Source organism: Ruminococcus sporogenes, from assembly GCF_054655175.1.
Window position 1 is genome coordinate 230,686 of record NZ_BAAHOA010000003.1, and the last position, 57,671, is coordinate 288,356.

Genomic DNA, 57,671 nt, shown 5'->3' on the forward strand with positions numbered 1-57,671 from the left:
GCAATCGGAAATCCTGAAACATTTAACGATATCGGTCTTGACTGGACTGTAGGTCAAGTTCTTCAGGCCGCAATCGGACAGTCTGAAACCTCTGTAACGCCTCTTCAGATGGCCGGCGTAGCGTCTACTATAGCAAACCGCGGCGTCAGGTACAAAACTCATCTTGTGGACAGTATTTATGATTATTCTATGGAAAATGAAATAGAAAAAATCGAACCGGAAATAGCGGAAACAATTGACATTAATTATGATTACGTTTATGATTATGTTATCGACGGTATGGTGCAGGCCTCTGAAAACAATTTTCCGGCAGATTATTCTCTTTCAAATTTAGGCTTTGACGTTGCAATAAAAACCGGTACTCCTCAGAATTGGCGTAATGGTGATGAAGTTACAGATAGCTGCTTTATCGGATTTGCTCCGGCGGACGATCCTCAGATCGCATTTGCCGGAATGATAGAAGGCGGAGAATATTCAAAATATATGATACGCAGCATTATCCAAGCTTATTATAAACATTATTCCGAAGACGGAGATTTTTCAGACGTTAAAATAAATTATCTCGACAATTCATCAAAAAACTCTGAAAACGGAGATTCTGCCGCGACAGAGCCGACAAATGAAACTGATCCGGCTTAAAAATCAATAGAAAAAAACGGAAACTGAACTATAAAACAGCTTCCGTTTTTTATTAAAAATAATTCAATAATAATTAGTAAAATTGCACATCAGCTAACATAATAAATCATTCATATTACACGATTTTAATAATATTTCCAAAAATCACTTTGACTTTTCTTCATTTTATGGTATAATATATAATGAATTAATGAACACGAATATAAATGGTAATTAATTCAAGAAATCTAATACATGCGAAAAAAGCATTAAAAATGTCAGAAAAATTATATTATAACTAAAAAACGCTTATGTTTTTATTATAAATGATAACGGTATATGGAGTATTGAAATATATTAAAAAATTCTGCCGTTCGCGATAAGCTTTATTTAATGCGATTGCAATACGTGCTGCGGAAAATTTACCGTTGAATGTAATATGTAAAATAAAAACTGTGTGATAAAATTAATAATGAAAGGACAAAGAAATGACAATTGCTATAATAGCCCACGATTCAAAAAAAGAACTTATGGTTCAGTTTTGTATAGCATACTGCGGTATACTTTCGAAATATAATCTCTGTGCAACAGGAACAACAGGAAAGCTCGTCAGCGAGGCTACGGGGCTAAATATCCAAAGGTATCTGGGAGGCGCTCAGGGCGGAGGACAGCAGATAGCGGCAAGAATCTCATGCAATGAAATTGATGTGCTGCTGTTTTTCAGAGATCCGATTAATCCTAAGTCTAATGAGCCTAACGATATGAATCTATTAAGACTTTGCGATGTTCATAACGTTCCGGTCGCAACAAATATTGCAACAGCCGAAGCTCTTATAATGTCTCTCGAAAGAGGCGATCTTGACTGGCGTGAAATCGGAAATCCGCACATTTAAAATACAGACAGAATCGTCCCTTAAAGGGACGATTTGTCGATATTAACAAGGCTCAGAAAACGGTGAACCGTCCTCCGGAAAAGACGGCTGTTTCCGGTTATCCGATATTACCGGAAATATAATGGAGATACTTATGGCGCTTAATATAAAAAGACCAAACGGCACTGAAGACATTACCGGCAGGAACATATGCAAATGGAATACGGTCGAAAGAACTGTAAAGGACGTAGCTCAGGAATTCGGATTCAGGGAGATAAGAATCCCCACCTTTGAAAATACCGAGCTTTTCCAGCGTTCTGTTGGCGAAACAACGGATGTTGTTCAGAAAGAAATGTATTCGGTAATTGCAAAGGAAACCAAATTTACTCTCAGACCTGAAGGCACCGCCGGCACAATAAGGGCAATGCTGCAAAACGGAATGCTTAACGAGGCTCTTCCTCAAAAAGCCTTTTACATACTTTCATGCTTTCGTCACGAAAGACCTCAGGCAGGACGTTTGAGAGAATTTCACCAATTCGGCGTAGAAATGGCCGGAAGTCCGCTCCCTTCAGCGGACGCAGACGTAATTCTGATGGCGGACACTATCATATCGCAGCTTGGAATAAAAAATATTGAATTGAAAATAAATTCCATAGGCTGTCCTAAATGCCGTACCGAATATCATAAAGCGCTCAGAAGCTATTTTGAAAACAGAAAGGACGAGCTTTGCGAAACCTGCCTTTCAAGACTTGAAAAAAATCCTATGCGCATTCTTGACTGTAAAAGTCCCGTTTGCTCCGAAATTGCCAAGAACGCGCCGGTTATTCTTGATTATCTCTGCGACGATTGTTCGGATCACTTTGAAAAGCTTAAATCGTATCTTAAGGCGCTCGGCTTAAGCTATACTGTGGATCCAAAAATTGTAAGAGGACTTGATTATTACACTAAAACTGTTTTCGAATTTGTCACTACAGATATCGGCGCTCAGGGAACCATATGCGGCGGGGGCAGATACGACGGTCTTATTGAGCAGCTCGGAGGTCAAAGCGTGCCTGCTCTCGGCTTTGCTATGGGTTTGGAACGCCTTATTATGACAATGGAAAACCAAGGGATTGAATTTGACGATGATCTTGGATGCACTCTTTATATAGCTCCTATGGATCAGAATACCGTGCCATACGCTATGTCTATTGCGAAGGAAATAAGATCCGGAGGTTTTCAGGTAGAATTCGATACTATAGGCAGAGGCTTAAAGGCACAGATGAAATATTCCGATAAAATAGGCGCGGCATTTACATTAGTACTTGGAGATAATGAAATAAACTCAAAAACGGCAAAGCTTAAAAATATGAAAACCGGTGAACAGACAGATATAAAGCTTGACGATAGTCTAATGGAAAATTTCTCAAATATTGCTCTTGATAACATGTTCGGAAGCTTAACGGATTAAATATAAACAAAAATTGGCGCACCGTCCGCCTTAAACCGGCGGTAACTGCAATTGCGGTTAATTGGAGATTAAAATGGCAGACAATATGAATGGACTTAAGCGTACTCATTATTGCGGAGAAGTTACTAATGAAGGTATTGAAGTTACAGTCGGAGGATTCGTTCAGAAAATCCGCGATCTCGGAAACCTTATATTTATAGATTTAAGAGATAAAACCGGCATAGTTCAGCTTGCATTCAATGACACTACAGATAAAAGGATATTTGAAAAGGCGTCGGCATGCAAAAGCGAATATGTGCTGATGGCAAAGGGAATTACTGCAAAAAGAGCAAGCGTTAATAAGGATATTAAAACAGGAGAAATAGAAATTATTGTTAATGATTTAAGAATCCTTGCAAAGGCTCAGACTCCTCCATTTGAAATTACTAATGAAACCAGAGTAAACGAAGAGCTCAGGCTCAAATACAGATACCTTGATTTAAGACGTCAGCCTCTTCAGCAGAATCTTATAATGCGACATAAGATAGCCAAAGCTGCACGGGAATATTTTTATGCAAACGATTTTATTGAAATAGAAACGCCTATGATGATGAAATCAACCCCGGAGGGCGCAAGAGACTATCTTATTCCCTCCAGAGTTCATAATGGAAAGTTTTATGCGCTCCCTCAGTCGCCTCAGATTTATAAGCAATTGCTTATGGTTGCAGGAATGGACAGATATATTCAGCTTGCCAGATGCTTCAGAGACGAGGATTTAAGGGCTGACAGACAGCCGGAATTTACTCAGATAGACCTTGAGATGTCCTTTGTAGACGTTGAAGATATTCTTAATATGACGGAAGGCTTTATAGAATACCTTTTTAAAAATGTGCTTGGTATGGAAATTTCAATGCCTATCCCCCGATTAAGCTACACTGAAGCAATGAACCGCTACGGCTCAGACAAGCCCGATACAAGGTTTGATATGGAAATACAGGATTTATCCGAAACAATAAAGGACTGTAATTTTGCGGTATTTGCCGACGCCGTTAAAAACGGAGGAAGCGTTAGAGCTATAGTTGCAAAGAATTCGGCTTCTGTTCTTACGAGAAAAGAAATAGATAAGCTTACTGAAATGGCAAGAGGAATAGGCGCTAAAGGGTTAGCGTATGTAAGATGGGTTGATGAAAAGCCCTCATGTTCATTCGCAAAATTTTTCAGTGAAGATGAAATTACTGCAATCCTAAATAAAATCGGCTGTGAAAAGGGCGATACCGTCCTAATAATAGCAGATAAAAATAAAATAACGCTGCCTGTTCTCGGTGCGCTAAGACTCCATGTCGCAAAAAAGCTCGATATAATTCCGGAAAACAAATTCAACTTCCTTTGGATAACCGAATTTCCATTTTTTGAATTTGATGAAGATTCCCAGAGTTATGTTGCAATGCATCATCCGTTCACAATGCCTAACGACGAATGTATACGGTACCTTGAATCTGCACCCGAAAAAGTATTTGCAAAAGCATTCGATCTTGTTCTTAACGGTACCGAGCTTTCTTCTGGCTCTATTCGTATTACTGACTTTGAGCTACAGCAGAAAATGTTTCAAGCTCTCGGTCTTACGGACGAAGAAATTGAATCCAAGTTCGGATTTCTTGTTGAAGCATATAAATACGGCGCTCCTCCGCACGGCGGTCTTGGTATAGGTCTTGACAGACTTGCAATGGTTATGCTCGGCGCCGAAAGCCTAAGAGACATTACAGCGTTTCCTAAGGTACAGAATGCAAGCGAGCTTATGTCGGATTGCCCTTCAAAGGTAGACAAAGAAAATTTAGAAGCGCTTGGAATAGATATTATAGATAAGGCTGATTAGTAATCGGGTAATTATCGATAGTTTTAATTAACTTCCGGTAATTACGGTATTGATTGTTTTGTTATGAATCTGGGCTGAATAATAATCAAAAACGGAGTTTATAATGAAAATAAGATTTGCCACAATAAAAGACGCACCGGAGCTTTTGAAAATATATGAACAATATATTGACACTCCGATTACCTTTGAAGAAAAAATCCCGTCATTATATGAATATGAGCAACGCATTGATAACATTATTAGACGATACCCATATTTAGTATGCAAATCGAATAATGTCATAATTGGATATGCTTATGCACATAGACAAATGGAGCGTGACGCTTATCAATGGAATGCAGAATTATCTGTTTATTTATTACCGGATTATACTTCAAGAGGGTTCGGCAAAATACTTTATTCAATACTGATAGATATATTAAAGCTTCAAGGAATAAAAAACGTTTACGGCGGAGTTACGCTTCCTAATGAAAAAAGCGAAAAACTGCATTATGCTCTTGGATTCAATAAGCTTGGCATTTATCGCAATACCGGATATAAATGCGGAAAATGGCATGATGTGATATGGTTTGAAAAGAAGATATCTGAATATGATCCTACACCCAAAAGAATTAAGCCTATTAACGTCATTAATAACGAAGCAATTATATCTATAATTAATAATTATTTATAAGCTTTTCAGAATGAATAAATTATAATAAATAAGAAATAATATCCATAAAAGAATGGAGGTTATTTCTTATGTTTAAACACGAAAAAATGCTTTTTCACCCTGTTGAAATTGAAAAACCAAACCCTCAGTATGCTGTTCTTTTGCAAGAACAGCTTGGAGGCGCCAACGGAGAGCTAAAGGCTGCTATGCAGTATATGTCGCAGAGCTTCAGAATAAAGGATCCCGAAATAAAAGATCTTTTCCTTGATATTGCCGCTGAAGAGCTCGGACACATGGAAATGGTTGCTCAAACTATTAATCTTCTTAACGGACACGATGTAGATTCTGAGTCTGTACCGGCAGGAGAAATCGAATCACATGTACTCCTTGGTCTTAACCCCGGACTAATAAATGCTTCCGGTTATTCATGGACCGGTGATTATGTCACCGTAACAGGAGATCTATGCGCTGATCTGCTTTCCAATATAGCGTCAGAGCAAAGAGCCAAGGTAGTATATGAATACCTCTACAGGCAGATTAATGATAAAAAGGTTAAAGAAACTATTGATTTTCTTCTTAATCGAGAAGAAGCCCATAACGCTATGTTCCGTGAAGCTTTCAATAAAGTGCAAAACACCGGTTCTAACCGTGACTTTGGAACAACTAAAGCGGCTACAATGTATTTCAGTATGTCTGAACCATCTCCTGCAAGCAGTCCGTTTCCTAAAACCGATGTAACCCCTCCATCATTCAGTTAAAAAAGAAACCTTAAACCCTAAAAAATATCCCCCTTTACCAGATAAAAATTATTTGATAAAGGGGGATAAAAATATATGTGCAAATTGATATTATTCCACATTCTCTTCTTTTTTTATTTTAAACACAAGCCTCAGAAAACCCGACAAAAGCTTAGGACTTTTTATAACAACAATTTTCATATCACAAACCTCCGCTAAAGTTTTTATATTGTATTATATTCTAATTTTCATTTTTGGTTCATATCTTTTGAAAAAATAACAAGTAAAACACCTTTTTCAAGTGAGATAATACCGGATTTTCCTGTTACCTTGTTACTTATGCCTAAAGGAAAACTGTTTTTGAGAACTGCGTTTTTCAGAGGAAACTTAAAGCCTGTTGCCGTTATTCCGGAGCATTCCTCCGAATAGGAAAACAACGAGCAGTAATAATCGCTTATCCGGTTATAAACCTTAACGCCCGGGCCCTGCATCATTGCAAAGCTTCCGTCACCAGCCAGTTCGCCGTATCCGCCGTGCTTCATTATATACCTCAAGGTCTGAATATTTGCAAAAGTGTGATCAAGACGTCCGCCAATTGCTCCGCAGATAACAATATTCTTATATCCCCTGTTAAGCGCAAGCTTTACTGCGAGCATAGTGTCAGTATCGTCCTTATCCTCAGGGTGCTTTATTATCTCGCAGTTATCCGGAAGCTCCTCTTCGCTAAAGGTATCAAAATCACCTATTATTACATCAGGTACAACATTCATTCTTTTAGCAAGCAGGTATCCCCCATCTGCACAAATCGTATATTTATCGTCGTCAAATTTAACTCCTGAGCAGCTTGATTCAGGCGAACCTGCAAATATATAGCATTTTTTATTATGTCCCAATCCCTATAACTCCCAATCCTTGATATTTTTTGCATCATTATACATTTTACAATAGCTTTCATGCCTTGACTTGGAAATTATGCCTTCCTCCACCGCGCGAATTATCCTACAGCCTTTTTCTTTTGTATGAGAACAATCACGAAATTTGCATTCATTTTTGAATCTCTTAAATTCTCTGAAGCATTCGCTTAATTCTTCTTTTTTAATAATATTATATTTGTCTGTTTCAAATGTTGAAAAGCCCGGAGTATCGGCAATATAACCTCCCCAAGGAAGCTTATAAAGCTCGGCGTGGCGCGTAGTATGTCTTCCTCTGCCAAGCTTTCGGCTTATCTCCCCTGTAGGAATGTTGAAGTCACTGCATATAGCGTTAAGCAGGGTTGACTTTCCCGCACCGCTGTTACCCGTAAAGGCGCTGATTTTATTTTTAAGAAGTGTTCGTATTTCCTTTGCCGGATCATTCCTGCTGTAATCAATTGCAAAAACGGTTATACCCGCTGATTTATAAATCTCAACAATCTTTTCACAGCTTTCGATGTCAATTTTTGTAACGGCAATAATAGGCGCTATACCCTGATATTCTGCAACTGCTATAAATTTATCGAGAAGCAGCATGTTTGGCGCGGGCTGTGAAACTGAAATCACAAATACAAGATAATCAAGATTTGCCAGTAAAGGCCTTATCAGACAGTTTTTTCTTTCTGATATTTCGGTTATAACACCATTTTCAAAAACAACATTGTCTCCAACAGCAGGTGAAACGCCCTGTTTTCTAAATATTCCTCTGGCCCTGCATTCATATACACCGTCGGAGGACTCTGCAAAATAGAGTCCTCCGATAGATTTTATTATAATTCCATTCATCCTTCATTACCATTATCCAAGCCCTGATCAGAATTACTTTCTTCCGGCTTCGGAGCTTCCGTCTGCGGCGCCGGATCTGGCTGTGAATCTTGAGGAGGAACATACGGCGGATCAGTAGGAGGAACATAGAGTCCGTCTACAGTTGCAAACGCACCGTCTATATCTTCAGATATAGTTGAAAATGTACCCTCTTCAAAATTCATATTATATTTTCCTAAAACAGCAGTCATATTATTACTTAAATTTGTCAGAACCATAGTAATATCAACATCGGTACCCTTACCGGTAATCGAAACAGGATTTTCCTTAGTATAATCTGCGGAAAGCGTAAAGCTTTCAAATATTTTTACATTGTTCTGGTATGCGCTGATAGTAAATCTTCCGGTCGAGTCCCCGGGGAAATAGAAAGTCATATCTACCGTACCCTCAGGCTCCTTTCCCGTGCTTACGACAAAGGTTATAGTAGAATCAGCAGGTACCTTTTCGCCTTCTTCAATACTCTGCTCCAGTATAGTTCCTTCCTCCTTACTGGAATCTTTCTTTTCAGTTTTAACGCTTAGTCCCCATATACCGCACTGAATCTTTGCGTCCTCAATATTTTTCCCGATAAAGTTTTCCATCTCGATTTCTTCAACGTCCTTGCCTTTGCTTACATAAACAAGAATTGTCGTTCCGGGAGCTACCTCGGAAAGAGCGGCCGGCTCAGTATCAAATACAATTTCCTCTTCGACGTCTTTATTTTCCTGATATTTAAATTCAACTTCAAGTCCCTCTGCACGCAAAGCTTCCTCGGCAGTTTTGAAGTGATAATTTATTACATTCGGCACTTTAATCGTTTTTGCTCCTAAGCTAACCTTAACTTTAATTATTTCACCTTTTTTAACCCCATCGCCTTCTGGAACGCTCTGATAAAATATCTTATCCTTTTCCAGTTCAGACCATTCTGTTGAATCTACCTGAATGTCCAGCTTAGGATAGGCCTCCACAGCCTGATTATAATCCATTCCTACCAAATTAGGCATGGCAAATTCCGACGTGCCTGTTTTATCATCGGTAAACATGTTTTTAACAAGAGTCGCAATGAAAAATACGGCAACCATTATTACAACTACCGTTACCGCTGACAGCACCGGAACAAAAAGAGATTTGCCCTTCTTTTCCTCAGCCTCTTCAAAGTCGCTGTAGTCCTCGTCATAAGTATCATCAAATACATCATCTGAATTATAAATATCGTCGTTACCGTTTATAAATTCCTCGTCTGATGGATTTTCAGAATAGTCGTTATTTACTGCTGAAAAATATCTTGTGGGCATATCAGGCTCAGGAGGATTTGTAATATAACCGAAATGAACGTCTGGATCCGCTTTGAAGCGATCAATATCCCTTAACATTTCAAGAGCCGTTTTATATCTATCGGCAGGATTTTTCTCCATTGCATGTACAATTATTTCTTCAAGCGGAGACGGAATATCAGGATTGATTCTTCTCGGCAGCTCCGCAATATTATGCATATGCATCACGGCAATTGACACAGGATTATCAGTGTCAAAGGGCTTCTGACCGGTCAGCATTTCATAAAGCATTACCCCTACCGAATACAGATCGCTCTTGGCGTCTGTTATATCTCCTCTTGCCTGTTCAGGACTGATATAATGAACCGTTCCAATAGCCTGATCCGTTGCGGTTTTCCCTTCTTCACGCGCAAATTTGGCAATACCGAAATCCATGACTTTGATTGTACCGTCGGTAAACATCATTATATTTTGAGGCTTTATATCCCTATGGACAATTCCTCTTTCATGAGCATGCTGAAGCGCCCTCAGAATCTGTGTAACAAAATGTACAGCGTCCTTCCAGCTCAGAATTTTTTCATTCTCCATATATTCCTTCAGCGTTATACCGTCGATATATTCCATAACGATAAACTGTATTTTTTCTGAAAATCCAACATCATATATTTTAACTATGTTCGGATGTGACAACACGGCTATCGCCTTTGATTCGTTTCTGAATCTTCTGAGAAACTCTTCGCTTTCAGCAAATTCCTTTTTAAGTATCTTGACAGCAACAGTTTTATTATCAACTACGTCAACCGCCTTATAAACGTCGGCCATTCCGCCCTCGCCGATAAGCTCTGTTATTTCATATCTGCCGTCGAGCTTCTTTCCTATGTTCTTATCCATCTATTTCTCCACTCCTGTAAATAATTCAGTCTGATATTACTGCAAGAGTAATATTATCTCTACCTCCCTTGCTCAGGGCAAGGTCAATAAGAGCCTTTGGAAGCTCTTCAAAAGGTGTTTTGCTCATTATATCATAAATTTCGTTATCGCTGCAATATCCCGATAAACCGTCGGAACATAAAAGAACAGTAAATTTATCCTCGCGTTTCATTCTGAAAAAGTCAGGAACAACGACTCTTTCAACACCGACCGCCTTGGTCAGCATATTTCTCTTAGGATGAGTATGAACCTCTTCCGGTTCAATTTTTCCCTGCATAAGAAGAAGATTTACAAAGGTATGATCAGTCGTTATCTGATGAAGGCCTTTGTCGTCCATATAATACGCGCGGCTGTCGCCTACATTGGCTATATAAATGTATTTATCGTCTATATAAACCGCCACACAGGTTGTTCCCATGCCAAAGCTTTTATAATCTATTCTTGCCGTTGTATACACTATGGAATTGGCGGCAGATATTGAAGCCGTCATAAGCTGTCTGACTGCAATTGTATCAAGATCAGGAGAAAATCCGGAGCTGAAACGGCTGAACACCTCGTTTATCGCTATTCTGCTGGCGTCCTGCCCGGACCGTTCACCGCCCATACCATCGCATACGACGGCTAAAACATTCCCATAATATTCCTCCACCCGAACAATATCCTGATTTTCCTCTCTCATCAGACCGATATCAGTCGCACTGACAAACTTCATATCCTTCACCTCTCATCTTTTATTCCGCAGCTTCACGCCTTAATTGTCCGCACGCAGCGTTTATATCGCTGCCAAGAGTCCTCCGAACAGTTGAATTAATCCCCATATCGCTTAAATATTCTGAAAATTTAACGGCAGATTTGCGGCTTGACTTATAATTTCTCTCTTTAACCGCGTTAACAGGGATGAGATTAACATGACAATTTATTCCGCGCAAAAGCGCCGTAAGCTTTTCTGCGCTTTTTTTATCTGAATTAACGCCGTCAATTACAGCGTATTCATATGTAATTCGCCTTCCGGTTTTTTTTACATATTCGCCGGTAGCGCTCATTAGCTCTTCTATATTATACGCATTATTTATCGGCATTATTTCGCTTCGGCCTTTATTCTCCGCGCAATGAAGCGATACCGACAAGGTAAGCCCCAGCTTTAATTCAGCAAGCTCCTTTATTCTGGGAACAATTCCGCAGGTAGAAAGCGTTACATGCCTCAGACTGAGATTATTGCCCTCCCGAGCAGATACAAGCTCAAGAAATTTCAAAACATTATCATAATTATCAAGAGGTTCTCCGATTCCCATTAATACTATACCGGAAATTTTCCTGCCGCTGTCCCTTTCCGTTTCATAAACCTGACCGAGTATTTCAGACGGCAGAAGATTTCTTTCAAATCCCGCTATTGTCGAAGCGCAGAACTTACAGCCCATTTTACATCCGACTTGAGTTGATACGCAAAGGCTTGTCCCGTGCTTATATTCCATAAGCACGGTTTCAATATAACAGCCGTCTGAAAGTCTATATAGATATTTTACCGTATTATCTATGTATGATTCAAGTCTTCTGGCAATAAATAGTTGATTTATACAAAATTCCTTAGATAGCAGCTTTCGAAATTGTACAGATAGATTACTCATTTGATCAAAGGACCTGACCTTTTTAACATGAAGCCACTCAAATATCTGTTTCGCCCTGAATTTCTTCTCGCCAATTTTAACAATTTCCTCTTCAAGCTCTGAAAGACTCAGGGATAATATATCTATTTTATTCAAATTCCTACTCCATTTTTTTCAGCTTTGAAATAAAAAAGCCGTCGCTTCCAAAGTATTTCGGAAAAAGCGTTGCTTTGTATGTACCGAATGGAAAACCAAGATTTTCTAAAAAAACTGATCCTTCAAACTCAGGATGATTAATCAGAAATCTGTCGACTACTCCCTCGTTTTCAGCGGGATTTACCGTACAGGTTGAATAGATAAGTTCTCCGCCTGTTTTAAGGTAGTGCGACGCGTTTTCTAATATATTGTACTGTATTTCCGGCAGTCTGTCAAATTCCTCAAAGGATTTATATTTGATTTCAGGTTTTCTCCTTATAACCCCAAGTCCGGAGCATGGAACGTCGCATAATATTTTGTCAGCCTTAGGAATATCAGGATTAAATTCCGCTGCATTTCCCGTTAACGCCCTAATATTTCCAAGCTTTAAACGCTCGGCTCCGGAAGCGATTAGTTTTACTCTGCTTTCATGCAGATCGAAGGAATAAATTATTCCTTTTCCTCTCATCTGCTCCGCAATAGTAAACGTCTTACCTCCCGGAGCCGCGCAAAGATCAAGGACTGTATCTCCTGCTTCAGGACACAGCGCCATACAGCAAAGCTGAGACGCTATATCCTGTACATGAAACATACCTTTTTTATAAGCGCTTATTTTTGTTATATCCAGAGAAAAAATCTCATAGCAGTCTTCAATCAGGGTTTTCTTTGGCTCCAATTCAGAAATTTCCTTCAGAATTTCATCCCGATTGTAAACCAAGGTATTCAGCCTTATAGTAACCGGAGGACTTCCTAAAGAGGTTTCAATAAGAGATATCCCGTCTTCCCCGTAATTATCCAGCAACAATTTCACTAAATACAGCGGAACAGAGTATTCAACGGAAAGTCTTTCAATATAGTTTTCAGGATATTTTATCTTTTTTCCGTCTCGGATAAAGCTTCTGAGCACACCGTTTACAAATCCCGATAGACTGTTAAGACGCAGCTTTTTAGTAAGATTAACACTCTCATTTACCGCCGCGCTGTCAGGTATAGAATCCATAAACTTAAGCTGATATATTCCGGTACGCAATATATTAAGGATTTCCGGACGAAGCTTTGTGATCTTCTGCCTACAATACTTAGAAATAATAAAATCCAAGGTTATTTTTCTTTCAAGCGTTCCGTAATATATAGCGGAGCAAAGACGCTTGTCTCTTTCGTCCATATCCGATTTCGCTAATGCTCCGTCCAGCAATATATTTGAATAGCTCCCTCTGCCGAACGTTTTCCCCAACAGCTTTACAGCCTCATATCTGGCATCCGTCATTTAATTCCGCCTGTTTCTTCCGTTTGCTATAAGAAGCAGCCTTAAAAGGTTTATTATAGCTGTAAAAAGCGCCGCTACATAGGTCAACGCCGCCGCCGTCAGTACCTTCCTAGACATTGAAAGCTCATCGCCCTCAAGAATGTTATCGCTTTCAAGAGTTTTCATGGCTCTTGAACTTGCGTTGAATTCAACGAAGAGAGTGGCAAACTGAAAAACAACTACGGTTAAAAATAATACAATACCTAAGTTTATAAATAAATCTCCGAGCGCTGAATTAAAAATTAATCCCAGAATAACAAGAGGATATGATAATGTTGAACCAATATTCGTAAGAGGAATTACTGCGCTGCGGAGCTTCATAGGAGCATATCCCTTTGCATATTGTATAGCATGACCGACCTCGTGAGCTGCAACTCCTACGGCAGCAACCGAAGAGCTTGCAAAGGTAGAATCTGAAAGTCTGACTACATTATCCCGGGGATCGAAGTGATCAGACAGTTTTCCGGCTATATGCTCTATTCTGACGTTAAATAGTCCGTTAGCGTCCAGAATTTTTCTTGCCGCCATTTCACCGGTCAGTCCCCTTGAATTTGCAACCTGCTGATATTTTCTATAGGTTGAATTTACGTTAGCCGAAGCTATCATAGCTACAACAACAGGTATTAAAATAAGCCAATAATAATCATAAAAAAACATCATAGTGGCAAAATCCTTTCTTTTACTTTGGCAGCGTTATGCCTTCGGCAAGTTTTCTTCCCCTGAGAAAATCCTCCGTTTTCATACGTTTTCCACCCTCGTACTGCACCTCGGTAAACTTAACGCATTTGCCGTCGCCGCAAACTACTGTAAAATTCGACGTATCCTTAACGAAACCCGGCTCTCCTGTGCTTTCCCCTTCAATTACGCTTCCGTATATTTTGAGTCTTTTACCGTCAAGCATTGTAAAGCCGGTAACGCCCCTTATAACATTATGCACAGTTTGAGCGTTTTCATTAAAATCAAGGCGGCTCATTTCCTTAGTTATCATTTTCGCATAGGTTGACCTTTCATCGTCCTGTTTTTCAGACTTTAGCGTACCGCTTTCAAGAGCCTGAATTGTTTCGAGAAGCACCTCTGCTCCGAGTTCTGATAATCTGTCGTGAAGCTCCGAGGAGGTTTCGTTCTCTCCTATGCTTATACTTCTTTTTATAAGCATATCGCCCGTATCAAGTCCCGACTCCATTTTCATTGACGTAACACCAGTTTCGGTTTTTCCGTCAAGTATACACCATTGAATAGGCGCGGCTCCCCTATATTCAGGAAGCAGTGAAGCGTGAATATTAATACATCCATACCTTGGTAAATCAAGTATGCTTTGCGGCAATATCTGCCCATAAGCTACAACTATTATTAGATCCGGAGCAATTTCCCCGAGGTTTTCCACTGCCTTCTCCGCATCCTCTCCCTTTCGCAGCGACTTAGGCTGATAAACCGGAATATTAAACTCCTCCGCACATTTCTTAACGGGCGTAGGTATCATTTTATAGCCTCTGCCTTTAGGCTTATCCGGCTGAGTATAAACAGCGGCTACATTATGACCGCTTTTGCATAAAGCCTTAAGGCACGGCACTGAAAAATCCGGAGTTCCCATAAAAACTATTTTCATCTATTCTTCCTCCGGATTTATAAATTCCTCAACCTTATCTATAAACAGACGACCGTCCAGATGATCGTTTTCATGTGAGGCGCATTGAGCGCCCAGTCCTACAAGACTTATTTCAAAAAATTCCCCTTTTCTGTTTTGTGCTCTAAGCTTAACCTTATTGGGTCTGGTTACATAACCCCATTCATCAGGACAAGACAAACATCCCTCAACAACTCTCTGCTTACCGTTTTCCTTTAGGATAACCGGATTAACGCATTCTATCGGTCCCTCTCCTATATCCATAATAAAAATTCTCTTCAAAAATCCCACCTGAGGCGCGGCAAGTCCGACTCCCTGCGCCTTTGCAAGCGTCTGAATCATATCGTCTATAAGATCTGAAAGCTTTTCGTCGAATTTTTCAACAGGCTTGCAAGCCTTTCTGAGTATAGGATCTTCCTTTGTTACTATCTTTCTTAGCGCCATAATTTCCTCCATACATTTAGACTCCGATATCTCCGTTTATATCGGCATATATATTAACCTTACTGAATTCCTTATATTTATTTATTTCATAGAGAATAAGCTTTATGAAATTTCTGAAATCAGCAGTATTTTTACACTTCAAAATAAGCCGGTATCTGTATTTTCCGCTGATTTTTCCATATGAACACCTGACCGGTCCCAGAACCCTCAGCGGAAAATCAGCCCCCGACTTTATATTTTCTTTAATAATATTCAAAAGCTTATTTGCTGCCGACGCCGCTTTTGAATCATTCTCGCTGCTTATACCCAGTACGCATAAATCACATATCGGCGGGAAAATCAAAGCCCGTCTTACCGCTATCTCTTCGTTATAAAAACCTTTATAATCCTGCAATGCCGCCAGATTTAGTACATAATGCTCCGGCATAAACGTCTGAAGATAGGCTCTTCCCTTTTTTTCGCCTCTTCCGCAGCGTCCCACCACTTGGGCTATCAGAGAAAATGTTCTCTCATAGCTTCGGAAATCACCTGCAAACAAGGCTTTGTCAATGGAGAGAACTCCTACCAGAGTTACATCCGGAAAGTCAAGCCCCTTTCCTATCATTTGAGTACCAATCATAATATCATAGCAGCCGTTTTCAAAATCCTTAAAATTCTTTTCATAGGAATGACGGGACATTGTAGTATCGGCGTCCATACGAAGAATCTTAGCCTCAGGAAAAAGCAGCGCAAGCTGCTCCTCAAGCTTCTGAGTACCGAATCCGGTATGCTTTAACTGTGTGCTCCCGCATTCTGAACATGACTCGGCAACAGGCTGTATATGTCCGCAGTAATGACACATAAGGGTATTGTTTACCTTATGATAAGTAAGCGGAATACTGCAATTTGGACAGTAAACAGGGGTATGGCAATGGCAGCAGCTTACGATTGTATGATAACCGCGTCTGTTGAGCAATAATATTGTCTGTTCATGATTTTTTAAGTTTTCTCTTATTTCATCGGCAAGTATTACGCTGAATTCAGAGGAATTCCCTTCTGAACGCTCCAAATTCATATCGACAATATTTACCTGAGGCAAAACAGCTCCCGAATAACGCTCCTTCATTTCAAGAAGCTCATATATGCCCTTCTGAGCATAATAGTAGCTTTCAATTGAAGGAGTTGCCGACGCAAGAAGCAATACAGCCTTATGCGTTTTGCACCGTTTCTTTGCAACTTCCACAGCGCTGTATCTCGGTGCATTGTCAGATTTATAGGAACGTTCGCCCTCTTCGTCGACTATAATCAGTCCGATATTTTCAAATGGAGCAAACACTGCGCTTCTGGTACCAATCGCTATTTTTGCCAGACCGCGTTTTATACGCTTATATTCGTCCATTCGCTGTCCCTGAGAAAGCCCGCTGTGCATAACTGCAACCGTTTCGCCGAAAAGCTCCTGAAACTGCTTAACCATCTGCGGCGTAAGCGATATTTCCGGTATCATGAGCAGAGCCTGCTTACCGGATTCTATACAGCTTTCTATAAGCTTTTTAAATACTGAGGTTTTACCGCTGCCGGTAATACCATGAAGAAGAAAACATTTAGGCTCTCCCGTATTCATCTGTGACTTTACCCTGTCGTATACCTTTTGCTGACTTTCAGACAATACTATTTCGTCAATGGAGGATTTTCCCTTCTCTCCTATTTTAACAATACGATAGGTTTCCTGTTCATATTCCTCCGCAGCACATTTTTCAACCAGCTTTTGCACTACCGTTTTACCCACTCCGCACAGATAACAGGCTTCTTTCATAGATAAATCATGCTTTTCTTCAAGTATATCGGCAAGCTGCTTTTGCTTGGCGGTCAGAGAAAATTTTTCAGGCGATGCCAAATAATCTTCTGTCAGCCTGAGCATTTTAACAGAACTTATACCTATATTATGCCGGCCGCTTACGCTGCATTTCAGATATCCTTTTAAGGTAAGCGTATCAATTTCAGAGGAAAACCCTTCGGACTTCAGATTAAATACTGTTTTATCAAAGTTTTCACTTCCAGATAAACGGCTTAACGCCAAAATTTCTCTGTCTTCAAGCCCGTTATCCTCTTCTTTTCCCGTCAGGGAATACCTTTCCCTTATATTAATATTCATTCCCGACGGAAGCATTGTTTTTACAGCGTCATAATATGTGCAGAAGGTGTTCTCCTTAAGCCATTCAACAAGCTCAAGCATTTCCGAATTTAATGCCGGCTCTCCTTCAGGAGCAGACAAAATACTTTTAAGGTTTATGTCGTCGCCTTCAGCGGCTTCAATTTTCAGTACAAGACCAGATCTCTTTCTATTTGAGCGTCCAAATGGAACAACAACTCTTGTTCCCGGCATAATGGCCGAAACAAGAGTTTTCGGAATAAGATAAGAAAAAGGTTTATCAAAAGCAAATGAAGCGTTGCTTACCGCGATCTGCGCTTTCAGCATAGCATTCACTAACAACCCCTCCTTAAAGTATTCCGAAATATGAACCTTACTTATATTCTACAATCTTAAATTTTCCTGCGGCAAATTCCTCGACAGCTGTTTTAACCGGCTTTTCCTCAAGAGTCTTATTTTCCTCGAATAATTCATCGGCGATTTCTCTTGCTCTCTTGGCGATACCGATTACTAATGAATAATAGCTGTCATTTTTTGATATTAACTGTGTAATTGCTGGTCTAAGCATTTTTAAGCACCTCATTTATAAATTCTTCAGCATATCCGGCTTTATGTTCTTCCGCCGAAATAACTGATTTAAGATCTTCTACCGCTTTTTCAAGCTCGTCGTTTACCACAACGTAATTATATTTATGTGCAAATGAAATTTCATCTACTGCCTTTGCAATTCGTCGGGAAATCACCTCGTCGGTTTCTGTTCCTCTTTTTCTTAGCCTTCTTTCAAGCTCGGCGATAGACGGAGGCATAATAAAAACTAAGATAGCGTCTTTACAATTTTCCTTTACCTGCATAGCGCCCTGAACATCTATTTCCAAAATAACATTTTTTCCTGCACAGCGCATTTTCTCAACCATATTTTTGGGAGTGCCGTAATAATTTCCGCAGTATTCGGCGTATTCCAGCATGCCGTTTTCCTCAATCAATTCCTTAAACTGAGATACTGTTATAAAATTATAATCAACGCCGTCAACCTCTCCGTTTCTGGGTTTACGGGTTGTAGACGAAACCGAAAAGTAAATTCTTTCATTCAAAATCTCAGATAATATTGTTCCCTTACCGCACCCTGACGGAGCAGAAACCACAAAAAGAAGTCCCTTATTCATTATCAAGCTGTTCCTCCCCGGTTATATTAACTCTTGCGCCCACGGTTTCCGGCTGTACCGCAGACAATACGACATGTTCACTGTCCATAATTATTACGGCTCTGGTACGCCTGCCGTAAGTAGCGTCAATCAGCATCCCCTTATCTCTTGCATCCTGAATTATTCTTTTAATCGGAGCAGATTCGGGACTCACAATAGCAATAAGCTTTGAAGACGACACCATATTACCGAAACCTATATTAATAAGCTGCATATACCCTCCGCTACTCTATATTCTGAATCTGCTCACGAATCTTTTCAACTTCAGCCTTCATATCAACCACACATTTGGTTATAGATAAGTCCTGAGCCTTTGAACCGATCGTATTGATCTCCCTGTTAATTTCCTGAACAAGAAAATCCAACTTTCTTCCAACAGGTTCTTCTGATTCCAAAAATTCCTTAAACTGTTTTAAATGACTATGAAGTCTGACAGTTTCCTCGTCAATTGCAATCTTTTCAGCAAAAATCGCCGCCTCCGTCAATATCCTCTGCTGATCTATATCGCTTTCTGCAAGCATTTCTCTAAGCTTTGAATAAAGACGCTCCTGATAAGCGGCAGCAGTTCTCGGCGCTTCTGATTCAACCTTTGCAAGCATCTCTTCAACAGAATCTATTTTAGCAAGAAGGTCGTTTTTCAGAGCTTCTCCCTCAATTTCCCTCATGTTTACAAATTTATCAAGAGCCGCATCTGCAACGCTTAAAACCATACTGCATATATGTTCTTCATTATCGGAAATTTTCTGTACATTAAAGATATCTGAAAATTTAACAAGACTTGAAAGTGTAAGATCATCGTTTAAGCCAAGCTCATTATTAATTTCACGGAGCGCATTTATATATCCAGACGCCATGATTTTATCAGCCTTTATTAAAGCTTCCTTACCGTTTAAATTGTTAATTGTAACGCCGACCTCAACCTTACCCCTTGAAATATTGCCCTTCATAAAGCTTTTCAGCTTATCATCCAGATAATTATACAGTCTGGGAAGTCTTGAGGAAAATTCATAGTATCTATGATTTACGGATTTTATTTCCACCATTATATCGTATTGATCAATAATACGCTGCTCACGGCCATACCCGGTCATACTCCTAATCACATAAATCCTCCTATACATTTGTTCACAATATACTATTAACTTATTATAACACCATAACGGGAATAAATCAAGTAAATAGGCGAAAAAAATCCGGCCTTTGAAAAAGACCGGATTCAAGGGAATAAATAGGAATTATAAAAAAGGAATTAAAATGAAAGACTATTAATTCTGAGGTCCAAGCTGCTCATACTCAATAACCATAGCCACATAGTTCATAAGAGTCAAGCCGTCCGTTGTATTAACATAATCGTCATATGCAACGTTAGCATTAATTAATCCTTGCTTTGTAACAGGGTTAACATCCGGACCAATTAAGTACATATTAAGCGCAACAACGTCAGCTATATTTACATAAGAGTCAACATTGACATCGCCCCAATGAGTACCTTCTGGGATTTCACTGGTATCAACTGTATCGCCGGTAGAAGGCTCGACAACCGTTACATTAACAGTTACCGTTTCATCGCCCTTAGAAACTATTACGGTAGTCTCGCCAGCCGCAATACCTGTAACTACACCGTTCTCATCAACCTCAGCAATGCTTGGATCTGACGATTCGAATGAACAACCGTCTTTATTAGGCTTAATTGTAGCCGTATCGCCAACTTCAACAGTAATATCCTTCTCTTCAACATCTAATGCGTCTGGATCCGGATCTGGTTCCGTATCATACTTATCAGGCTCCATATCAGGATACAATTCATACATTGTACCAAGAGCAAGGAGAATATCGCCTGCATGCCAGAATCTATGATAATTAAGCTCTACGCTTTCCATTGCTTCTGTTTTGTCAGTACCGTTAGCTACAGCTTCATCATAAGCCTCCTTGAATTCCTGAACCTTTTCGTTCTTCAGATAATCCTGACGGAAATCGAGGAATTTAACGCCCTGCTTTATTGTTCCCTGTGTGCCTGGCATTGTGCCGTTATAATTACTCGGTACCCAAACTTCCTGCTCGAAAAGTCTTACCATGCTGCCGTTTGTTTCAGTAATAGAAAGACCGATATCATCACGACCAAGCTGCCATTCTCTGTCAAGAAGCGAGTGTGCTACATAAAGCGCCTGAGAAGCTAAATCTGTATTTTTATCAGAATATGCGGCTTCTGTTTCAACGCCGTGAGCCTTTGCATAGTAAATCAATGTGTGTGCAAGTGAAGATACGCAACCAAGGTCAGAAGAACCTCTTGCTGTAACAGTACATGTAAGATCAGCATTTGCGTTAGGATCATATGTGCCGTTCCATGTCTTAGGCTGACCGGACCAATCTAATGTTGACGGAATATCAAATGTACCGTCGTCATAAAGATTTACTTCGCTGACAAACCATTCAACCCATCTGTCAAGAATAACCTTAAGAGCTTCCTCAAGAGTCAGACCGCCTGCTGTAACGCCGGTTGTATCGCCGTTTTCTTTAATAACGTAATACATTTCAGCCAAACGCTGCACTGCCCAAACCTGGTTACCGATCCAGTGGTTTGAACCCGGATCAAGATATACAGGGTGTTCCTGATATCCCATATCATAGAATGTAGTAGGAACATCGGTACCATATTTCTTAGCGTCTGTTTCGTTGTATTTATACGCTTCATATCTGCCGTTCCATGAGCTTGTAGCGCCGCCGGCTATCGGACCGTTCGCTGACTGAAGCCACAGATAGAACTCCATCTGTCTCTGAAGCGAGGTTGTGTAATCCTTAACAGCGTCCTGTCCCTTCATCGCATTCTTCAGACCGTTGTCCTGAAGCAAAGCAAAAGCAGCAAGTGGGTTCTGATAGAATTCATGACAATGGCTTGCACCGATCTGCCATGTCCATGAACCGTCAAGAGCGCCGCCCCATGAAGTATACCATGACATCAGATAATGAGCGCCGTCATATCCGTTGCCGGACTGTGCCCACCTATCCTGACAGCCAATTTTCTTGTAATATTTATCAAACATATTATTTCTCAACTGGTCACCCATTTTACCAGCGAGCGTTGTAAGATTTGAATCGCCTACTCCCCATCTATTAGCAGCGTAAATTGCCTGAATAGCACGATCTTCCGCGTCAGGCGCGTTAGTGTAAGACCACTGCTTAGCAATTGTTCCTTCCGTAGAGAAAATTCCTTTCAGACCTCTTGTGCCTACCATACCGTACTTGAGCTCTTCAACCGACGGATGCGGAACTGTTTCCCAACAGGACTCATTAGCTCCACGCTGGAAGGTATTTATAAACGTGAACTTTCCGTTTCCTCCGCCGTATCCGTACCAGTCATCAACGTCGGCAAGCCAGTGCATAAGATAAAGTCCGTTGTCACTGCCGTAAGCTGTCTGGAAATACTTATGTATAGGATTTGTAGCGGTATTGCCCTGAAGCATATCTGTAGGATATGTAGTAGGCTCTTCCCACTCGTCGCTGTAAGTAGCTGACGGATTGCCCGACATAAATCCCGTCTGGACTGTAGGAATCATAACCTCCATTGTTTTCCATGCCTTAGCAAGATCCTTAGAGGTGTCTACTTCAGTTGTACTGCCGTCCGGATTCTGGATAGAACCTGTCTGTGAGATATTATCTCTCATTGCAGCCATCCAAACAATATACGACATTGCTTCAGAAGTGGTTTCATGACCATAGTCGGGAGCTTCTACAATAAGCTCTTCAACCGAATGATAAGGAACATTGAATCCGCCGCTTACCGGATTATTGGCGCTGAGGTAACCATTTTCAACACCGTTTGTGACAACATCGTCATACAAAGACAAAAATCTCTTTGCATAAGAATCGTCGCCATACTTTTCTTCCTTTGTTCGTGTACCGGCAGCAGAAGCCGTAGCGGGAACAACAGCCGCAAATGTCAATGCGGCAGAAAGAAGCGCAGCGATAACTGCTTTTTGCTTTTTTAGTATCATCTGACTTTTCCCCTCTCGTTGATTAGTATAAATTCATTTAATATAGAGTGTACCATGCAAATAACCCGTTCCTAAACCAAAACAACAATTTTTCACAATACGCCCATAAACTTCATGGTTATATTATAAATCATCCAAAATTAATTGTCAACAGTTTACACAAAAACATTATCCCTTAAAAAAACATTTTGTATATATGCACAGTACCGCATTCCTTTATTTGTGAATTTTGACAACCAGATTAAATTTTTTTGTTAAAATTTAGTAAATATAAAATAGATGCACATTTTTCACTGATAATACACACATTCTTATCACAATTCTATAATAAAATAGATAATGATTTTATATTGTTTTTGTTGTATTTAGATATATTTTGCGAATTTAACCGAATTGTAATAATATATTAATTTTTTTGTAGTATTTATTTGAGATAATAAAAGAGAGTGTAACTATTCATATATTCCTCTCTAACAGCCGTTATGAAAAGCGGTCAGCTGACGGCTTATAATATACCTTTTATTCATAGAAAATCAAGTAATATAAAAGGAACGTCATAAATTAAAAATAGGCGCGCCGCCCGCCTGATAAGCGGCAGCCGCATAATATAATTATCGTGCGGCTTATGGAGATACATATGATAGAAATTAAAAACCTAACGAAATTCTACGGCAATAATGCCGCTGTAAAAAATATCAGTTTTACAGTAAAAGACCATGAAATTCTCGGCTTTCTCGGCCCAAACGGCGCAGGAAAGTCCACAACAATGAACATAATTACCGGTTATCTGCCTTCTACAAGCGGAACGGTTCTTATCAGCGGAATGGATATAACCGAAAATCCGTTGGCTGTAAAGAAAAAAATAGGTTATCTTCCTGAAATTCCCCCTGTTTACCTTGATATGAAGGTTAAAGAATATCTGAAATTCGCGGCCGGAATAAAGGGCGTAAAGGGCTCTGAAAGAAAGGCGCAGATTGAAGACGTTATGGAAAAGCTTAAAATAAAGGACATGGAAAACAGGCTTATCCGTAATTTATCCAAAGGCTATAAGCAAAGAGTGGGCTTCGCTCAGGCTCTTCTGGGAAATCCGGAATATCTCGTTCTTGACGAGCCGACGGTCGGATTGGATCCCAGTCAGGTAATAGAGGTAAGAAATCTTATAAAATCCCTTTCAAAAAATCATACTATTATATTAAGCTCTCACATACTTCAGGAAATTCAGGCAGTCTGCGAAAGAGTCGTGATAATAAGCCACGGTGAAATAAGAGCTATAGACAGCATTAAAAATCTTGAGGAAAGCATGGACGCCTCAATAACTGTAAATATCAAGGCTGAAGGCGATAAGGACGAAATATGCAAATGTATTAATTCTGTCGGCGGAGTCGGAGAAATTACCGATATAACCTATGAAGCGACCAATATATACGTATATAAGGTTTCTATAGAAAGCGACGACGTGCGTAAAAACATTCTTACAGAATTAATCAAAAACGATTTCGCTATTTTAGAGGTTACAAGCGATAAGCCCAGCCTTGAAGAGGTATTTGTTAAGCTTACGGCTCACGCCCCTAAGAAAAAAGGCCTCAAAGACCTTTTGGAGGAAATGGATTCTGAAAATCCGTATAATACCGAGGAGGATAAATAAAAATGTTTTCACTGTATAAAAAAGAATTGCAGTCCTACTACTATTCGCCCTTTGCATATGTTATCGCCGCATTGTTCCTGCTTGTATTTTCAATAACATTTGTTGTTGGAATATCGGACTTATCAGGAACTCAGTATAAATTTTCATTCCCTAACGTTTTCTATAATCATTTCTTTTATTTTATATTCCTGATTCCCGCGCTGACTATGAGAACCTTTGCAGACGAAAGAAAATGCGGAACGGAAGTACTTCTCATTTCCAGTCCGCTTAACGTATTCCAGATAGTTATCGCCAAATTTCTGGCAGTTACGACCGTATTTTTTATGATGCTGGTTCTGACGATGTTTTTTCCGTTATTAACAATCGCAACCGGCGGCGCGGTTATGTGGTCAAGTCTTATCTGCGGATACCTTGGATTTTTTCTTTGGGGATTAGTCTGCATTGCAATAGGAATGCTTATGTCTTCCTTTACAGAAAGCCCCATTATAGCCGCTATACTCGGAGAAGGAGCAATGATAGTGCTGATTTTTATAGATAATTTCAAGGACAGCGCATTATTTGACACGCTTCCGAAGGCGGCGCGTATAATAGGTCAGCTTTCAACGCAAACAAGGTTTGTTTCATTTTCGCAGGGAATATTCAACATTTCAGACCTTGTTTTCTTTATTACGACAACCATTCTTTTTATTGGCTGGACTATTATTTCAGTTGAAAAAAGACGCTGGAGCAGGGGGTAAAATAAATGGATGTAAAAAAATCAAAAAAGAATCTGAAGTTTACTACAATTGCATGGATTATGGCGGCAATGCTGCTTATCATAATTATCCCGGTGAATATCGTAGCGTCGATATTCGACGTATCGCTGGATCTTACCCCGAACCGCGTATACAGCTTAAGCAAAACCACCTCCGACTATCTTTCGGGACTTGATGAAAAAGTGGACTTTTACATACTTGCGGATTTGGATGAAATCAAGCTTGACACTGAGCTTCTTGCGCTTTCCAGTATGCTGGATGAATACAGAGAATATGACTGTATAAATTTCAAGGACATAGATCCGGATAAAAATCCGGATATTATAGACGAACTTAATCCCGACGGATATCTGAATCTTACTAAGGGCGATATAGTTGTAAAATGCGGTGAAAACGCGAAAAGAATACCCGGAAACGTCATGTATTATTTTGAAACCGATGAGAACAATACTACGCAAAACGCATATTTTCAGGGAGAAAATTATATTACGGGCGCTATAAAATCAGTTGTGGAAGGCATTATGCCCTCGGTATATTTCCTTACGGGACATGGTGAAAAATCACTCGATGAAAACTATACGACATTTCGAAAGAATCTGAAAAATTACAACTACGACGCCAAGGAGTTAAATCTTGTAACTGAGGACGCAGTACCGGAAGACGCAAAAATTATTATAGTAGCCGCTCCTCAGACGGATATTACAGAGGCTGAAAAAGCAAAGCTGGAAAGCTTTATGGAAAAGGGCGGCAACCTATCGCTGCTTATGTCTCCTAACGACGCCGATATAGACTATACTAACATTGAAGATATAATGAATCAATACGGAATCGGAATGGATTACAACATCGTCTCGGAAACTGATTCGTCAAAGCATGTTTCGGGAGACGATACTACTATTATGGTAAACCTGGTAGACGTTTCTGAAACGGACGACAAAAGTATAACAGACCTGACGTCCCCGCTAATAAGCGGCGATTCTATTACGCCATTTATGACGGCTTCCCGCTCATTCTTTGAGTATCAGGGTGAAAACCGCTCGGATCTGACCATATGTCCGCTTATTGAAACCTATGATTCCGCCATCGGCAAGCCTTACGGCGGAACAGAGGCCGATCCCGATGAAATAGCCGGAATTCTTTACCTTGCGGCGTATTCTGAAAATATAATAAACGACTCGAAGCTTGTTGTAATGGGAAACGCCAATTTCATAGACGATCAGAACCTTGAGGACGGCTATGAAATTATTCCGCTTAACCTTTATCTGAGTACCATTACATGGATGTATAACAGCGACATTGATATGGGTATAGCTTCAAAAATCAGAACCTACGATTATATGGAGATCAAAAGCAAGGAAGATACTAATTTTGTCCTCATAACCCTTTACGCAGCTCCGGTTATAGTTGCAGCCGCAGGATTATTAATCTGGCTCAAAAGGAGACACTCATAATGAAACGTATCAGAATAGTATTAATTGCAATGGTGATTTTAGTCGCCGCAGCAATCGGTATTTATTTCATAGCCGTAAATTTTAATGAGAAGAAAAAGGAAAAGGAAGAAGCGGAAAACGCCAAGCTTGTTTTATTCGATTTCGACGGCGACGCATGTACAAAGCTTGAAATAAATAACGAAAGCGGCAACTATGTTATGGAATATACCCAGGCAAACGGCTGGATGATGACGAATTCCGAAGATTTTGACGCAAACTCAAACACCGCTTCATATATATGCACCTATATGTCCGATCTCAAAGCCGAAAAAATTATCGAGGATACAGATACCGGAAAATACGGCTTCGACGATCCTATAAAGCTGACAGTTACTTCAAACGGGACTCCATATACTTTACTGGTCGGAGACGCCACCCCTACTAATGAAAATTATTATGTAATGAAGGAAAATGATGATAACGTCTATCTTATTGATTACGCAAAGGGCGTTATACTTCACGCTACAAAGGATAGTCTTAAAAGCGTGTATCTTGCTAACTTTCTAAGTACGGAAATAGAATCATTCGCGCTCTGGAAGGGCGGAGAAACAGATGAAAATATTCTGTTCTCAATGAATAAAAATGACGACGGCACATGGCAAATGGATAAGCCGTATAAGGACAATTCAGTTTACAGCTCTGATGTAAGCGAATTCCTCAACGACGCTATAAGAGACGAAATTTATTCCTTTGTCGCAGAGGATTGCAAAGAATCAGAATACGGAAAATACGGATTTGACGATCCGCAGTTTGTATTTGAAATGTCGGGAAGCGGTAAGCACGTTAAAGTCATTTTCGGAGATTATACAGACAATGAAAATGAAATGTACGGATTGTTTACAGATACCGGACAGGTTGTTACGTTCTATCAGAACAATCTTTCAATTTTAAGCTACGATACAATGGATATGATGAATACGGCGGTTTATACGGCGGATATAAACGACGTAACGGAAATCGAAGTTGTCATGCCTGATTATACCGCTAAGCTTAAGATAGACGAAGAAAACGAAAAATACACCGTAAACGATACGGTTATCGAAAGCTCCCAAGAGGAACTGACCGACGCTTTTATAGCTTTCTATAAGTCATTCAACAACGCATATTTTGAATCTATACAAAAAACTGATACGCCTTCCGGAGATGCCGAGGTTTCTATTGTTTACACGCTTTCAAGTAATGTGAGAACAAAGATAGACTATATTCCGGTACCCGGTGAAGATTCAAATACCTATTGGGCTATGAAGGACGGCGAATATACCGGCTTTGTAGTGCGCAAAAAGGTAATAGCAAATATAATTTCAATGTACGAGGATTTAATTAACGCAATAGAAGAATCCGACAAATAAAAACGACCCTGTATATCCTTATGGATTTACAGGGTTTTATTTTGACATAATTTTAACCGATCATATCAATTGGATTAACAAATGAACCGTTTTTAATAACCTCAAAATGAAGATGAGATTTTTCAGCGGTTTCTATATCAGCCGTTTCGCCTACCGCGCCGATTTCTTCACCGCCGCTTACTTCCTGACCGACCTGAACGGTTACTCCCTCGTTAAGATTACTGTAACGGGTAATTATACCGTTTCCATGATCGACAGTAACAATTATTCCCCAAAGAGGATCGTTATCAACTGCCGAAACTGTTCCGGATCCTGCGGAAGCTACTGCGTCGCCGAGCGAAGCGGCAATATCTACTCCGTTATGAGTCTGCCATGCGCCCGTAGTCTTTGACTTAACAAGCTCTCCTCCGCTGAATTCATTCAGGACCTCTCCCTCAATCGGCATAACCAGCTTTTCTTCTTTCGGCTTAGCAGTTTCCTCTGACTCAGCTCCGCTTTCCTCGTCTGAGATCTCCGTTACAGCTTCTGTCTGAGCCTCAGGCCGGAAAACCTCCTGTGTATGCGGAGCAAGAGTTATTTTCGGTATGTCTGTTTGAATTTCAGCGGCTTCCCTTTCCTGAGCTTCAGAAGAACTCGACGATTCCAGTCTTCCCGAAATATCATTCGATGTCTGAGTATATGCAAAATAGCATGCCGCTCCAACCATCGCTACACTCAAAGCCAACGCAACATAAAAGCCTTTTCCGCTTAAAATTGATTTAGAATTTTTCTTCACGTTTAACACCTCCGCAATTAGTTTGGACGAATAATATCCTTTTATGCGCTGTTATTCCTTTTCTTCCAAAATTTTTTTACATGATTGCATTATTGAAGAATTTGGTGTAAAATAATAGTGACATTATAAAAAGGAGAATCTTGTTTTTATGTTTAAACTGAGACGATTTCTTAAAAACTATAAAAAGGAACTGTTATTAGGCCCATTTTTCAAGCTGCTTGAAGCTATTTTTGAGCTTATTGTTCCACTTGTAATGGCGGATATTATAGATACCGGAATAAAAAACGGAGACTCGGTATATGTTTGGAAAATGAGCGGTTTAATAGCGCTTTTAGGTATTGGCGGACTGGGCTTTGCGTTAACTTGCCAGTATTTTGCAGCCAAATGTGCGTATGGTTTCGGTACAGAGCTCAGGAACTCTCTTTATAAGCATATAAACAGCCTTTCTCACGCTGAAATCGACAGATTCGGCACGTCGTCTCTGACAACACGTCTGATAAACGATACTAATCTCGCTCAGAACGGAGTAAATATGTTTATCCGTCTTGCCGTACGCGCCCCGTTTCTGATTATCGGCGCCGCAGTCATGGCCATGATTCTTGATTTCAAGCTATCCCTGATTTTTCTTATAGCCGCACCCATTATAACCGCCGTACTTTATATTATCATGAGAAAAACAGTTCCTCTATATAAAAAAATACAAAAAAACCTTGACCGTATTTCTCTTTTAACAAGGGAAAATCTGGAGGGCGTAAGAGTTATACGCGCGTTCTCAAAGCAGGAAAAGGAAAAAAAAGAATTCAACGAAGCAAGTAACGAATTAGCCGTTAATTCTATTGTTGTCGGAAAGATTTCAGCAATTCTAAATCCGGTTACATTTATGATTATGAATCTAAGCATAGTGGCAATATTATGGTTCGGAGGTATACGCGTAAATATCGGCGATTTATCTCAGGGACAAATTACAGCGTTTGTAAATTACATGACGCAGATACTTCTTGCTCTTGTAGTTTTAGCCAACCTGATTGTAATATTCACAAAAGCTGCTTCCTCGTCTTCAAGGATAAACGAGGTATTTGAAACCCAACCGTCAGTTACAGGAGGAACAAAAGTAAAATTTGACTTCGGCGCTCCGGCCGTTGAATGCGGCGACCTAACGTTCACATATCCGGATGCGGGAGGTCCTGCACTAAAAAATATAAGCTTTTCATTAAAAAAGGGAGAAACGCTTGGAATTATAGGCGGAACAGGTTCCGGAAAATCCACGCTTGCATCCCTTATTCCCCATTTTTATAATGTTACCGGAGGAAAGCTTAAAATTTTCGGAAATGATATTTATGACTACAATCTTGAATTCCTTCGCAAATCCATCGGAATCGTTCCTCAGAAGGCCGCGTTGTTTTCCGGTACTATCGCCGAAAATATGCGCTGGTCAAATCCCGACGCTACAGAAGATGAAATAATTAAAGCCTTAAAAATAGCTCAGGCATGGGAATTTGTGCGTAAGCTTCCGGAAGGACTCAAAACCCATATTTCACAGGGCGGTAAAAACTTTTCCGGCGGACAGCGTCAAAGGCTGACAATTGCAAGAGCTCTTGTGGGGTCGCCCCCCATCGTGATACTTGACGACAGCATGAGCGCGCTTGACTACGCAACTGATTTAAAGCTGAGAAAGGCGTTGTCAGAGCATTTGTCGGATACCGCCGTAATAATGATCTCGCAGAGAGCAACAACCTTAAAAAACGCCGACAGCATACTCGTTCTTGACGACGGCGCGCAGATAGGTCTTGGCACTAACGAACAGCTTTTGGAAAGCTGTGAGGAATACAAAGAAATTTATAATTCACAGATGAGCTGAGGTGATTCAAATGGGTAAAACATTAAAACGTATTATAGGCTATGTAAGGCCTTATAAAAAATATCTGTTAGCCGCCGTTATTTTCTCCCTCTTAGGGGTATCTCTTTCTCTTTTTGTACCGATTCTGATTGGAAGAGGAGTCGATTTTATTGTCGGAGAGAATGAGGTTGACTTTAAAGAGCTTGCTAAGCTTGCAGCGGTTCTGGCAGGCATAGTTCTGGTAAGCACATTTTTTCAATGGCTTACGGCGCTTGCAACAAACAAGCTTTCATATAATACCATACGGGACATAAGGACGGAGCTTTTTGACACGCTAAACGGCGTTCCGCTTAAATTCATAGACAAAAGTTCAAAAGGTGAGCTCATAAGCCGTGCAGTTAACGATATTGAAATAATATCTGACGGTCTTCTTCAAGGATTTACACAGCTTTTCAGCGGAATTATAACAATCCTCGGAACGCTTGTCTTTATGCTGACAATAAATATAAAAATAGCGCTGCTTGTAGTTATCCTTACTCCGCTGTCTCTTTTTACGGCTGCAAAAATAACAAGATTATCAAAGAATTCCTTTACGGAGCAATCCACGCACCGCGGCGAATTAAACGGACTTGCTGAGGAAATGATAGGAAATCAAAAAATCGTTAAAGCATTTTCATACGAAAAACGGGCAGAAGCAGGATTTAAGGACATAAACGATAAAATGGCTCAAAGCGGCGTAAAAGCAGTATTCTTCTCGTCAATGACAAATCCTACGACACGCTTTGTAAACGGACTTATATATGCCGCAGTCGGAACCGCCGGAGCATTAAGCGCAATCGGCGCGCTGAGCTTTTTCGGTAAAATTTCAATCGGACAGCTTACAAGCTTTCTTTCCTACTCCAACCAGTATACAAAGCCGTTCAATGAAATTTCCGGAGTAATTGCAGAACTTCAAAATGCCGTTGCGTCGGCAGAAAGAGTTTTTTCCGTTATTGACGAGCCTTTGGAATCAACTGACGCAGGTAAGGAAGAACTTACCGTTTGCGACGGTTCACTGGAGCTTGAGCATGTAAGCTTCTCTTATAATACTGAAACAAAGCTTATAACCGACTTTAACCTGAAGGTCAAACCCGGTCAGAAAATAGCTATTGTCGGTCCGACAGGCTGTGGAAAAACAACAGTTATCAATCTACTGCTGAGGTTTTATGATATAAACGGCGGAGCTATAACAGTTTCCGGAAAAAATACCAGAGATATAACCAGATCCAGCCTTCGCTCTGTATTCGGAATGGTACTTCAGGATACGTGGCTTTTTACCGGTACAGTAGCCGAAAATATAGCATATGGAAAATCAGACGCATCTGTAGATGAAATAATTGCGGCAGCAAAAGCCGCGCATGCTCATAGCTTTATAAAACGTCTTCCGGAAGGATATGACACTTATATTACAGAAGAAGGCGGCGAACTCTCTCAAGGTCAGAAGCAGCTTATTTCAATTGCCAGGATCATGCTTACTAATCCGCCTATACTCATACTCGACGAAGCGACTTCAAGCATAGATATAAGAACCGAACAGCGTATTCAAAGAGCGTTTGAAAAACTTATGAAAGGTAAAACAAGCTTTATTATCGCACACAGACTTTCTACTATTAAAAATGCAGACGTTATTTTAGTAATGAAAAACGGAAATATTATTGAACAGGGAAATCATAAGCAGCTTATGGAGCAGAACGGTTTCTATGCGGAGCTTTACAGCAGCCAGTTCTCAGTTGTCTGAAAGGAAAAAACATGATATATGAAACAGCTAAAAGAATAAAAGAAAATATAAAGCAGGTCATCTGCGGGAAGGACGAGGCTATTGACATTCTGACGGCAGCTCTTTTCTGCCGGGGGCATATACTGCTTGAGGATATTCCCGGAACGGGAAAGACGGCCTTAGCTTCTGCGGCTGCAAGATCTGTCGGCTGCCCCTTCGGAAGAATACAGTTTACTCCCGACCTTCTTCCGTCAGATATTACCGGAATCAATTTTTACAGTCAAAAAAACGAAAGCTTCAGTTTCAAAAAAGGTCCTGTTTTTACGGGTATTCTTCTTGCCGATGAAATTAATCGCGCCGCTCCCAGAACACAGTCCGCACTTCTCGAATGCATGGAGGAGAGGCAGGTCACTGCCGACGGAAAAACATATTCGCTTCCTTTTCCTTTTATGGTAATAGCCACTCAGAATCCTCTTGAATCGTATGGAACATTTCCCTTGCCGGAGGCTCAGCTCGACAGATTTTTCATAAGTATGGAGATCGGCTATCCTGAAAAGAAATTTGAAAAGCAAATAATAACGGGAAAGAAAGGAAGAAACAGGGAATCTGAGATCGAGTCCATAGCAGATGAGGATGAAATCAGAAAATGCGTTGCCGAAGCAGATAAGATTTATACGGCAGACTGTATTGCAGACTATCTTTTAAATATTGCCGGTAAAACCAGAAAAGACAGCCGGTTTTATCTTGGGATCAGCACAAGAAGCTGCATTGACGCTATAAAGGCTTCTAAGGCTTATGCGGCTATTTCAGGAAGAAGCTATGTTATACCGGACGATGTAATAAAAATGCTTCCGGCTGTAACAGCACACAGAATTATACCGGAAAATCCCGATATATCAGATCTTAAGTCCAAAAGAAAGCTTGTCTGTGAGATTATTTACGAAACAGAGGTTCCCAGTGAAAATTTATGGAAATTATAATAACTGCTTTGGGCTGTCTTATGATTTTTTACATTCAGCTTAATATTTACAGAAAACACTGTTTTAAAAGCCTTGATTATAAATGCTATTTCAATAAAAGCGAAGCCGTAGAGGGCGACGAAATTGAATTTACAGAGGAAATCTTAAACCGTAAGCATTTGCCTCTACCTGTCTTTAAATCGGAGCTTACCGTGTCGTCGACGCTTGAATTTGCAGATACTCATTCGTCCGTAACCGATAAATCGCGTTTTGTAACAAGCGTATTTAATATTAAAGGAAACAGCAGCGTTAAAAGAATATGGAAAGTAAAATGCACAAAACGAGGTATTTTCAGCGTTAATAATATCGTTCTTGTAACGTCGGATATATTCGGTTCGGAATTCTATTCCTTAAAACCGGAATTTGAACTTCCTAAAATAACTGTTTTCCCCTCGGCAATTCCTTTTGATGTTTTCAGAATTATGAGCAGACAGCGAACAGGAGAAATTCAATTTGGCAATACGCCTTTTACCGATCCATTCTTTCCCTCCGGTATAAGAGAATATACCGGCGCCGAACCGCTTAAGTTTATTAATCATAACGCCTCAGCAAAAAAATGCCGTCTTATGGTCAACAATTATGAAAGCTCTTCTGATAGTGCGGCTAAGGTTTTTCTTGATCTAAATTGCTGTACCGTTACCGCAGAGCATAATATAAGAATATGCCGTTTTTTAATAGAACAGCTAAATAAATTCGGCATAAAAACCGAGCTTTTAATAGCTTCTAATCCGCCCTTTCATATATATCAGCATAAAAGAAAAAATAATCTAAATCGCCTTCTTTACGCTCTGGCTGAAGTTGACGTCGACAAATCCGCTCCGATAAGCGATATACCTGTAATTCCGGACGATAATTCTATTCTGATAACAGCCGACATAAATAATGTTACATCAGACTATATGACCGTAATTTACACAGGAAAAGCAAAAAATATAAAACACGCAAACGTGATTTATGCAGACGAAAGGAGACGAAAGCTATGAGATTATCAAAAGCGATTGATTTCATTCATGCAGCCGCCCTACAGATTTCCTTTCTTCCGATTTTTGCGCTTATCTGCCAAATCGCCGATCTTAGAACCGATATAATTTTATTGCAAGCGTTATGTCTTATAATTACTGTGTCGGCCGCTTCACTTTTTATAAATCCGCACCGAAATTTTTTACACTATGCTTATGCCGTTACCGCCGCCCTAATTTCATTTTTGCTAAATATCAGAATAAATCTCTTTTACCGAACAACTATTGCAGTATTAATTCTTATCATATGTATGCTTACGTCTTATAATAAAAAAACGACTATTCAAAGTGTTTATATGTTTGCAATCTCAGCGTTTGTCAATATAATTATATGCTTTTTGCTGGATAATTCCTTTTTACCGTTAATATGCTTTTTTACTTATGTCATAACCTTCGGATTTACAAAATATCTGCGTTCTCAGGAAAGATTATCAAAAAAATATTTTATAAATCTGAAAATATCGGCAATTCCTATTACAGCATTATTACTGGTAACTCTTATGTCTGTTCCGGTTTCAGATTTTATTACTAAATCAATAAAATCAGGTTTAAGAAAATTACTTAATAATAATCAAACCGAAAATCCAATTTCAGAAACTCTCGAAAGCAATACCGAATACACAGCTATTACTGAAACAATAAATACTGAGCAAAATTTTTATATTAAATATATCTTTATTGCATTAATTTTATTAATAGTCTTGCTTTTTATAATTAATTTCAGGCATGAAATTTTATCTTTTATCAGCAATTACCCGAAGCGTTTTAATTTTAATAAACCAAGTTTGATAGCTGAAAATAATGAATATACAGAAATTACTGTTCCTCTTGAAAAGAATGAGAATATTTCAGTAATTTATAATTCAAACTATAAAAAATGGAGAAAAAATTACCATAGATATAAAAAAATAGAATGGTCTGATAGTAAGCTTAAAACCGGTTTTGAGCTTGCAGTAAACGGTCTGAGGCTTTACGGTATAGAAATCAAAAGCAGCGAAACATTGTCGGATATAGAAAAAAAGGTTCCAGAAGAATTTCTCGGATTATGGAAAAAAATCGAAAGCCATTATTCAATTTATAAATACAACGACGAATTGCCTGATAAGTCGGCGCAAAATAGCTTTGACGACATAATTTCGGCATTATATAAAAAAATATATAAAAAAAGAAATCCCTGAATTAATCAGAGATTTCTTTTTTATTATTAATTATAGAGCTGAATATATAAACCAGCATTAAAGCAACGAAAACGCCGAGAGCCGCAGACTGAATTTTAATTATATTAACGTTAAAATCGTTTAAAAGCCCTGTCACAGCATAATAAATATAATCATTGCGCATAACAAGACGGCTGAAATAGTCGCTGTATTTTAAAATTATACACGGTATGAGAATAATTACCGACGCGCAAATTCCCGAAGTTGAAATCCAATAAAATACGAATCTTAAATTCTTTCTGTTAAGTAGTATCAAGATTACTAAGCCGACCAGCAAAACGCCCATAAAAACAAAAGGCGCCGCTGCAATTATCGGATAAACCTTTCTTAACGTCTGCGGTATACCCGCCTTTTCCATATAATCCATCATATATATGTTAGTAAAGGAATCTATTTCGCTTTCGGCTGTTTCAATGGTCTTATCAAGCTGCTTGGTAAAGTCTTCGTTTACTTCAACATTATTTTCTTCCGCAAATTCGCTGAAATAATCAGTTAGATTTTTTTCCAGTACGCTGAAATCAATTTCTGTTTCTTCTATTTTCGACGATTTCCCGCTTACATAATCAAAGAAATTTTCGATTTTTCCGTCTACAGCATCTTTAATCGTTTTATCGTCAAGCCCGTCCATATAAACCTCAGCAGGAATACCTGAGACAGCGTAGCTTTTAGTAAAATAGTCATCGGCATGATTAGTTACCCTCAGATAAATATCATGCTTTTCAGCCGAAGATATGTAAAAGGAAGAGGATAAAAGCTTATCCTTCGCTTCTGTGGTCAACGATAAGCCGATGAACGAAAAAACAAATATCACTGATAATATAAGATTAGGAAAATAGTGATTAATCTTCTTCATTTATTCCGATGAGTCCTTCCGTTATTCATAAAATTTCTTTTCAACAAGCTCGCATATAACGGCCAGTCTGTCCTCTGTAGGACCCAAAAGGTTGCCATAACAGGTATAAAGCGTAAGACGATCGTCCTCCGTAGGAGAGACATAGCCGTTGTCAGTTTCTTTAAACAGAACCTGTTCTGCCATACGATAGGTAAATTCTCCGTATGACGTTGTTATCACGACAGTATCTCCGACCTTCATCTCACCCAAATGATAAAAGAAAGTATTACAATGAGCCGCGAGCACAACGTTTCCCTTCATTCCCAGATAAACTGAGCCTGTATACTGACAAACGCCCTGCTGAAGAAGCTCTTCAGTATCGCCCCAGTAGACAGGGGCGTCCAAATTAATGGAATCTATCTTGATTTCCGCATACTGCGCTCCGAATGACGGATATATTATTTTACTGCCGTCGTCCAAAACGTCTTCAACCTCTTTCGTATCATATTTTATCTTTCCGATTTCCTCTTTAGGAACGCTGGCGGAAAATATAACGTTCGAGGCATTCATAACCTTTGTAAACGGTACATACCCTGCTCCCGCAATCAAAGCAGCGCAAACTGCAAAAACTGAAACAGGCGTCAGGAATAAAACTGTTTTATTTGATTTTTTTTTCTTTGACATAAACTACTCTCCGGCTTTTCTATTTTTTCTTCCCAAAAGCCATGCTCCGATACCTCCGGCAGCCAATACAGAAGCACACAGCGCCGCCACGCTTTCAAAGCCTAAGTCAGATTCGTCTACCTCAGCTTCTGCGCCTGTCGTCGCCACTACCTTGCCAATCGGAGTTACAAGCTGAACATTACCTTTACTGTCCTTTACAGTCATGATAAAGTTCTTATCTCCGTTCTGCTCAACTGTTATATCAAGACCAAGCTGCTTGCCGGTATTTACAATTTCATTAAGAGATTTGATAAGCTGGTCGTTTGTCATCTTATCCACTACCTGCGCCGCCCAGCTATCGCTTGCCGGAACGTCAAATTTATTATCTCCCTTATTTGACTCGTTCTTTTTATCAGCCTCCTCTTCGGCCTGACCTCTCATTTCATCAAGAGTTTTACCGAAATATTGAAGCGCGATTTCATCTCCGTAGCTTTCAATATTTCCCAATGCTCCTATCATAATATCATATTGATCGGAACTGAAATTATTAGACGCAAGGAAATTACTAAGCTGCTGAACATAAACCTCCAGAAAGCCTGCCGATCTTGCCGCAGCTATAACGTCTTCCTTAGTAGCCGCCGAAGCGGACAAACCTCCGAATGCTATAACGGAAACTGCGGATACTGCCGCGACTGCTCTTTTAAAACTTTTTTTCATTTATATTACCTCCAAAGCTTTTATCTATATTCAAATATTTCATATTATCACTTTACCATTTATATTATATTTTGTCAAGTGTCAAAAACGCCTATTTTGCAAGAAAATATTACCTTTATCGGATAGTTCCGCCGCCTATTACAACATCACCGTCATAAAAAACCACGGCCTGACCGCTTGCCGGCGCTCTCTGAGGCTCGTCAAATTTAACGAGAACTTCACCGTTTCCTGACGGAATAACAACCGCAGCCTGTTCATTCCTGCTGTACCTAACCTTTGCCGTAACCCGCATTTCATCGGAAATTGAATCCAGAGATATCAGATTGACGTCGTAGGCTGTTATTTCTGATTTATAAAGATTGCTTTCATCTCCGATAGTAACAGTATTTTCCAGTGCATTCTTATCCGTTACATAGGCGGGCTTTCCGATAGATATTCCTATCCCCCTGCGCTGTCCTATAGTATAATTAATTATCCCCTTATGCCTTCCGATGACGTCTCCGTCGGCGCTTATGAAATTTCCCTCCTTAATTTCCGCTCCTGTATTTTTCTTAATAAAGGACGCGTAATCTCCGTCGGGAACAAAACAAATATCCTGACTATCAGGCTTGCGTGAATTAATCAAACCCGCGGCTTCGGCAATGCGGCGTATATCGGATTTCTCATATTCTCCAAGCGGAAAAAGAGTCTTCGATAACTGATACTGAGTTAAGCCGTAAAGCACATAGGTCTGATCCTTTGAACGATCCTTAGGCCGTTTAAGTATATATCTGTTTGTTTTATAATCGTATACTCTTTCAGCGTAATGTCCGGTTGCAATATAGTCAAAACCCAATTCCTCGGCACGCCTTAACATCTTATCAAACTTTATATGTCTGTTGCATTCTATGCAGGGATTAGGAGTTTTCCCGTTTAAATAGCTTTCTGTAAACTGATTTATCACTTTTTTCCTGAACGCCTCTTTAAAATTAAAAACAAAATGATCTATGCCAAGCCTATAGCAAACGCTTCTTGCGTCCTCGACGTCGGAAAGCGAACAGCAGGTTCTGAAATCCTCCGATATATCGCCTCCGTCAAAAAGCTTCAGCGTAACTCCGGTTACATCATAGCCGCTGTCAATCAAAAGCTTTGCAGCTACGGAGCTGTCTACTCCTCCGCTCATACCAACCATAACCTTAGCCATTTAAACGTTTTCCTTTCCCAATATCTCAGTTATTTCTGATATATTTCTTATATTTTTCCAGGCCGAAGAACAGATCCTGTCCCATTCGTTTTCCGAAAAACGATCATATACGGCAGCAGTATAGAATCCGGCTGCCGCCGCAGTTTCGATACAATGAAGAGAATCCTCCACAACAAGAGCGTTGCTCTCGGTACAATCCATCTTCTTAGCCGCCTCTATAAAAATATCTGGTCTGTCTTTCCCTGCGCCCACATCTGAACACGTAAGAATAAATTCAAAACAGTCAATAATACCCAACCTTTTTAACGCCGCACTGGCAAGCCGGTTATATGTGGCCGTTGCAACACACATTCTGTAGCCTACGGATTTAAGTTTGTTTATCGTTTCATAAACGCCCTCTTTTAAAGGGATACTGCTGTAATACTGCTCCCTGACTATTTCCTCAATACGGTTTATTATATCCTCACATGACTGCCTGAGTGAAAACTGTGTTTTAAAATAATTCGCCGAAGCCTGTATAGTCATTTTCTTTACTATATCAGAAATTCCGGCGGGAGGGTTTATTCCGTTTTCAATAAGAAAACTCCGGTCAACATTTTCCCAGCAATGCATGGAATCAAGCAATGTACCGTCCAAATCAAAAATCAAACCTTTAATTTTCATTCTTTTCAATCCTTACAGCCGCCCTGAAATCATCATCTCTTGAGCCGGCATTTTTCTGAGAAAGACCGTATATATCCGAGGCCTTCCCTTCAATAGAAATAAAACGCTTTGCTTCCTTTCCGGCTGCCGCAAGTTTAGCCGGAGAAGTCGAAATCGGAATCTTACTGTTACTGCATTCAGCAAGAATTTCCCTGCCTCTTTCATTCATTGCAAGAATTCTTGCATAAGGAGGAAGTATCTTTAAATCCTCGGACCTAACGCCGATTATCATATTCAAAAGTATGCGTCTGAGCCTTGCCATGGTATAACGCTTTGTTTTAACCTGTTCAAGAAGCTTCTTTACCGACGCGGCAGCGTCATATTGCTTTAACCGGTATTCCAGACCTTGTCCGACATCAGGAACCTCTTTAAGCTCGGCAGCCGATATCATACGGAGTTTGTATAATAATATACGGTCAAGATTTCCGATGTCAGAAATTTTGCCTGAATCCAGATTTTCTATATAAGAACGGTAAACAAAATCAGGAACCAGATTTTTGAAGTCCTCAGACTCCATCATTTTGTACCTGATAAAAGAAGCGCTGGATATATTTGATTTTTCTGAAAACGAATCGTGCCGCGCGCCCATACGCGATACCGTAAAAGGCTTAATGGACGATCCTAAAAATCTTATTGCCTTTATATATTCAACCGCAAGAACGTTATTCGGCGAAGCTACAATATCCGCAATTTCACTGCCGTATTTTTCCTTCAGCAAACCGGTAAGCGCAGAAGGATATGTCGTTCCCTTTCGCATTCTTTCCTCCAGATCAGTAGGAGAAATACTCGTAACAGCTTCGGCAGTCTGTAAAAGCAGCGCTGTATCTCCACATTCGCTGCCGAATGATATTTCCTCAACGCAGCCAAGCGAATTCATTATAGAAACCGCGCCTCTGGCATAATATTCTGCCGAAGAAAGAGAATAAACCGACGGAATTTCAATCACAAGATCCGCGCCGCCCTTTAAAGCGCATGACGCTCGGCTGAATTTATCCATAACAGCCGTTTCGCCCCTCTGAACGAAATTGCCGCTCATAACAGCCAATATATGCGTCGCGCCATTTTGCCTTGTCCTGTTTATATGAAAAAGATGTCCGTTATGCATTGGATTGTATTCGCATACTATTCCCGCTATCTTCATTGCGGTCCTCCTTTTTTCTTATATTATAGTATAGCAAAAATAAGGCTATTTTTCAACTGTTTTTATAATTTTGCAGATACGATAAGTCATTGCGGAAACGTCTTGATAAAATTATAAAAACTCTTGCAATTTATCGAAATAAGTTATATAATAATAGTATATGAGAAAATTCAGAAAGGTTGTATTTACTAATGTTAATTTTAGTTGTAAATGCCGGAAGCTCATCATTAAAATATCAGCTTATAGATATGGATGACGAAAAAGTTATAGCAAAGGGAAATTGTGACAGAATCGGAATCGACGGTCATATCTCCCATAAAACATTCGACGGAAGAATACTTGACGAGGATTGCCCGTTCCCTACTCATACGGAAGCCTTTGAAAAGCTTACCGATACTCTTTTAAACAGCAAGGCCTCGGTAATAAAAAGCATGTCCGAAATTTCAGCGGTAGGTCATAGAGTCGTACAGGGCGCCGAAGTTTTCAGTGAAACAACGCTTGTTACAGACGAGGTTATCGACAAGATAGACGAGCTTGCGGAATTAGCTCCCGTTCACAATCATGCTCATGCGCTTGCTCTGAGAGCATGTAAAAAGGTATTTGATCCATCCGTTCCTCAGGCTGTCGTTTTCGATACGGCATTTCATCAGACAATGCCTCCAAAGGCTTATATGTACGGCATAGCCTATCAGGACTATGTAAAATATCATGTAAGAAAGTACGGATTTCACGGTACGTCTCACCGATTTGTATCAATGGCTCTTGCAAAAGCAATGAATAAGGACATTAAGGATCTGAAAATTGTTTCCTGCCATCTCGGTAACGGCTCGTCCATAACCGCTATTGAAAACGGTAAATCCATTGACACTTCAATGGGATTCACGCCTCTTGACGGTATTATAATGGGTACAAGATGCGGATCAATCGACGCTTCCGCAGTTACATACCTTGAGAAAAAGCTTAATATGGGACCGGACGAGATGAGCAATTATCTTAATAAGCAGTGCGGTTTCTTGGGAGTATCCGACGTTTCATCGGATAACAGGGAAATTTACGCGGCTATCAACGAAGGCGACGAAAGAGCAAAGCTGACAGCGGACATGCTTCGCTATGAAATTAAAAAGTTCATAGGCTCGTATGCCGCAATTATGAACGGCCTTGACGCAGTTATCTTCACCGGCGGAATCGGAGAGAATTCATGGGAAGTAAGAGGCGGCGTATGCACAGATATGGATTATCTGGGAATAAAAATAGATCATGAACTGAATAAAACCGTAAGAGGAACGCTTACAAAGCTTTCTACGGAGGATTCCCGTGTGGACGTATGGGTAATTCCCACTAACGAAGAGCTTCTTATCGCGAGAGATACCCTTGCTCTCATAAAAAAGTAATCGCTAAAAAAGACTTGATATAATATCAAGTCTTTTTATATTATACGTCTGACTCGTCTGGATAAGCCGTCTTATTTTCCGATTTGTCTAATAAAGCCTCCTCACATGCCTTAAGCTTCAGCAGATCGCGGATTTCTGCAAGAAGTTCTTCCTCCTTGGTAGGTTTATCAGGAGTCTTTTCAGGAATTTCCTTTTTATGAAAGCGATTTATGACCTTAACGATCACAAAAACACAGAAAGCCGTTATTATAAAGGTAATAACAGCCTGAAGAAAATTTCCTATATTTATATAAGGCTCGTTGCCCCACGGAATAGTAACTCCAAGCTCACGAAAATTTATTCCCGCAAGAATCATACCTATTACAGGCATAAGCATATCGTCTACCAACGAATTTACTATCGACGTAAACGCACCGCCGACAATGACGCCGACAGCCATATCAAGCACGTTGCCTCTTGCTATAAATTTCTTGAATTCTCCGATAATACTGCTTTTTTTCTTTATGGCTTCCGTAACATTTTTCAGCTTTTCTTTTTTTAACGGCATAATTACAACTCCCGGAATGTTTTTTTAAATTATATCATATATTTGTATTTATTTCAATAAAAATGTCAAATTATAAGAATTATTATTGAATCCGCTAATGAGTATGTGAAGAATAACTGAAAACTTTCTTTCGGGTATTTTCTTTTTCAAGCAAATATGTTATAATTAGATAAAAGCCTATTATGATAATTTCCGAACGGCTTGCCTGCGGTATTGCCTTAATAAAAATTCGCTGAAATGTTTTATGCTGAAATTCCGCATTTCATAAATTTTAGAAAGGATATATAAAAATGGGAGTGACAAAACAGGAAGGAAAAAAGCTCTATTTAATAAAAAGATCCGTCGATATAGTTTTAGCTTTACTACTGGCAGCAGCAGCTATTTTCGCAATAAAAACAATAAAAAATGATTTTTCGGATATCGGACAAAAAACAAGCGGCGACGATACGATAAGCGCCCCCGATAACAACGGAGATAAACCGGATAATCAGTCTATCTATGTTTCTGAAGCGATAGATAATGAAAAAATATTTCAAGGCTCTTTAATTGTCGTAAACAGCGAAACCGAATATAAAGGAAACGACGACGGACTTAAAAGTATACTCACAGTAAGAAACGACGCCGATACAGACTGCTATTCCGTTCTGGATAATAACGTTAAAGCACGGACTGAAGCCGCTTCAGCATTAAACAGCATGCTGACTGCATTTAACAAGGAAACAGGTCATAAAGATATTCAGGTTGACAGCGGATATCGTTCTGTGTCCGAGCAAAAAAATATTTATGAAAGCGCTGAAGATAAATCTACAGCGTCAAAACCCGGATTCAGCGATTATCATACCGGTTATTCAATAGATCTTAACGTTATCGACGATGAAGGAAACGGTCTTGACTTTGACGGTACCGGCGATTATGCATGGTTTGAGGAAAATTGCTATAAATACGGTTTTATTCTGAGGTTTCCCGAAGGCAAGGAGGAATTTACCGGTCAGGGATACCGTCCGTGGCATTTCAGGTATGTAGGACAAGCTCATGCGACCTATATGCATCAGAATAACCTGTGCCTTGAGGAATATATAAAGGAATTGAAAACCTACGATTACGACTCAAAACATCTGGAAACAAATGATTCCGACGGAAAAAAATACGAAATTTACTATTTCGCCGCAGATTCTTCAACTTCTATGACCTCGGTAGCGGTTCCGTCAGATTATCAGTATGATATTTCCGGAAACAATACCGATGGATTTATAATTACAGTTCATATGGACAGTCCAACCGAGACAAATAATAATATAGCAAGCGATGAAAACAGCAGTACATAAAAGCGGTTGTCTCCGACCGCCATTTTTTCTTCGATTGCGGATATTTGCTTCCCACCGTTTGCAATCAGAAGTTCCATTCGGTAGTGGCCTGCGGTAAATTTTTCCCACATTTCCAGATGTAATCAATCCTTTGAATTACTCCATATGCCGTTCCCAAATCCCTTTGGAAAGTTCTTCGACTTTCTTGTAGTAAATTTCAATGTCGGCAAGTATGCGCTTTTTCTGCTCTTACAGGTTATTGAAAAACTCAATTTTAACTCCAATTCGTCTTTCATTGATAAGTCCGTTTATCTGACGGACTTTTTTGTTGCCCTTTTTTATGTCGGCTTTTTGTAATCCAATGCTCCTTGCATTTATAAAATAAGTATTTTATTATCAGATAAATTTTTCATTGACTAAAAAATACAAATCTATTATAATAATTTTAGTAGGATCTAAAAGCTGATATCGCGCAAAAGCTCATCAGAAATCAGTTGTTTTCTGTTATTACTTACGGCTGTTTGCCGACGTTGGTTTCAGAAATAAAATACAAGAAAAACAGGAGCCTTTATATGAAATATGTATGTACAGTTATATCGGTTGCGGACATTGTGACTGCAAGAAAGTTTTACGAAAATTTATTCGGATTAGAGGTCGCTCAGGATTACGGAAGGAATATTGCCTTTACCTGCGGTCTGGCATTACAGCAGGATTTTGACTGGCTTGTAAATATACCAAAGGAAAAGCTGTTAAAGAAATCCAACAATGCGGAAATTGTTTTCGAGGAACAGAATTTTGATGGATTTCTGGATAAACTCGCAAAATATCCTGACATTGAATATCTGGGAGAAGTTGTCCAGCATAGCTGGGGACAGCGTGTCATTAGGTTTTATGACTTAGACGGACATATCATAGAGGTCGGCGAGGATATGAAGATAGTTATTCAGCGTTTTCTGAATTCCGGTATGTCTATGGAAGAAGTATCTGCAAAAATGGATGTATCCGTTGAGGACTTGTCAAAGTTATTGAATGGTTAAACCTTAATAAGAATTCAGTTTAACAGCAGTTATTAAATAAAACAATCTGTGAAGTTAATAAATTACTCAGAAATTTAAGACGCATTGCAAAATAGTAGTGATATCGAATTAAACTTATCTATATGTGGATTGACGTAAAAATAAAATCAATCTAATAATGCCGTTATCAAAAAATGGTACATAAATGTAAATAATTATGGTCTATACGATAAAAAGCATTATGTTACATAGGAGGTACAGAAAAAATTGATGAATTGTAAAATAAGAAAATGGAAATTGTCAGACGCAAAAGATTTAGCTTCGGTTATATCAAATAAAAAAATACAGGATAATCTTCGGGACGGATTGCCATACCCTTATACGGAGCAGGACGCGACGGATTATATTTCCGCTATGCTTTCGGAAGATGAAAATGAAACCTTAGCTTTTGCCATTACGATAGACAACAAAGCCATCGGAAGTATTGGAGCTTTTCGGCAGAAAAATATACATAGACATACTGCTGAAATAGGATATTACATTGCAGAGGAATACTGGGGAAAAGGACTTATGACAGAAGCTGTAAAACAAATATGCTCGTATATTTTTGACAAAAGCAACATTGTCCGTATATATGCAGAGCCGTTTTCGTATAATAAAGCTTCATGCCGCGTACTTGAAAAAGCGGGATTTCTATATGAAGGCACATTGAGAAGCAACGCAATAAAGAACGGAAAAACAATTGATATGTTAATGTATTCACGTTTAAAAACCGATAAATGAAAACAGGTCGGTTTTACAAATTCAGGTATTAATACCGCCTTCAGCTAATGACAAGACAGACGCTATGACTACTAAAGGTACTGTAGAGCCGGCGCGTCTGTAAATTAAAATCTGTAAATATATAGGAGAAATAGAAATGTACACTCTTTTACTATTGCTTATTTACATCGCTTTTATAAGTCTTGGTCTTCCGGATTCTCTGCTTGGTTCGGGATGGCCTGCAATACATAACGACTTGAATGTTCCTGTTTCTTTTATGGGGATAGTTTCCATGATAATATCAGGCGGAACAATTATATCAAGTTTATTTTCGGATAAGCTTACAAGGAAGCTCGGTACACGAATAGTAACTGTAATAAGCGTTTTTCTTACGGCAATCGCTCTTTTCGGTTTTTCCATTTCAAATCAATTCTGGAAGATCATTGTGTTTGCAATTCCTTATGGACTCGGCGCAGGAGCTATAGACGCGGCGCTCAATAACTATGTTGCTATCTATTATTCATCTAAACATATGAGCTGGCTTCATTGCTTTTGGGGGGTGGGAACGATTGTCAGCCCTTTTGTTATGAGCTATGCATTAACTAACTCAAGCTGGAACAACGGATACCGCATTGTCGCTTTCATACAGTTCGGTATCGGTCTGCTTCTCCTGGCCACGCTCCCTGCCTGGAAAATCAATACTGAAAAAATCGAGGTAAATGCAAGCGGTATCGGCTTGATCGGCTCACTGAAAATCAAAGGCGTTCCTTTTCTTTTAATTGGATTTTTCGCCTATTGTGCAGCAGAAGCAACGGCAATGTATTGGTCAAGCACCTATTTTGCAGAGGTGAAAGGAATAGCCACGGAACAGGCGGCTCGGTTTGCTTCTCTTTTTTATATAGGTATAACCGTTGGCAGATTTCTCGGCGGATTTTTTATGAATAAGCTCGGCGACAGAAAAATGATTATTCTCGGTACATTCATTTTATCCTGCGGAATTATTTCATTGCTGATTCCCACAGAAAACCCGTTTGCTTCACTCGCCGGCTTTATTATTATCGGATTAGGCTGCGCGCCGATTTATCCCTGTATTATTCATTCAACTCCGAATAATTTCGGTGCGGAGAATTCCGGAGCAATTATCGGAATTCAAATGGCAAGCGCCTATGTGGGTTCAACATTTATTCCTCCGTTATTCGGTCTTCTCGGCAATTTAATAAGTTTTGCAATACTTCCCATATTTATCTTAATTTTTGTTATTTTAATGATAAGTATGATTGAACTGACATTTAAAATCACCGCAAAAGAAAATAGCATTGAGAAGCTTTAACACACGGTTCTCTGTTTCATTAAAAGACAAAAAGCCGGCGCTTTTGCCTTCAGTCTCATATTTATTATTAAAGAAAAGCATAAATACCGTCGAAAATAAAAGCCATTGTTAAAGCATCCCCGTATTCGCATAAATAAATAAGATTGCTAAAAAACAACCCTGCTGAATATATATCAGCAGGGTATAAAAGCCTGACGAAGCAGACAAAAAATTGTCTTAATATTATTTGCACAATACAATAGAAAATGTATTTCCGCTGTTGTCTGATTTCAAGTTCATATAACCTCCCTGTTTAACTGTGATTTCCCTTGCAAGATAAAGTCCTATTCCTATTCCCTCAAAATTTCTGCTGTTCATTCCTCTATAAAATCTGGAAAATATTTTATTACGTTCGTTTTCCGGAATAGGCGGATTTTTATCAGTAACCTCAACAGACGCAAACATTCCATAGCTTTTTACGGTTAAATTAATCCCCGATCCACGCCTCGAATATTTAACCGCATTATCCAGAAGATTAAAAACAGCCTCCGCTGTCCAGTTACGGTCATGGGGAAGTATAATATCTTTTTCTTCCATGTAAATAATTTCATTGCAATTTTTCTTTGCCCTTGCATAAATATCCTTAACGGATTTCATTACAGTTTCATTCAGGCTTTGATTACGAATGTTTAAATGAATCAGGCCGCCTTCTAATCGTGAAATTTTTATCATATTTTCAGAAAGAAAATTCAATCTATCCACAGACATGCGGATTATTTCAATATATTCATCATGCTTTTCCATACTTAACGATTTATCCTTTAAAAAACCGCTGTACATAATTAGATTTGCAATGGGCGTTTTAAGCTGATGAGATATATCAGAAACCAGGGATTTAATATTTTCCTGTTCCTGAATTGACGTTTCATTTTTCTTTTTTAAAATTCTGACAAGCTTTATTATTTTGCTTTGCAATTTAGAAATTAACGTATCCTCGTTGTCCGGAAATACCTCCTTTTCTTCTAATTCAGTCAGAATATCCGTAAGTCTGGATAAATCATGAACAATACCGGCTATATATTTATCGTCCAATCTATGAATACAGAAAATAACCAAGCATAATAAAAGCATTCCGGCTGAGGAGCAAATTAAAGCCTTAAAGCTTTCCGAATAAACGTAAACAAGCGCAGAGCATATTGCAGAAACGATCAAGGAAAATGCAAATATAAACTTGATCCATCCGTTAAAATTTCTTCTATCCATTTCATTCACCGAATGTATAGCCTATTCCGAAAACCGTTATAATATATTCCGGATTTTTAGGATCTGACTCAATTTTCCGCCTTAATCTTCTGATATGTACATTAAGCGTATTTTCATCTACAAAATTTTCATTGCAGTCCCAAATTTTTTCTATTATAGAATTTCGTGTAAGAACCTGCCCCTTGTTTTTTATCAGCAGCTCTAACAGCTTAAATTCGGTGACGGAAAGCTTTATCGGTCTGTTATTCAGCGCCGCCTGCATCCTGTAAAAATCTACAGACAAATTCTTATAGCAAAAAATATCGTTTTGCTTACTGCCTTGACTGCGCCTTAAAACTGCTTTTATACGCTGATTTAAAATTTCCACTGAAAAGGGCTTAGAAATATAATCGTCGCATCCATATTTAAAGCCTTCTATCATATCATTCTCAGTATCATTTGCAGTAAGAAAGATAACGGGTATATCCGAGGTTTTCCTGATATAGCCGCAAAGCTCAAGCCCGCTGCCGTCCGGAAGATTAACGTCAAGAACAACTAAATCATATTTCCGATTGAGTTTATCTTTAGCCTCTGATACTGAATATACGCAGAATGCCTCATACCCATGATTTTCAAGATAAACCTTAATTCCTCCGCAAATTATAACGTCGTCCTCAACTATAAGAATGCTTTGCATATAATTTCACCTCAAATAGATTATAGCATAAAAACTGCGCGCCGTAAAGCGCGCAGTTTTAAATTTTATTCGCCGCTTCTCAGACGTTCCGTAACGCTTTCCTTTGAAAGAGTCCTGTAAACGGCGGCTGGAACGAGCATGCATATTGCCAATATAACTACCGCAATTCCAATCATCAGTTCCCACGGATAATTAAAGACAGCATAGTCCGCAGTTTTCTGAGCCAGTCTTGCCACAGCGTAAACTATAGCGTTTCCTAAGGTCAATATCAAGCCGATTGTAATTGTACCGTAATAAACGCCCTCGAACATAAGCATTTTCCTTATCTGCTTTTTTGTCATACCTACGCTTTCCATAACTGCAAGCTCCTGCCTTCTCGTAAATACTCCGGTCAGCATAACGTTTATGAAGTTTATAACACCGATCAGTATAAGTATAATTGAAATTCCCGCAGTGAGTACGTTCATAGACGTCATGGACGATTTAAAATCCGATATCATTTCAGATTTAACATCAAGGTGCAGAACGGAAGGATTAGTTTTGGTAAGTTCTTTTATCCTCAAAGTCACATAGCTTTCAGCCTTAGGATCACAGTCGGCAATTATATTATCCACCGACAGATTGTCTGAAAGCCTTTCGATAGCGCTGTCGCTTACCAAAATGCATGCCGGCGCTCCTCCCATCTGCCAATAATATCCTATATTTATACCATAATCCTCATTATAAAGCGGGCATGATCCAACTTCTAAAGATATTGATTTGTTGCTTTTCGTGTCAGTCAATGTAATGCTTTTCCCTTTAACCCGGTCTGCCTGTTCCTTTGTTTTTACATAACCCAGAAAACAAATCTCCCCCTTTTCAAAACGGTCGATATCAATTTTCTGAGAAGCCTTTTTATTATATAGCTCCATCATATTCCGGTCAACCGCAATAACAGGCGCAGCATACGGGTTTTCATTATAATACGAAATCATATCCTGAATCTCGTTCTTATCCTCGGCAGTATTTTCAATGAACGGCATAAATAATTCTTCGTCAAACTTTATATTTGCGTCAACAGAATGGTTTACCATTACCCTTTCCACTCCGTCTATCCTTCTTATATCTTCCGCAAGCTTATTCGCGGCTTCAACAAAGATTTTTTCCTGTTCATCGCTGTTTTCGCTGCCGCCTGAGTTAGTATATACAGTATAATCGTTAGGAAGATAAAAATTAACGTAATTCTCAAGCTTCATGCTGCCGATAAAAGCATTAGTGGAAAGAAACGCCATCGTTCCCATAAAAAGAGAAGCAAATACAAGCGAGGCTCTTTTCTTTTCCCTAAATACGTTCCTATATGCCATTTTATAAAGCTTGCCGCCGTCTGTTGATTTTTTCGGCTTGATTTTTTCCGAATTCTGACCGTTATATTTCAAGGCTTCTACCGGAGAAACTCTGCCGGCCAGTCTTGAAGGCTTTCGACAGCTTAAGGCAACGGTTATTATACCGAATAAAACAGTACCGATATATATAAACGGATTAAAGCTTATGTCTGTAGGCATAGCCCCGCTTCTGCCGCTGCCAAACATTTCCAGTGCATAAGGCACTACAGCAAATGAAATGACCGTACCCAGCGCTATTCCTATAGGAATACCGAAAACAGATAACCTCAAAGCCTGATTTTTAACAATTTTCCTTATTTGTTTAGGAGAAGTACCGATAGTTTTAAGCATGCCGTAAAAGCGTATATCCTTTGTTACCGATATATACATAACGTTATAGATAAGCAGATAACCGCTGAGTATAATAATCAAGCCTATCATACCTATAATTACGGCCATAACTATGAAATTCGATCCGTTTTCATCCTGAACATCATAACTGCTTATTATTTCCTGACCTTTTTCAAGAGTAAGCTTTTCCGAAAGCTCGTCCAGTAATTTTGCCTGTGAACCGGTTTTAGACGACATTGATAAAGTTCCGTTATCTTTGACCGTCAATCCCAGACTATCTGTATAAGCTTTGGAGACGAATCCCTGAAATCCTCCGGCCGTAAAGCTGTAATCTGTAAAATAGCCGGACAGGCTGAAGACTTTTTCATTTCCTCCGACAGTTACCGCTATATCCATACCTATCTCCGGTTTTTTTAAATCTAATGCGTCCAGAGCAGCTCTTGAAAGCATAATTTCACTTTCTCCGGAAGGATAGGATCCCTTAATATCACTGACGGCCGGCGAGAAATTTTCATCGAATTCAGTTTTATTATAATAATCCAGCGCTATTACCGTTTCAGAATTCTTTTTGCTTTGCGCTGTTCCCGTATTGATTTTTATACCGGCTGCGTTCAGGTGTATGCATTCTCCAGCCTTTAAAATTTGATCCTCTGTAGGGTTGTCAAGATAAATAGTTGATTTTGTACCCTGCTCTCTCAGCATCATTATATTCATGTTTTTTCCAAGACTGAAGCCTATACTGAATACCGTTGTAAACATGAAGGTAGTAAGTATAATGGCTAATACCGCAAACATATTGCGAATCCGGTTTTGCTTTAACGAACGACGGCTAATGCGTTTTACAGCTTCCTGATTATTGTTTTTAAGCATTTTTATCACCCCAATTCCACTTTTCCGTCCTCAATGCGTATCATACGGTCAGCCATAAGGGCGATTTCCTCATTATGCGTTATCATAACTATTGTCTGATTAAATTCTCTGCTCGTAACTTTAAGAAGCGATATAACGTCCATGCCTGTTTTACTGTCAAGATTACCGGTCGGCTCATCTGCAAGTATTATCGCTGGCTTCGATGAAAGAGCGCGGGCTATTGCAACTCTCTGCTGCTGCCCGCCTGAAAGCTGGTTTGGCATTGCCTTGAGTTTCTTATCAAGTCCGAGAGTTTTTATTATCGTATCAACATAATTTTTATCAATCTCCGAGCCGTCAAGCTCAATAGGCAATACAATATTTTCATATACATTCAGAACCGGCACAAGATTGTAGTTTTGAAATACAAAACCTATATTTCTTCTTCTGAATATTGTAAGCTCCTCGTCGTTCATTTTAAATATTTTTTTACCTGAAACCTCAACATTACCCGAAGTAGGTCTGTCAAGACCTCCCAGCATATTTAAAAGCGTTGATTTGCCGCTGCCGGAGGTTCCTATAATAGAAACAAATTCACCGTCCTCAATATTTACAGATACATTATCAAGCGCCTTTACCTCGCTTTCCCCTGTCCCATATATCTTGCAAAGCTTTTCTGCAGTCAGAATACTCATTATAATAAATCTCCTTTCCTTTGATGCTTTTATTATATCATGTACTTCTTACATTCTTATTACGTTTTTTCTGAAAATTTCATTAAATAATAAGATAAGCAGCAAAAAAATAAACCGCCGTATATAGCGGCAGCTTATTTGATTATTTATCTTAAAGTTTTCCTATATTCAAGGGGCGTACAGCCCATCGTCTTTTTAAATATCCTGTTAAAGTTTGAAATATTATTAAAACCGCTTTTAAACGCCGCCTCGGAAGCTGTCATATCAGTATCTGCAAGCATTTCACATACTGATTTTATCCTTAGTCGATTAATATATTCTATTGCGCCCATACCCGCCGCGTGCTTAAACTTGCTCATGAAACAGCTTTTACTCAAATGCGCTATATCCGCGAGCTGTTCAATTGTTATATTTTCGTTAAAACTCTCCCTTATATATTCAAGAACACGACGTATGCTATCATTTCCGACAATATTTCTTTTACATAAATGATGAGTACATTCATTTTCAATTAATAACCAAAACAATTTCAATAGCTCGCTCTTCAATATAAGGTCAGATTTTGTATTATTTTCTACGGAACAGGAAATAATACATGATAAAGATTTCCTGATTTTATTATAGCCCGGATAAGCTATAGATATCGGCAAATCAATTTCATCATATCCCAATATTAATGGACGTATAAGCTCAGAGCCGCTTCTATCGTCTAAGCTTCCCAGCATACTTTGATTAAAAACAACAGTATCATAAATCAGCTTACTATCATTAGGATATATGGAATGAATCATATTAGGACGTATTATAATTATATCGCCGGGTTTAGCTTTTATCAGACTGGTTCCGCATTTAAAGTCACCGGTACCGCTTATTATAATATTTATTTCAAATTCAGAATGCCAATGTAACGGAACATACAAAAAGTAATCCGGTATAATGCATTTATAATAGCTATACGGAACAAGAATTGAACTATGCCGTCTTTTTTCTTCAATGGATTCCATCTTATTAATCTCCCGAAATATTATAGTATCATAATTCGATACTATAACAGTAGAACTTAAGCTTAATAAGTAGTATTATATCATATATAAGCAAAACGGTCAATACATATTCATAAATCAAAAAGGAGTGCGTTTATATGTCAAAATGGCTTGATAATGCAATATTTTATGAAATTTACCCTCAATCCTTCAAGGATTCTAATGCAGACGGAATCGGCGACTTTCAAGGAATTATAGAAAAACTGGATTACATCAATGAACTTGGCTGTAACGCCCTATGGATTAATCCGTGCTTTGAATCACCTTTCGGAGACGCCGGCTACGACGTGTCAGATTATTGCTCTGCAGCCCCCAGATACGGAACTAACGAGGATCTAAAGCGGATCTTTACCGAAGCTCATAAACGCAATATGCATGTTCTTCTGGATCTTGTTCCCGGTCATACGTCAGTAGAGCATAAATGGTTCAAGGAATCAATGAAAGCCAAGCGCAACGAATACAGCGATCGCTATATATGGACAGACAGTATATGGGAAGAGCCTGAAGGAATGGGTTGTATACGAGGAATATCTGACAGAGACGGTTCCTGTGTTGTTAATTTCTTTTCTCATCAGCCGGCGCTTAATTACGGATTCTACAAAATAGACCGCCCGTGGCAGCAGTCTATGGACGATAAAGGTCCGCGCAATACCCTTGAGGCAATGAAAGACGTAATGCGTTTTTGGCTTAATATGGGGTGCGACGGATTCCGTGTGGATATGGCCGGATCATTGGTAAAAAATGATGAGGAGGGTAAGGGAACGATAAAGCTCTGGCAAAATGTAAGAGAATTCCTTGACCGTGAATTTCCAGACGCGGCAATGGTTTCCGAATGGGGCGAGCCTGATAAATCCCTGCTGGGCGGTTTTCATATGGATTTTCTGCTCCATTTTGGACCGTCACATTATAATGATTTATTCAGATGTGATGAGCCATACTTTTCAATCAGGGGAAAAGGCGATATATCAGAATTTGTAAATAAATATAAAGAAAGCTATGAAAAATCTCAAAGAAAAGGTCTGATTTGCATTCCGTCGGGAAATCACGATATGGACAGGCTTGCAAAACGTCTGAATGAAAATGAATTAAAAATAGCATTTGCCTTTTTATTATCTATGCCGGGAGCCCCGTTTATTTATTACGGCGATGAAATCGGCATGAAATATATTGATAATCTGGAATCTGTTGAAGGAGGATACGACAGAACAGGTTCGCGCTCCCCTATGCAGTGGGATAATTCTACTAATGCCGGATTCAGTTGCGCGCCGTCGGAGAAGCTTTATATTCCCGTTGATATATCAAAAGAGCGTCCTACAGTTGAACAACAGAAAGCAGACGATAATTCGTTATATAATGAAATTAAAAAACTCATTAAAATCAGGAAGTCATATAAATCTCTGCAAAGCAAGGGTGAAATAGAATTTATTTGTGCTGAGAAACATAAATATCCGTTTGCATATATAAGGAGCTTTGAAAATGAAAAAATTCTTGTTATTTTAAATCCCTCCAATAATAAACAAGATTTTAATTGTAACTTAACTCTCAAAAATACCGTTTATTACTTTGGAGAAGAAATAACAAGCGACAACGGAACAATATCTGTTCCGGGGACATCAGCAGGATTTTATTTAATTTAAAAATATTCTGAAAAAAGGATTGCTAATGAATAGGCAATCCTTTTTATTAATTATGATGGTGCGCTGAACTTCAAACGGATTGCGTTGACGATCTGCTTGTTAAAATCGTCCACGCAAGGACAGTAAAAGTAAAAATACGATAAGTTCGGTGAAAATGGAAAAATCATTTATTTGAACATATGGACGGGTTTGTCAATTGTTGCACAATAAATAAAACGCCTCAATTGAGGCGTTTTTAAATAAATATTTATTCTTTCGTTTCTGCTTCCTCTGATTCAGCCGCAAGCTCAATATCATCAAAATCAAATTCGAGACATGAACCGCAGTTGGGACAATCAATTGAGCCTTCTTCGAGCATATACTCGTCCAGAATCACAGTATCTCCGCATTCAGGACAACAAACCTCATAAAGCTCATCATTATCAAAGTCATAATCTTCGTCTTCATCTTCGCAGTCACATTCGCAATCGCAGCCGCAGTCGTCAAAGTCATACAGATCTTCTTCAACCTCGCCTAAATCCGAATCCAGAATATCACAAAGCTCAGAAAGCTCGTCTACCTGCGCCTGAAGATCGTCAACACAGTTGACCATTTCCTGCATAACCTCTGTCATTTTCACAAGAGCCTTACCCTCTTTTGTGGTGGTATCAATTTCCATACCGTCAAGCAAGCCCTTTAAATATGACATTTTTTCAGTAAGCTTCATAAGAATCTCCTTTCACAGCTCAAAATAACCTGCCGCATTTTAGGCGGCGGCACGCCGATTTTAATAAAATTATGCTCTTTCCATGTATTCGCCCGTTCTTGTATCGATGCGAACTCTATCTCCTTCATTAATGAAAAGCGGAACTCTTATCTCCGCACCTGTTTCAAGAGTTGCAGGCTTTGTAGCGTTTGTAGCAGTATCACCCTTTATTCCGGGCTCTGTTTCAGTAATCTCAAGCTCTACAAACGTCGGAGGCTCAACAGCAAATACGTTACCCTTGTAGGAGCAGATCTTACAGATCATTTCTTCCTTGACAAACTTAAAATTATCTCCAAGTACATCCTCGCCGATCGGAACCTGCTCATAAGTTTCGGTATCCATAAAATAATAAAGCTGACCGTCGTTATAGGAATACTGCATGTCCTTTCTTTCAATGAAAGCCGTCGGATATTTATCTGTCGGATTAAATGAACGCTCGACAACAGCGCCTGTGATAACATTTTTAAATTTGGTTCTTACGAAAGCGGCGCCCTTGCCGGGTTTTACATGCTGAAATTCTATAACCTGAACAACGTTTCCGTCTAATTCAAATGTAACGCCATTTCTGAATTCGCCTGCTGAAATCATATAACTCTCCATTCACCGCTTAATAGCTAAAAAGCGGTTACCGTCCTTGCGGCTGACGGTACGCCGAAATTTAAGAAATAAGCAGCAAAAATTGTCTATTAATAAACAATATGCCAAAAAAGCTTATAATAATAACTTACAATTTATTGTACTACAAATTTCATTTTTTTGCAATACCCTTTTATAAAATTATCATTTTTTTAGGGCATTTTGTTAAATTTTCACATGACTTTTCAGTTACAACAACGAAATCCTCTATTCTGACTCCAAATTCACCCGGCAAATAAATTCCCGGTTCAATCGTTACTATCATATTTTCCGACAATAAATCCTCAGATTTAGACGAAGCAGCCGGATGCTCGTGTATTTCCATACCAACCCCGTGACCGAGCGAATGACCGAAACATTCTCCAAAGCCTGCGTCCTCTATAAACCTTCTTGCCGAAAGATCGAGTTCCGATCCGGTAATTCCAGCTCTTACAGTCGCAAGAGCTTTAAGCTGCGCTTCATAAACCACGTCGTAAACCCTGACCATCTTTTCAGACGGTTCACCTACGCACACTGTTCTTGTCATATCGCTGTGGTATCCGTCATAGACCGCTCCGAAATCCATAAGAACAAAATTACCGTTTTTCACTGCTGTTTCTGACGGTACGCCGTGAGGCATGGACGTATTGCTTCCGCATAACGCTATAGTTTCAAAGGACAGGGCTTCCGCGCCGTTTTTCAGCATTTGACCGTCAAGAGCCAGAGAAATTTCACGCTCTGTTACGCCCGGCTTTATAAAATTAAGAATTTCGTCAAAAGCCTTTTCCGCAATTTTCTGCGCACTCTTGATTTTCTCAATCTCGTCTGAACTTTTAACCGATCTCATTACAGTTATATTATCGCTCAATTCATTATCTTTTATAAAATCAAATTCAGGAAATTTTTTCTCATAAAAAGCTATCTGGCTTAAAGTCATATCTGCGGCCTCTACGGCTATACTGTGAGCGTTATGCTTTTTCATAAGCTGCGTTATCTGTTCCTTAAGATTTTCCTGTTCAATCACTCTACAGCATTTAACCGTATTTCTTGCCTTTTCAACATACCTGAAATCAATCAGCAGATAGGCGCAGTCCCTGAAAATCAAAATAATTCCCGCCGATGATTTCATACCGGTAAAATACCGGCGGCTTGTATCCGATGTTATCATCGCACAGTCTGCGTTATCAGGCAAGCTTAGCATTTCGATCCTATTCAATCTTTTACGCCTCCTGAGAATACTTTACAAGCGCGTCCATTGCCATAAGATAACTTCCGAAACCGAATCCTGATACGCTTCCCTTGCATACGGGAGCTATCACTGAATTCTTTCTGAATTCGTCCCTGGCAAACAC

General features: G+C 39.3%; 54 protein-coding genes (2 of these 54 only partly in view). 21 read left to right on the forward strand and 33 right to left on the reverse strand.

Going from position 1 to position 57,671, the window contains the following annotated elements:
• The 6 genes from ACYQ0N_RS11310 to ACYQ0N_RS11335 form a co-directional block, all read left to right on the forward strand.
• Nucleotides 1–639 carry the 3' portion of a peptidoglycan D,D-transpeptidase FtsI family protein gene (locus ACYQ0N_RS11310; RefSeq protein WP_177531643.1) on the forward strand. 1,452 nt of this gene lie to the left of the window's left edge, so 639 of the gene's 2,091 nt are visible here — the last part of the coding sequence; its start codon lies beyond the left edge, outside the window; its stop codon occupies nucleotides 637–639.
• A 467-nt stretch (nucleotides 640–1,106) separates the two neighbouring features.
• Nucleotides 1,107–1,511: a methylglyoxal synthase gene (gene mgsA / locus ACYQ0N_RS11315; RefSeq protein ID WP_177531644.1), complete on the forward strand. Its 405-nt coding sequence runs from the start codon at nucleotides 1,107–1,109 to the stop codon at nucleotides 1,509–1,511.
• Nucleotides 1,512–1,644: 133 nt separating this feature from the next.
• Nucleotides 1,645–2,940 (forward strand): histidine--tRNA ligase, encoded by a 1,296-nt coding sequence (hisS, locus tag ACYQ0N_RS11320; protein WP_177531645.1) that lies wholly within the window; start codon nucleotides 1,645–1,647, stop codon nucleotides 2,938–2,940.
• 73 nt (nucleotides 2,941–3,013) lie between these two features.
• On the forward strand, nucleotides 3,014–4,792 hold the full coding sequence (aspS, locus tag ACYQ0N_RS11325; RefSeq protein ID WP_460162730.1) for an aspartate--tRNA ligase: 1,779 nt from the start codon (nucleotides 3,014–3,016) through the stop codon (nucleotides 4,790–4,792).
• Between the two features lie 103 nt (nucleotides 4,793–4,895).
• On the forward strand, nucleotides 4,896–5,465 hold the full coding sequence (locus ACYQ0N_RS11330; RefSeq protein WP_177531647.1) for a GNAT family N-acetyltransferase: 570 nt from the start codon (nucleotides 4,896–4,898) through the stop codon (nucleotides 5,463–5,465).
• Nucleotides 5,466–5,533: 68 nt separating this feature from the next.
• Entirely contained in the window at nucleotides 5,534–6,202 is a 669-nt protein-coding gene (locus ACYQ0N_RS11335; protein ID WP_177531648.1) for a manganese catalase family protein, read from the forward strand.
• Between the two features lie 90 nt (nucleotides 6,203–6,292).
• Here the strand turns inward: ACYQ0N_RS11335 and spoVM are convergent, their stop codons facing one another.
• From spoVM to ACYQ0N_RS11415, 16 genes are all read right to left on the reverse strand, one after another.
• A complete protein-coding gene (spoVM, locus tag ACYQ0N_RS11340; protein ID WP_177531649.1) occupies nucleotides 6,293–6,382 on the reverse strand; it encodes a stage V sporulation protein SpoVM in 90 nt (29 codons plus the stop codon).
• A 47-nt stretch (nucleotides 6,383–6,429) separates the two neighbouring features.
• Nucleotides 6,430–7,074, reverse strand: coding sequence for a thiamine diphosphokinase (locus ACYQ0N_RS11345; RefSeq protein WP_177531650.1), 645 nt, complete (start codon nucleotides 7,072–7,074; stop codon nucleotides 6,430–6,432).
• Between the two features lie 3 nt (nucleotides 7,075–7,077).
• Entirely contained in the window at nucleotides 7,078–7,938 is an 861-nt protein-coding gene (gene rsgA, locus ACYQ0N_RS11350) for a ribosome small subunit-dependent GTPase A (RefSeq protein WP_177531651.1), read from the reverse strand.
• The gene (gene pknB, locus ACYQ0N_RS11355; RefSeq protein WP_460162731.1) at nucleotides 7,935–10,121 is read right to left on the reverse strand and encodes a Stk1 family PASTA domain-containing Ser/Thr kinase; all 2,187 of its coding nucleotides are present in this window, start codon (nucleotides 10,119–10,121) and stop codon (nucleotides 7,935–7,937) included. The genes rsgA and pknB overlap by 4 nt, the downstream gene beginning before the upstream one ends.
• A gap of 25 nt (nucleotides 10,122–10,146) precedes the next feature.
• Complete coding sequence (locus tag ACYQ0N_RS11360; RefSeq protein ID WP_177531653.1) at nucleotides 10,147–10,872, reverse strand: Stp1/IreP family PP2C-type Ser/Thr phosphatase; 726 nt, start codon at nucleotides 10,870–10,872, stop codon at nucleotides 10,147–10,149.
• A 19-nt stretch (nucleotides 10,873–10,891) separates the two neighbouring features.
• On the reverse strand, nucleotides 10,892–11,920 hold the full coding sequence (gene rlmN, locus ACYQ0N_RS11365; RefSeq protein WP_177531654.1) for a dual-specificity RNA methyltransferase RlmN: 1,029 nt from the start codon (nucleotides 11,918–11,920) through the stop codon (nucleotides 10,892–10,894).
• Between the two features lie 4 nt (nucleotides 11,921–11,924).
• Entirely contained in the window at nucleotides 11,925–13,226 is a 1,302-nt protein-coding gene (rsmB, locus tag ACYQ0N_RS11370) for a 16S rRNA (cytosine(967)-C(5))-methyltransferase RsmB (RefSeq protein ID WP_177531655.1), read from the reverse strand.
• Nucleotides 13,227–13,925 (reverse strand): zinc metallopeptidase, encoded by a 699-nt coding sequence (locus ACYQ0N_RS11375; RefSeq protein ID WP_177531656.1) that lies wholly within the window; start codon nucleotides 13,923–13,925, stop codon nucleotides 13,227–13,229.
• Nucleotides 13,926–13,944: 19 nt separating this feature from the next.
• Nucleotides 13,945–14,871, reverse strand: coding sequence for a methionyl-tRNA formyltransferase (gene fmt, locus ACYQ0N_RS11380; RefSeq protein ID WP_177531657.1), 927 nt, complete (start codon nucleotides 14,869–14,871; stop codon nucleotides 13,945–13,947).
• Entirely contained in the window at nucleotides 14,872–15,333 is a 462-nt protein-coding gene (gene def, locus ACYQ0N_RS11385) for a peptide deformylase (protein ID WP_177531658.1), read from the reverse strand. It abuts the gene before it with no gap.
• Nucleotides 15,334–15,349: 16 nt separating this feature from the next.
• Complete coding sequence (gene priA, locus ACYQ0N_RS11390) at nucleotides 15,350–17,788, reverse strand: replication restart helicase PriA (protein WP_460162934.1); 2,439 nt, start codon at nucleotides 17,786–17,788, stop codon at nucleotides 15,350–15,352.
• A 46-nt stretch (nucleotides 17,789–17,834) separates the two neighbouring features.
• Nucleotides 17,835–18,029: a DNA-directed RNA polymerase subunit omega gene (gene rpoZ / locus ACYQ0N_RS11395; RefSeq protein ID WP_177531659.1), complete on the reverse strand. Its 195-nt coding sequence runs from the start codon at nucleotides 18,027–18,029 to the stop codon at nucleotides 17,835–17,837.
• Nucleotides 18,022–18,624, reverse strand: a complete 603-nt coding sequence (gmk, locus tag ACYQ0N_RS11400) for a guanylate kinase (protein WP_177531660.1) — start codon at nucleotides 18,622–18,624, stop codon at nucleotides 18,022–18,024. Before gmk ends, rpoZ begins: the two co-directional genes overlap by 8 nt.
• Nucleotides 18,617–18,877, reverse strand: a complete 261-nt coding sequence (gene remA / locus ACYQ0N_RS11405) for an extracellular matrix/biofilm regulator RemA (RefSeq protein ID WP_460162732.1) — start codon at nucleotides 18,875–18,877, stop codon at nucleotides 18,617–18,619. Before remA ends, gmk begins: the two co-directional genes overlap by 8 nt.
• 10 nt (nucleotides 18,878–18,887) lie before the next feature.
• On the reverse strand, nucleotides 18,888–19,766 hold the full coding sequence (locus ACYQ0N_RS11410) for a YicC/YloC family endoribonuclease (protein WP_177531662.1): 879 nt from the start codon (nucleotides 19,764–19,766) through the stop codon (nucleotides 18,888–18,890).
• 162 nt (nucleotides 19,767–19,928) lie between these two features.
• On the reverse strand, nucleotides 19,929–22,655 hold the full coding sequence (locus ACYQ0N_RS11415) for a glycoside hydrolase family 48 protein (RefSeq protein WP_460162733.1): 2,727 nt from the start codon (nucleotides 22,653–22,655) through the stop codon (nucleotides 19,929–19,931).
• A 637-nt stretch (nucleotides 22,656–23,292) separates the two neighbouring features.
• Between ACYQ0N_RS11415 and ACYQ0N_RS11420 the strand changes: the two genes are divergently transcribed.
• The 4 genes from ACYQ0N_RS11420 to ACYQ0N_RS11435 are packed head-to-tail and all read left to right on the forward strand — an operon-like array spanning nucleotide 23,293 to nucleotide 27,894.
• Nucleotides 23,293–24,300 carry an ABC transporter ATP-binding protein gene (locus ACYQ0N_RS11420; protein WP_460162734.1) on the forward strand — a complete coding sequence of 336 codons (1,008 nt, stop codon included), beginning with the start codon at nucleotides 23,293–23,295 and terminating at the stop codon, nucleotides 24,298–24,300.
• A 2-nt stretch (nucleotides 24,301–24,302) separates the two neighbouring features.
• A complete protein-coding gene (locus tag ACYQ0N_RS11425) occupies nucleotides 24,303–25,037 on the forward strand; it encodes an ABC transporter permease (RefSeq protein ID WP_177531665.1) in 735 nt (244 codons plus the stop codon).
• A 5-nt stretch (nucleotides 25,038–25,042) separates the two neighbouring features.
• Nucleotides 25,043–26,506 (forward strand): Gldg family protein, encoded by a 1,464-nt coding sequence (locus ACYQ0N_RS11430; protein ID WP_460162735.1) that lies wholly within the window; start codon nucleotides 25,043–25,045, stop codon nucleotides 26,504–26,506.
• Complete coding sequence (locus tag ACYQ0N_RS11435) at nucleotides 26,506–27,894, forward strand: DUF4340 domain-containing protein (protein ID WP_177531667.1); 1,389 nt, start codon at nucleotides 26,506–26,508, stop codon at nucleotides 27,892–27,894. The genes ACYQ0N_RS11430 and ACYQ0N_RS11435 overlap by 1 nt, the downstream gene beginning before the upstream one ends.
• Nucleotides 27,895–27,946: 52 nt before the next feature.
• Here ACYQ0N_RS11435 and ACYQ0N_RS11440 read toward each other — a convergent pair whose 3' ends face one another.
• Nucleotides 27,947–28,669 carry a peptidoglycan DD-metalloendopeptidase family protein gene (locus ACYQ0N_RS11440; RefSeq protein WP_177531668.1) on the reverse strand — a complete coding sequence of 241 codons (723 nt, stop codon included), beginning with the start codon at nucleotides 28,667–28,669 and terminating at the stop codon, nucleotides 27,947–27,949.
• Between the two features lie 148 nt (nucleotides 28,670–28,817).
• On the opposite strand from ACYQ0N_RS11440, the gene ACYQ0N_RS11445 reads away from it, so the two are divergent.
• Genes ACYQ0N_RS11445 through ACYQ0N_RS11465 form a run of 5 tightly spaced genes read left to right on the forward strand, consistent with a single transcriptional unit; the run spans nucleotide 28,818 to nucleotide 35,478 of the window.
• Nucleotides 28,818–30,527 carry an ABC transporter ATP-binding protein gene (locus ACYQ0N_RS11445; protein ID WP_460162736.1) on the forward strand — a complete coding sequence of 570 codons (1,710 nt, stop codon included), beginning with the start codon at nucleotides 28,818–28,820 and terminating at the stop codon, nucleotides 30,525–30,527.
• Between the two features lie 10 nt (nucleotides 30,528–30,537).
• Entirely contained in the window at nucleotides 30,538–32,283 is a 1,746-nt protein-coding gene (locus ACYQ0N_RS11450) for an ABC transporter ATP-binding protein (RefSeq protein WP_460162737.1), read from the forward strand.
• An 11-nt stretch (nucleotides 32,284–32,294) separates the two neighbouring features.
• Nucleotides 32,295–33,242, forward strand: coding sequence for an AAA family ATPase (locus ACYQ0N_RS11455; RefSeq protein ID WP_177531671.1), 948 nt, complete (start codon nucleotides 32,295–32,297; stop codon nucleotides 33,240–33,242).
• Nucleotides 33,230–34,264 (forward strand): DUF58 domain-containing protein, encoded by a 1,035-nt coding sequence (locus ACYQ0N_RS11460; RefSeq protein WP_177531672.1) that lies wholly within the window; start codon nucleotides 33,230–33,232, stop codon nucleotides 34,262–34,264. Before ACYQ0N_RS11455 ends, ACYQ0N_RS11460 begins: the two co-directional genes overlap by 13 nt.
• Nucleotides 34,261–35,478: a hypothetical protein gene (locus ACYQ0N_RS11465; protein WP_460162738.1), complete on the forward strand. Its 1,218-nt coding sequence runs from the start codon at nucleotides 34,261–34,263 to the stop codon at nucleotides 35,476–35,478. Before ACYQ0N_RS11460 ends, ACYQ0N_RS11465 begins: the two co-directional genes overlap by 4 nt.
• A 1-nt stretch (nucleotide 35,479) precedes the next feature.
• On the opposite strand, the gene ACYQ0N_RS11470 is transcribed toward ACYQ0N_RS11465, so the two are convergent.
• From ACYQ0N_RS11470 to ACYQ0N_RS11495, 6 genes are all read right to left on the reverse strand, one after another.
• Nucleotides 35,480–36,370, reverse strand: a complete 891-nt coding sequence (locus ACYQ0N_RS11470; RefSeq protein WP_460162739.1) for a hypothetical protein — start codon at nucleotides 36,368–36,370, stop codon at nucleotides 35,480–35,482.
• Nucleotides 36,371–36,391: 21 nt separating this feature from the next.
• The gene (locus ACYQ0N_RS11475; RefSeq protein WP_177531675.1) at nucleotides 36,392–37,033 is read right to left on the reverse strand and encodes a class D sortase; all 642 of its coding nucleotides are present in this window, start codon (nucleotides 37,031–37,033) and stop codon (nucleotides 36,392–36,394) included.
• A gap of 3 nt (nucleotides 37,034–37,036) precedes the next feature.
• Nucleotides 37,037–37,729: a hypothetical protein gene (locus tag ACYQ0N_RS11480; RefSeq protein WP_177531676.1), complete on the reverse strand. Its 693-nt coding sequence runs from the start codon at nucleotides 37,727–37,729 to the stop codon at nucleotides 37,037–37,039.
• A 115-nt stretch (nucleotides 37,730–37,844) separates the two neighbouring features.
• Complete coding sequence (mnmA, locus tag ACYQ0N_RS11485; RefSeq protein WP_177531677.1) at nucleotides 37,845–38,912, reverse strand: tRNA 2-thiouridine(34) synthase MnmA; 1,068 nt, start codon at nucleotides 38,910–38,912, stop codon at nucleotides 37,845–37,847.
• Nucleotides 38,913–39,575 carry an HAD family hydrolase gene (locus ACYQ0N_RS11490; protein WP_177531678.1) on the reverse strand — a complete coding sequence of 221 codons (663 nt, stop codon included), beginning with the start codon at nucleotides 39,573–39,575 and terminating at the stop codon, nucleotides 38,913–38,915.
• Complete coding sequence (locus ACYQ0N_RS11495) at nucleotides 39,565–40,755, reverse strand: tRNA(Met) cytidine acetate ligase (RefSeq protein WP_460162740.1); 1,191 nt, start codon at nucleotides 40,753–40,755, stop codon at nucleotides 39,565–39,567. The genes ACYQ0N_RS11490 and ACYQ0N_RS11495 overlap by 11 nt, the downstream gene beginning before the upstream one ends.
• 191 nt (nucleotides 40,756–40,946) lie before the next feature.
• Between ACYQ0N_RS11495 and ACYQ0N_RS11500 the strand changes: the two genes are divergently transcribed.
• Nucleotides 40,947–42,146: an acetate/propionate family kinase gene (locus tag ACYQ0N_RS11500; RefSeq protein WP_177531680.1), complete on the forward strand. Its 1,200-nt coding sequence runs from the start codon at nucleotides 40,947–40,949 to the stop codon at nucleotides 42,144–42,146.
• Nucleotides 42,147–42,186: 40 nt separating this feature from the next.
• On the opposite strand, the gene mscL is transcribed toward ACYQ0N_RS11500, so the two are convergent.
• Nucleotides 42,187–42,693, reverse strand: a complete 507-nt coding sequence (gene mscL / locus ACYQ0N_RS11505; RefSeq protein ID WP_460162741.1) for a large-conductance mechanosensitive channel protein MscL — start codon at nucleotides 42,691–42,693, stop codon at nucleotides 42,187–42,189.
• 290 nt (nucleotides 42,694–42,983) lie between these two features.
• Here mscL and ACYQ0N_RS11510 point away from each other — a divergent pair, with 290 nt between their 5' ends.
• From ACYQ0N_RS11510 to ACYQ0N_RS11525, 4 genes are all read left to right on the forward strand, one after another.
• Nucleotides 42,984–44,018 carry a M15 family metallopeptidase gene (locus ACYQ0N_RS11510; RefSeq protein WP_460162742.1) on the forward strand — a complete coding sequence of 345 codons (1,035 nt, stop codon included), beginning with the start codon at nucleotides 42,984–42,986 and terminating at the stop codon, nucleotides 44,016–44,018.
• Nucleotides 44,019–44,569: 551 nt separating this feature from the next.
• The gene (locus tag ACYQ0N_RS11515) at nucleotides 44,570–45,034 is read left to right on the forward strand and encodes a VOC family protein (protein WP_177531682.1); all 465 of its coding nucleotides are present in this window, start codon (nucleotides 44,570–44,572) and stop codon (nucleotides 45,032–45,034) included.
• Between the two features lie 249 nt (nucleotides 45,035–45,283).
• On the forward strand, nucleotides 45,284–45,796 hold the full coding sequence (locus ACYQ0N_RS11520; RefSeq protein WP_460162743.1) for a GNAT family N-acetyltransferase: 513 nt from the start codon (nucleotides 45,284–45,286) through the stop codon (nucleotides 45,794–45,796).
• A 136-nt stretch (nucleotides 45,797–45,932) separates the two neighbouring features.
• The gene (locus tag ACYQ0N_RS11525) at nucleotides 45,933–47,105 is read left to right on the forward strand and encodes an MFS transporter (protein WP_460162744.1); all 1,173 of its coding nucleotides are present in this window, start codon (nucleotides 45,933–45,935) and stop codon (nucleotides 47,103–47,105) included.
• Nucleotides 47,106–47,327: 222 nt separating this feature from the next.
• Here the strand turns inward: ACYQ0N_RS11525 and ACYQ0N_RS11530 are convergent, their stop codons facing one another.
• The 5 genes from ACYQ0N_RS11530 to ACYQ0N_RS11550 all read right to left on the reverse strand — a co-directional run bounded on the left by ACYQ0N_RS11530 (nucleotide 47,328) and on the right by ACYQ0N_RS11550 (nucleotide 53,283).
• Complete coding sequence (locus ACYQ0N_RS11530; protein ID WP_177531685.1) at nucleotides 47,328–48,347, reverse strand: sensor histidine kinase; 1,020 nt, start codon at nucleotides 48,345–48,347, stop codon at nucleotides 47,328–47,330.
• A gap of 1 nt (nucleotide 48,348) precedes the next feature.
• Nucleotides 48,349–49,023: a response regulator transcription factor gene (locus tag ACYQ0N_RS11535; protein ID WP_177531686.1), complete on the reverse strand. Its 675-nt coding sequence runs from the start codon at nucleotides 49,021–49,023 to the stop codon at nucleotides 48,349–48,351.
• Nucleotides 49,024–49,088: 65 nt separating this feature from the next.
• Nucleotides 49,089–51,605, reverse strand: coding sequence for an ABC transporter permease (locus ACYQ0N_RS11540; RefSeq protein ID WP_460162745.1), 2,517 nt, complete (start codon nucleotides 51,603–51,605; stop codon nucleotides 49,089–49,091).
• A 5-nt stretch (nucleotides 51,606–51,610) separates the two neighbouring features.
• A complete protein-coding gene (locus ACYQ0N_RS11545) occupies nucleotides 51,611–52,279 on the reverse strand; it encodes an ABC transporter ATP-binding protein (RefSeq protein WP_177531688.1) in 669 nt (222 codons plus the stop codon).
• Between the two features lie 146 nt (nucleotides 52,280–52,425).
• Entirely contained in the window at nucleotides 52,426–53,283 is an 858-nt protein-coding gene (locus ACYQ0N_RS11550) for an AraC family transcriptional regulator (protein ID WP_177531689.1), read from the reverse strand.
• A gap of 137 nt (nucleotides 53,284–53,420) precedes the next feature.
• On the opposite strand from ACYQ0N_RS11550, the gene ACYQ0N_RS11555 reads away from it, so the two are divergent.
• A complete protein-coding gene (locus ACYQ0N_RS11555) occupies nucleotides 53,421–54,959 on the forward strand; it encodes an alpha-amylase family glycosyl hydrolase (protein ID WP_460162746.1) in 1,539 nt (512 codons plus the stop codon).
• Between the two features lie 247 nt (nucleotides 54,960–55,206).
• On the opposite strand, the gene ACYQ0N_RS11560 is transcribed toward ACYQ0N_RS11555, so the two are convergent.
• From ACYQ0N_RS11560 to aroQ, 4 genes are all read right to left on the reverse strand, one after another.
• Nucleotides 55,207–55,665 (reverse strand): CD1247 N-terminal domain-containing protein, encoded by a 459-nt coding sequence (locus ACYQ0N_RS11560; RefSeq protein WP_460162747.1) that lies wholly within the window; start codon nucleotides 55,663–55,665, stop codon nucleotides 55,207–55,209.
• A 69-nt stretch (nucleotides 55,666–55,734) separates the two neighbouring features.
• On the reverse strand, nucleotides 55,735–56,292 hold the full coding sequence (gene efp, locus ACYQ0N_RS11565; protein WP_177531692.1) for an elongation factor P: 558 nt from the start codon (nucleotides 56,290–56,292) through the stop codon (nucleotides 55,735–55,737).
• 181 nt (nucleotides 56,293–56,473) lie between these two features.
• Nucleotides 56,474–57,535, reverse strand: coding sequence for a M24 family metallopeptidase (locus tag ACYQ0N_RS11570; protein WP_460162748.1), 1,062 nt, complete (start codon nucleotides 57,533–57,535; stop codon nucleotides 56,474–56,476).
• A 4-nt stretch (nucleotides 57,536–57,539) separates the two neighbouring features.
• Nucleotides 57,540–57,671 carry the 3' end of a type II 3-dehydroquinate dehydratase gene (gene aroQ / locus ACYQ0N_RS11575; RefSeq protein ID WP_177531693.1) on the reverse strand. It continues 306 nt past the right edge of the window, so 132 of the gene's 438 nt are visible here — the last part of the coding sequence; its start codon lies off the right edge, out of view; the stop codon is at nucleotides 57,540–57,542.

What these genes read in the sequence shown, in the direction of transcription:
- ACYQ0N_RS11480 (WP_177531676.1), bottom strand. Translation starts at nt 37,729, where the DNA reads ATGAAAAAAAGTTTTAAAAGAGCAGTCGCGGCAGTATCCGCAGTTTCC.
- ACYQ0N_RS11465 (WP_460162738.1), top strand. Translation starts at nt 34,261, where the DNA reads ATGAGATTATCAAAAGCGATTGATTTCATTCATGCAGCCGCCCTACAG.
- ACYQ0N_RS11545 (WP_177531688.1), bottom strand. Translation starts at nt 52,279, where the DNA reads ATGAGTATTCTGACTGCAGAAAAGCTTTGCAAGATATATGGGACAGGG.
- mscL (WP_460162741.1), bottom strand. Translation starts at nt 42,693, where the DNA reads ATGCCGTTAAAAAAAGAAAAGCTGAAAAATGTTACGGAAGCCATAAAG.
- ACYQ0N_RS11535 (WP_177531686.1), bottom strand. Translation starts at nt 49,023, where the DNA reads ATGCAAAGCATTCTTATAGTTGAGGACGACGTTATAATTTGCGGAGGA.
- ACYQ0N_RS11555 (WP_460162746.1), top strand. Translation starts at nt 53,421, where the DNA reads ATGTCAAAATGGCTTGATAATGCAATATTTTATGAAATTTACCCTCAA.
- ACYQ0N_RS11430 (WP_460162735.1), top strand. Translation starts at nt 25,043, where the DNA reads ATGGATGTAAAAAAATCAAAAAAGAATCTGAAGTTTACTACAATTGCA.
- gmk (WP_177531660.1), bottom strand. Translation starts at nt 18,624, where the DNA reads ATGAATAAGGGACTTCTTTTTGTGGTTTCTGCTCCGTCAGGGTGCGGT.
- ACYQ0N_RS11470 (WP_460162739.1), bottom strand. Translation starts at nt 36,370, where the DNA reads ATGAAGAAGATTAATCACTATTTTCCTAATCTTATATTATCAGTGATA.
- spoVM (WP_177531649.1), bottom strand. Translation starts at nt 6,382, where the DNA reads ATGAAAATTGTTGTTATAAAAAGTCCTAAGCTTTTGTCGGGTTTTCTG.
- ACYQ0N_RS11495 (WP_460162740.1), bottom strand. Translation starts at nt 40,755, where the DNA reads ATGAAGATAGCGGGAATAGTATGCGAATACAATCCAATGCATAACGGA.
- mgsA (WP_177531644.1), top strand. Translation starts at nt 1,107, where the DNA reads ATGACAATTGCTATAATAGCCCACGATTCAAAAAAAGAACTTATGGTT.
- ACYQ0N_RS11425 (WP_177531665.1), top strand. Translation starts at nt 24,303, where the DNA reads ATGTTTTCACTGTATAAAAAAGAATTGCAGTCCTACTACTATTCGCCC.
- efp (WP_177531692.1), bottom strand. Translation starts at nt 56,292, where the DNA reads ATGATTTCAGCAGGCGAATTCAGAAATGGCGTTACATTTGAATTAGAC.
- ACYQ0N_RS11460 (WP_177531672.1), top strand. Translation starts at nt 33,230, where the DNA reads ATGGAAATTATAATAACTGCTTTGGGCTGTCTTATGATTTTTTACATT.
- ACYQ0N_RS11515 (WP_177531682.1), top strand. Translation starts at nt 44,570, where the DNA reads ATGAAATATGTATGTACAGTTATATCGGTTGCGGACATTGTGACTGCA.
- rpoZ (WP_177531659.1), bottom strand. Translation starts at nt 18,029, where the DNA reads ATGCTTAGACCAGCAATTACACAGTTAATATCAAAAAATGACAGCTAT.
- ACYQ0N_RS11455 (WP_177531671.1), top strand. Translation starts at nt 32,295, where the DNA reads ATGATATATGAAACAGCTAAAAGAATAAAAGAAAATATAAAGCAGGTC.
- ACYQ0N_RS11550 (WP_177531689.1), bottom strand. Translation starts at nt 53,283, where the DNA reads ATGGAATCCATTGAAGAAAAAAGACGGCATAGTTCAATTCTTGTTCCG.
- ACYQ0N_RS11525 (WP_460162744.1), top strand. Translation starts at nt 45,933, where the DNA reads ATGTACACTCTTTTACTATTGCTTATTTACATCGCTTTTATAAGTCTT.
- aspS (WP_460162730.1), top strand. Translation starts at nt 3,014, where the DNA reads ATGGCAGACAATATGAATGGACTTAAGCGTACTCATTATTGCGGAGAA.
- ACYQ0N_RS11415 (WP_460162733.1), bottom strand. Translation starts at nt 22,655, where the DNA reads ATGATACTAAAAAAGCAAAAAGCAGTTATCGCTGCGCTTCTTTCTGCC.
- ACYQ0N_RS11490 (WP_177531678.1), bottom strand. Translation starts at nt 39,575, where the DNA reads ATGAAAATTAAAGGTTTGATTTTTGATTTGGACGGTACATTGCTTGAT.
- remA (WP_460162732.1), bottom strand. Translation starts at nt 18,877, where the DNA reads ATGCAGCTTATTAATATAGGTTTCGGTAATATGGTGTCGTCTTCAAAG.
- ACYQ0N_RS11330 (WP_177531647.1), top strand. Translation starts at nt 4,896, where the DNA reads ATGAAAATAAGATTTGCCACAATAAAAGACGCACCGGAGCTTTTGAAA.
- hisS (WP_177531645.1), top strand. Translation starts at nt 1,645, where the DNA reads ATGGCGCTTAATATAAAAAGACCAAACGGCACTGAAGACATTACCGGC.
- ACYQ0N_RS11540 (WP_460162745.1), bottom strand. Translation starts at nt 51,605, where the DNA reads ATGCTTAAAAACAATAATCAGGAAGCTGTAAAACGCATTAGCCGTCGT.
- ACYQ0N_RS11450 (WP_460162737.1), top strand. Translation starts at nt 30,538, where the DNA reads ATGGGTAAAACATTAAAACGTATTATAGGCTATGTAAGGCCTTATAAA.
- ACYQ0N_RS11560 (WP_460162747.1), bottom strand. Translation starts at nt 55,665, where the DNA reads ATGAAGCTTACTGAAAAAATGTCATATTTAAAGGGCTTGCTTGACGGT.
- rsmB (WP_177531655.1), bottom strand. Translation starts at nt 13,226, where the DNA reads ATGACGGATGCCAGATATGAGGCTGTAAAGCTGTTGGGGAAAACGTTC.
- ACYQ0N_RS11375 (WP_177531656.1), bottom strand. Translation starts at nt 13,925, where the DNA reads ATGATGTTTTTTTATGATTATTATTGGCTTATTTTAATACCTGTTGTT.
- rsgA (WP_177531651.1), bottom strand. Translation starts at nt 7,938, where the DNA reads ATGAATGGAATTATAATAAAATCTATCGGAGGACTCTATTTTGCAGAG.
- ACYQ0N_RS11335 (WP_177531648.1), top strand. Translation starts at nt 5,534, where the DNA reads ATGTTTAAACACGAAAAAATGCTTTTTCACCCTGTTGAAATTGAAAAA.
- def (WP_177531658.1), bottom strand. Translation starts at nt 15,333, where the DNA reads ATGGCGCTAAGAAAGATAGTAACAAAGGAAGATCCTATACTCAGAAAG.
- ACYQ0N_RS11520 (WP_460162743.1), top strand. Translation starts at nt 45,284, where the DNA reads ATGAATTGTAAAATAAGAAAATGGAAATTGTCAGACGCAAAAGATTTA.
- ACYQ0N_RS11420 (WP_460162734.1), top strand. Translation starts at nt 23,293, where the DNA reads ATGATAGAAATTAAAAACCTAACGAAATTCTACGGCAATAATGCCGCT.
- ACYQ0N_RS11475 (WP_177531675.1), bottom strand. Translation starts at nt 37,033, where the DNA reads ATGTCAAAGAAAAAAAAATCAAATAAAACAGTTTTATTCCTGACGCCT.
- ACYQ0N_RS11530 (WP_177531685.1), bottom strand. Translation starts at nt 48,347, where the DNA reads ATGGATAGAAGAAATTTTAACGGATGGATCAAGTTTATATTTGCATTT.
- priA (WP_460162934.1), bottom strand. Translation starts at nt 17,788, where the DNA reads ATGCTGAAAGCGCAGATCGCGGTAAGCAACGCTTCATTTGCTTTTGAT.
- ACYQ0N_RS11435 (WP_177531667.1), top strand. Translation starts at nt 26,506, where the DNA reads ATGAAACGTATCAGAATAGTATTAATTGCAATGGTGATTTTAGTCGCC.
- ACYQ0N_RS11500 (WP_177531680.1), top strand. Translation starts at nt 40,947, where the DNA reads ATGTTAATTTTAGTTGTAAATGCCGGAAGCTCATCATTAAAATATCAG.
- pknB (WP_460162731.1), bottom strand. Translation starts at nt 10,121, where the DNA reads ATGGATAAGAACATAGGAAAGAAGCTCGACGGCAGATATGAAATAACA.
- ACYQ0N_RS11445 (WP_460162736.1), top strand. Translation starts at nt 28,818, where the DNA reads ATGTTTAAACTGAGACGATTTCTTAAAAACTATAAAAAGGAACTGTTA.
- mnmA (WP_177531677.1), bottom strand. Translation starts at nt 38,912, where the DNA reads ATGGCTAAGGTTATGGTTGGTATGAGCGGAGGAGTAGACAGCTCCGTA.
- ACYQ0N_RS11360 (WP_177531653.1), bottom strand. Translation starts at nt 10,872, where the DNA reads ATGAAGTTTGTCAGTGCGACTGATATCGGTCTGATGAGAGAGGAAAAT.
- ACYQ0N_RS11510 (WP_460162742.1), top strand. Translation starts at nt 42,984, where the DNA reads ATGGGAGTGACAAAACAGGAAGGAAAAAAGCTCTATTTAATAAAAAGA.
- fmt (WP_177531657.1), bottom strand. Translation starts at nt 14,871, where the DNA reads ATGAAAATAGTTTTTATGGGAACTCCGGATTTTTCAGTGCCGTGCCTT.